Here is a 53161-nt window from a genome sequence, read left to right on the forward strand (position 1 = left end):
GTGGTTTAACGAGTCTAAAGGTTTTGGTTTCATCGAGCAAGAAAACGGCCCAGACGTTTTTGCACACTTCTCAGCAATCAAAAGCGAAGGTTTCAAAACTTTAGCTGAAGGCCAACGTGTAGAGTTCACTCTTTCACAAGGTCAAAAAGGTCCTCAAGCGGATAACATCACTCCGTTATAATTTTTACTGTTAAAGTAAAAATAAAAAAAGCGCTTAAGGCGCTTTTTTTGTGCCTAAAATTTGACTGTCCTACCTAAACACCTATTCTTTTATAAAAATTTATTATATTTATTGTGGTGTTGTTATTTTAAAAGCCTTACTTTCACTCCTTTTTATATTTTGCATACAACCTGTTTTGGCAAATAGCTTTAAGCTAACTATATATACTGATCATTTTGCACTCTATAACTTTTTAAACGATGAAGGTGTTTTGACTGGTGTAAATTTTGATATCGTAAATACATTATGCATTGACGCAAACATAGAATGCACATTTAAAGTGCAGCCCTTTGCGCGTGCTATGAAGTCTGTGTCGTTAGACCCCCACTCAGCAATCTTTTCTGTAGCTAAACATGAAAACCGGGTAAGTGTATTCAATTGGTTAGGGCCATTAGTTTCAGGTAAAACCTACTTTTATAAATTGGCTGGTAACAATCAAGTACAGAGCGCTAGTTTGAGCGAGCTTAAAAGTTATACTTTAGGTATTGTTAGAGGCGATATATATGGCACCCTAGTCGAAAAGGCGGGTTTTGAACGCGGCAAAAACCTCTTAGTAGTGGCACAAGAGCAAGAGTATATTGAGCTATTTATAAAAAAGAGGTTAGATTTAATTATAGGATCGGAGCAAGTCGTTAATAACCAACTTAAGGCATATGGTTTATCGCTAAGTAATGTTGAACAACTGTATGAGCTACCTGTTCCGCCTTCTCTAAAAGATAACTATTTGGCGTTTAATAAGCAAGTGCCTTTAGAGGTTACCAAGCGCTTTGAAATTGCGTATAACAAGCTTGTGCAACAGCGAGGACTGGCATATTTTATGGCCCCCTATGAAAACTAGTCAAGGCTAAATATCATAGGGTAGGGGCGTTGTTTTTACTACCTCAAAATAGGCTTCATTAAGGGCCTTTATATATTTTAGATCAGTATTTATGTTGGCGGCTAAGTATGCATTAATGGTTAATTCATCCACTTTATAAAGAAAGCTTAAATGGTTTTTTTCATAGCCTAAGTACTCTACCATTTTAACCATAAAGTTTTTATCATCTACAATTAAGTCGACTTTATTTGCTAACAACAGCGCATATGATTTTTTTATGTCAGAGGTTAGTACCACCTCAAAGCCTATTTTCGATAACGTATCTGTTGCAAAATCGTTACGCTGCATCGCAATTTTATATTTTTTAGCATCCTCAGTTGTTGAAATACTTATATCTGAGCGACTACTTAAGCTAATAAACCCTAGTTCAAAATGACCTACTGGAGCGCCTATCCAGTGAAACTTAGCCTCTCGTTCTGGGGTTCTGGCGAGGCTATATATAAATGTATTATCCAATGTTGTTGCTAATTTATAAGCACGCGCCCAAGGGTACATATGAATGTCGGGAGATAAGCCAGCAGCTTTAAAAATGTCGCGTATGAACGCAGTGCCAGAGCCTGACACCTCTCCATTAACGAGGGTTTGATGCGGTGGTGAAAGCTCCGTAACGACTAAAATTTGCTTGGATGAAGCAAAGCTAAAAAAAGAAAAAAACAGCAATAAAGATACAATTACACGCATTAATTAAGTTCATCTCATAGTGTTCAATAACGAATACAACGCTTAGCTGGCCATCACATAGCAAAAAGTAAATAGGTTTTATTTTTTGATAGTTTTGTGACTAATAGCTCATAAGCAAAACACACGCCACTTATGTGCAAAAGATGCAGCAACGTTACAGCAAAAAATTACTACTAAGTGTGGTCTAAGATTGCAAATTTACCAATAATTAAAAGGATATATGAGAAAAAGTTTATTTATTACGGGTGTTTGAGTAAACAGCTCGTTGAGGGAGGGACAAAGGCTAGTGCTTATTTAACAAAGGTGTAAGTTTTTAATAGACCTAAAACGATAAAAGGGCCTTGCGGCCCTTGGTGAAGTATCGTTCAAGTCAGATAGTGCTTTAACCCCTTAAAGTACTATCTTCTTGTTTTGCAACACCGGTGTTCATCTCATTAAGTTTCTAAGCTAGCGAGAGGAAAAACCCAGCAATTGCTGCGCTCATAAGGTTAGCCATAGATCCTGCTAACACTGCTCTGAGCCCTAAGCGTGCGATATCCTTTCGCCGACTAGGCGCCATACCGCCTAATCCACCTAGTAAAATAGCTATCGACGATAGATTAGCAAACCCACACAAGGCAAATGTTACAATTGCTTGAGTGTGCGCACTTAACGTATCGCGATAATTTATAAAGTCTAAGTAAGCAACAAACTCATTTACTACTAACTTTTGACCAATAAAACTACCTGCTATGATTGCCTCATCCCATGGTACGCCAAGTAACCATGCAACAGGGGCAAATACATAACCTAAAATTTCTTGTAGCGTTAAAGTAGGATAGTCAAACCACCCTCCAATTCCGCCTAATAAGCCGTTTAATAACGCTATTAATGCTACGAAAGCTAATAGCATTGCGCCCACATTTAGCGCTAAATGCATGCCGTTAGCTGCGCCTGATGCTGCTGCATCAATAACATTAACTGGCTTGTCTTCATCGCTATCTAACTCTGCAAGCGTATCTTTAGGTGTTTCGGTTTCTGGCACAATCATTTTAGCCATTAAAAACCCACCTGGTGCAGCCATAAAGCTAGCGGCAATTAAATACTTAAGCTCTACACCAATTATTACGTAACCTGCCATTACAGAGCCTGCTACCGTGGCTAAGCCACCTACCATTACTGCAAACAACTCAGACTTAGTCATGGTTGCTATAAACGGCTTAACTATTAAAGGTGCTTCAGTTTGGCCTACAAATATATTAGCCGTTGCTGAGAGCGATTCTGTGCGTGAGGTTTTCAATAATTTTTGTAAACCGCCACCCAAAATTTTAATTATCCAATCCATAATGCCAATGTGATAAAGCACAGCAACAAGTGCTGAGAAAAACACAATGACCGGTAAAACTTGAATAGCAAAAATAAAACCTAGCGTGTCTTGCGAAGCAAGTGGGCCAAATAAAAATCCAATCCCATCGTTTGCAAAACTAATAACCGAAGAAACGGCACTAGACATACTTGCTAACACATTTTTACCTGCTTCAAAAAACAGTACAAACCCACCAATAACTACTTGCATAGCAAAGGCTATCGCTACGGTGCGTAAGTTTATTGCTTTGCGATTAGTCGACGCCGCAAAAGCAATACTTAGTAGTACAAACATGCCTACTAAGCTCATAAATGTTGTCATACAGATGTTTCCCGTTATTATTCTTGTAGTAAATACTTAATTTTACTTTTAATAATATCAATCGCAACGCGGTTCATACCGCCTCGAGTCACAACCAAATCAGCGTTATGCTTTGAAGGCTCAATAAATTGATAAAACATCGGTCTAACAGTTGCTTGATATTGCTCAACAACAGATTGTAATGTTCTACCTCTTTTTTCCATGTCTCGTTGCATACGACGCATTAAGCAAATATCAAGGGGGGTATCTATAAACACCTTAATATCAAATTCTTTATTAAGTGCTTTATCACTTAATAATAAAATACCTTCTACTATTAAAATTTTAGCTGCAGCAACGCGGCGAGTTTCATCGCTTCGTGTGTGTTGTGCATAATCATAAGTAGGTACTTCGACAGAGTTACCACTACGAAGCTGAGTTAAATGTTCTAACATTAACTCATGTTCAAATGCATCCGGATGGTCGTAGTTAGTTTGCGTACGGTGTTCCATAGGCAAATGCGACTGATCCTTGTAATAAGCATCTTCTTCAATAATGGCGATAGCGCCTGGTTCAAGCTCATTAACCAACTCATTGTATATAGTTTGGCTAAAAAGAGATTTGCCCGACGCCGATGCGCCAGCAATAGCTATAATAGTTCGTGTCACTAAAGTTCTCACCCACACAGAAAAGGAAAAGTTGTTTGGTTGATCACAATAGCAAAAAAGACACGAATAATCTCTTTTGCTTTGCTTAAGAACGCAAATTTATAATGTTTAGCTTTTATGAAACAGGACTTATGTCCTGTACGGAAAATTCGTTCAGCGGATAAAGTAACCACCTAGAAGCAAAGTGAGGTCAACATGGCAAGAGCAATCATCTTAATGGCAGACAGCCTAGGTATAGGCGCAGCACCCGATGCAGACAAATTTGGTGATGTTGGAGCAAATACACTTGCCCACTTGTTAAAAGCATACCACGACGAAACAGGAAAAGCGTTATCGTTACCTAATTTATCTAAATTAGGTTTAATTGATGCCTGTGAGGCAGCAGGTGGCGAAACGTGTTTAGTTTCTGACCGTCAAGCATCACAAGGTGCATGGGGTTATGCAAAAGAGCTTTCAAGCGGTAAAGATACGCCTTCAGGGCATTGGGAAATGGCCGGCGTACCCGTGTTATTTGATTGGGGTTATTTTCCTAAAACACAGCCGAGTTTCCCACAAGAATTTGTAGATGAATTTATAGCCCGCACGGGTATTCCTGGTATTTTAGGCAACTGCCATGCATCAGGCACCACCATTTTAGAGCAACTTGGTGAAGAGCACGTAAAATCAGGTAAGCCAATTTGTTATACCTCTGCAGATAGCGTATTTCAAATAGCTGCTCACGAAGAGTCATTTGGTCTAGAGCGACTTTACGAAATTTGTGAAATTGCCCGCGAATTACTCGACAAGCTAAATATAGGTCGTGTTATAGCTAGGCCATTTTTAGGCTCAAGCAATGCAGACTTTGCTCGCACAGGTAACCGTCGTGATTATTCTGTGTTGCCGCCGTCGCCAACATTGTTAGATGTGTTATCTAATCACGGTGGTGAAGTAATAAGCATTGGTAAAATTGCTGATATATATGCACACCAAGGCATTACACAAAAGCATAAAGCCCCAGGGCTAATGAATTTGCTTGAAAAAAGCAGCGAAGTATTAGCAAACGCGCCAGACAACAGCTTAATTTTTACCAATTTAGTTGATTTTGACGAAAAGTTTGGCCACCGTCGTAACCCAGTTGGTTATGCAAAAGCATTAAAAGAATTTGACGATTACTTACCAACTATACTTAACCAATTAAATGCAGATGATGTATTAATGATCACTGCAGATCACGGCTGTGACCCAACCTTTCCAGGTTCTGAGCACACCCGCGAATATGTACCAGTTATAGCTTATCAACCGGGCATGCAAAATACCCCGCTTGGCGAGCGCAATAGCTTTGCAGATATAGGTCAAACCCTTGCACAGTGGTTTAACTTACCTGCACTTGAATACGGCGACGGCTTTTTAAATAAGCTTAACGCGCCTAAATAAAAAGGAAAAACAATTAATGAGTACTCCGCATATTAGTGCAAACGTTGGTGACTTTGCTGAAACAGTATTAATGCCGGGCGATCCGCTTCGTGCACAGTACATTGCTGAAAACTTTTTAGATGATGCAGTACAAGTAACTGGTGTACGTAACATGTACGGCTTTACAGGCACATACAAAGGTAAACCGGTAAGTATAATGGGTTCGGGCATGGGCATACCATCTATGTCTATTTATGCGCGTGAGTTAATTGTAAGCTTTGGCGTTAAAAATATTATCCGTATTGGTACCTGTGGTGGTATTGGTACAGATATTAAAATTCGCGACGTAATTTTTGCACAAGGTGCAAGCACCGATTCAAATGTAAACCGTGCACGCGTTCGTGGTTACGATTTTTCAGCAATTGCTAACTTTGACCTACTTTTAAACGGTGTTAACGCCGCTAAAGAGCTAGGCATAAAAGCAAAAGTAGGTAACGTATTTACTACCGATACCTTCTACCAAGCTGACGACACATTTTACAAAGACCTAGACAAACTAGGTGTACTTGCTGTTGATATGGAAACAGCCGGTTTATACGGCGTAGCAGCAGAGTACGGTGCAAATGCAATGGCATTATTCACGGTAAGTGACCACGTGATCACTGGTGAAGCAACACCAGCCGATGAGCGTCAAAGCACGTTTAACGAAATGGTTAAAATTGCATTAGAGTCTATTTAATAAGCGTAATTTTATTAAATTAGCAAACAGTTCCTTGGTAACGTATTCACTAAGTTTTGGAGACACGCCCAAAGTGAAGTGAGACTAAACCCCCAAAGCCGCATTTTATGCGGCTTTTTTTATGCCTATAAAAGCGTTGCTTTTAAAACGCCAGCAAGCTGCGCATTAACAAACAAGTAGCAGTGAGTTTACCTCGTGTTTGTTATTAATTTATCGTGGCATAAAGCCGCTGCTACTCATTAATTCTCTCAAAGCACACAGAGGCTCTTAGCGTTACACAAAGAACATGGGGATTGGCTCATCACTTTTAAATCACTTATTCTCTACCTCTAAAAGCGCAGCGTTTCTTAACCTCTTTGTGAATAATTGGCTTAACTTGTTTTCACCACCGAGAACACAGAGGCGCTTAGCGCTACACAGAGAAAACACGGTGATTGGTGAGCCATTTTTCCTGCTCTTCTCCTTCACTTCTCGGTGGTGACATAATCACTTTTAAATGAAAGCATAGGCCAACCAGGTAGCAGGAACTTACCTCGCGTTTGCATTGAATTTCTTTGCGGCATAAAGCCGCTGCTACTCATCTTTTTAATAAAACCAATGTTACCCAAATTAAAAACGTTATGTTTAAAAAGTAGTTGCTCGCAGTGTCACTCTACTTAAGTTAATGCTAGTGTATAAATTACAACCATTTATCATTTTTAAAGCGTTAAGCTATGGAGTTGACTATGTCTAACTGGGTAGATGCAACTGTAAAAAAAGTAATATGGTGGAGCGATACACTGTTTAGTTTAGTCGTAAACGCACGTGTAGAGCCATTTAAAGCAGGGCAGTTTACTAAGCTCTCGATTATGGATGGAGATAAGCGTATTGCACGGGCATATTCTTATGTAAACGCGCCTAATAACCCTGATTTAGAATTTTACCTTATTAATGTAGAGGGCGGCTTATTATCGCCTAAGTTGGCGCAATTAAAACCAGGCGACACTGTATTAATAGAGCAACGTGCTACTGGCTTTTTTACCCTTGACGAAATACCGCCAAGCCAACAGTTATGGATGTTAAGCACAGGCACCGCAATAGGGCCATTTTTATCTATTTTACAGCAACCAGAGGTATGGCAAAAATACACACAAATTAACTTAGTGCACGGCGTACGTTTTAATGCCGATTTAAGCTACCAAAACTTAATACACACGCTTACAAACGCGCACCCTACACAGCTTAATTATACTCCGGTTGTAAGCCGTGAGGAGCCCCAGCAAGGCCTAAAAGGGCGTATAACTACAGCAATTCAAAACGGTGAGCTGTTTAGTAAAACCCCACACATGCCAACGCCTGATAATGCCCAATTTATGATTTGCGGTAACCCACAAATGGTGAAAGACACAACCGAATTACTTTTAGCCAAAAACTTTAAACGAAATCGTCGCAGAGACCCAGGGCACATAACGGTTGAGCAGTATTGGTAAAGTGTATAACAATCATTTAATTGCTACCCGAAAACGCTCAAATTTGTTATGTTGCAGCATTAACAGCGTTATATGTTCATATTAGGAAAGTTATGAAATCGTTATCTATTATTTTTGCCACGCTTATTGCCACAGTAGCCCTGATCAGTTACGCAGCAGATCAAACCGAAGAGAGTCAACAAGAGCAAAAAAGCACCGAGCAAGCGTCAAGCTCTACTCAAGACAGCAGTTCGCAACCAAAAGATGAAAAGTTAAACACACTTGAGTACCAAGCCCCAAAGCTTAAAACGCCAAAAGTAGATACAACTAAACCTGATGATTCAAAAGTTCTAGGTAGCGAAACCCCTAAACCGGTAGAAAAACCAAAAACTAAAGTAGAAAAAGCCGCGGCCGTAGCCGAGGCAGAAAAAGCGGTAACCCAAGCCAAAGAAGCATTAACTGCAAAACAACAAGCTAAAGCTAAGCAGTCTCGTGAGTCGCTTGCTGTTGTAGAGCAATTAGTTGAAGCTTATAACGCACGTAACATTGAGCAATTTATTCGTATGTACGATGAAGATGTAGAGTTTTATATTTTCCCTAATGAGCTATTATTTAAAGGAAAAGAAAAGCTAATAGCCCGTTACGGCTTAATGTTTAAAAAATTAAAGTGCATTAATAGCTCGCCAATAAAGCGTATTGTGCACGGCGACATAGTAATAGATCACGAGCTATCAGAAACCTGTTCAACAGACGAAAACGTGGTAGATAAACGCTCTGAGTTAGTTTCGAGCTATCAAATAAAAGACGGAAAAATAATCCGCGTATTATTTTTTAGATAATTATAAAAGGCATACTATGCAGTTAGCAGACGACAAAAAAATTCGCTTAATGTACCGCGTTGAGCCTGGGTGTTTAGGGCCGCAAGGCGCAGATCACATAGAAGACTTTTGTCGTTATGCTAATAAGCACATTAAATCACCTTATTACGGGCAATTTTTGTTTTTACCGCGTTTTGATAAACAAAAAGACGAGCGCCAGTACAGCGTAAAAAACCGTAACTTGTCGCGAGTGCAAGCCAAAGCCTATTTAAACCATTTTGAGATTGATATAGATACCTTCGAAGAGCAACTCGACGAACTCCTCACCAAAGCCATCGATTTATACTTTAAACGCTAACGTTAACATTTTATTTGTTGTGCTTGCTCACGTTAGTAGCGAAGCTTCTCATTACTCAAATGATGTACTGCACAAAGAGAAAAAAGAGGAGTAAATGAGGAGTGAAGGTTGTAGGCGCGGTGCTTGCTCGCGCTAGATGCTAGTTACTTCTCTAAAGCGCAGCGCCTCTTAACCTCTTTGTGAATAATTGGCTTAACTTGTTTTTCACCACCGAGGACACAGAGGCGCTTCGCGCTACACAGAGAAAACACAGGTATTGGCGAATCACTTCTCCTGTTCTTCTCCTTCACTCCTCGGTGGTGACATAATCACTTTTTAAACGTGTTTACAGGAAATGAGCTTTGCGCGTAGCAGGAACTTACCTCGTGTTTGTTATTAATTTATCGCTGCATAAAGCCGCTGCTACTCATTAATTTCACCACAGAGGACACAGAGACACAGAGGAAACAATGGGGATTACTCCTGTTTTTCTCCTTCACTTCTCGGTGGTGACATAATCGCTTTTAAACGAAAGCTGTGCGCGTTTACCACTAAATTCAAATACTGTTTTGTAGAGCGAATTCTTACTGATGTGATCATTTATTAAATCACTTATGCTCTAGCTCTAAAAGCGGAGCGTCTCTTAACCTCTTTGTGAATAATTGGCTTAACTTGTTTTCACCACAGAGGGCACAGAGGCGCTTCGTGCTACACAGAGAAAACACGGTGATTGGTGAGCAATTTCTCCCGCTCTTCTCCTTCTCTTCTCGGTGGTGACATAATCACTTTTTAACGTGTCTACAGAAAATGAGCATTGCGCGTAGCAGGAACTTACCTCGCGTTTGGAATCCAATTTTTTTCGCGGCATAAAGCCGCTGCTACTGCTATTGTGGGCTTCGCACTTTGCGCCAATAACCCGCCTATCAATCTCTAGCTACCTGCCACTATCGCATTAAAGCTGTCGTTATCGTGCAGGCTGGCAAATGCGCTTTCGTGCAATAACTCATTACGTAAATTTGGCGAGTAATCAAGGGCCATTTTAATATCGGCTAATGCATCGGCATGTTTGTGTGTAAGTGCATACGCACATGCCCGCTGCCAGTAGGCATAGCCGTAGTCGCTATCTATATCAATGGCTTGGTTACATAACTCAATGGCTTTGGCGGTTTCGTTTAGCTCTAATAATGCATCCGCTTTGTAGGCAATAGCTTCTACATCTTCTGGCTTGCGTTTTAAAATTTCGTCAAATATTTCTATTTTGTTTGCAAAATCGCTTTCTAGGTTTGCGCGCATCCATAAAGAATGCACCTCATTAGTGACCGATATACGCTCCTGGTTGCTAAGTATTTCTTCTGAGCGTACACGTAGTTTTTCTTCAAGAATTTTTAAGCGATCTTCGTACTCGTCAGTGATCACACTTACACGCGTATTTACTATGTCTTCTACTTTGTTTTTAACATCACGCAGCGAGTTCCAACCTACTAAAACCAAAATAGAAGCCGTAGCAGTAATAATAAAAAACACATTATTAATTGTGTCGGTGGTGTAAATAAGCGCTCTGTCGGCGGTGTCTAATTGGGCGTGGGTAACTTGTTTAGTTACATCTTCGCGTAATTGTTGTTGGTCTTGGCGAACAGCTTTTAACTCATCAAGAATATAGCGTTCTAAAAGCGGTTTATACATAGGCTCATTTAATTGTGCTAACGCTTGTTGCTGTTGCTGCTCTGTTGGGGCAGCTGCCTCTTGTGCATTAACAGTATTTATAAGCGAAAAAAAACAAATAAATAGAATAGATATATAAAAACGCATGGGTACGCCTAAGTTAATTATTAGTGACTAACCGCACTTTAACATGCAAGGCTTATTGGCACTAGGGCGTGTTGGCTTTGAACTTAAAACAACATAGCAAATTCACATAACCTTAAAGCGCACTAATGTTAGGCAAAAAAAAGCCAGCCCAAAGTGGACTGGCAAAACTGCTTAAAACAACAATAAATTGTCGCAGGGAAATAACAGGAGTGAGTGGCCATAATAATCAAGTTAATCTGAACATTTACTTAATTATTCAAAATAGATTTCAATAAGTTATAAAGTAAAGGTGCATTGGGCTTAGTAATGCACCTTTATAAACAACTTTAATTTCATGGTGAAGGGGGGTATTCCAATGTGCGCTTAATTAAAAGCCACTTTCAAACCCTTCACATAACATTACGGGTTAACTATCTAATCCGATCACTTAAATTTCAGCGCTTAAACATTATCCAATAAACCAATGGTTTCAATCGATTTAATACACTGGCCTATACAATATTTGGGGTCTATATTATTTGAGCAGTAAATAAAAATTATGTACAAAATTAATATACCTTAGGGGTTACTTTAAATGTAGGCGCTGGGGCTTGAGCAAAATAGTTAAATTCTTCATTTAAAGTAAGGAGCTGATAATGAGCAGCACTAAAACGGGCCAATGCCCGGTAATGCACGGTAGTAACTCAGTTATTTCTAAAGTAAACACAGATTGGTGGCCAAATACTCTAAATTTAGACATTCTTCACCAGCACGACACCAAATCAAACCCCTACGGCACAGATTTTAACTACGCCGAAGCATTCAAATCTCTTGATTTAGACGCAGTAAAAGCAGACCTAAAAGCCTTTATGACCGATAGCCAAGATTGGTGGCCTGCCGATTGGGGTCATTACGGCGGCTTAATGATCCGCATGGCATGGCACTCTGCAGGTACGTATCGATTATCAGACGGCCGAGGTGGCGCAAGCACCGGTAACCAGCGTTTTTCACCGCTTAATTCGTGGCCAGATAACGCAAGCCTAGATAAAGCGCGCCGACTACTATGGCCAATCAAGAAAAAATACGGCAATAAACTATCATGGGCCGACCTATTTATTTTGGCCGGTAATATGGCATACGAATCAATGGGCTTAAAAATTTATGGCTTTGCAGGGGGGCGTGAAGACATATGGCACCCAGAAAAAGACATTTACTGGGGCGCAGAAAAAGAATGGCTAGCATCAAGTGATGAGCGATACGACAACGTAGAAAAGCCCGACACAATGGAAAATCCATTAGCTGCAGTACAAATGGGCTTAATTTACGTAAACCCTGAAGGTGTAAATGGTATACCCGATCCTCTTAAAACGGCTCAGCACGTACGTGAAACCTTTGCACGTATGGCAATGAACGATGAAGAAACCGCAGCGCTTACCGTAGGTGGCCACACAGTGGGTAAAACTCACGGTAACGGTAAAGCTGAACACTTAGGCCCAGAGCCCGAAGCAGCCGACGTACACGAGCAAGGCTTAGGTTGGAACAGCACTAAAGAAGGCGGCTTTGGGCGCAATACCGTAACATCGGGGCTAGAGGGCGCGTGGACAACCCACCCAACAAAATGGGACAACGGCTACTGCCACTTGCTGTTAAATTACGAGTGGGAACTAACCAAAAGCCCTGCAGGTGCGCACCAATGGGAGCCTGTAAATATTAAAGAAGAAGACAAACCGGTAGATGTAGAAGACCCATCAATTCGTTTAAACCCAATGATGACCGACGCCGATATGGCTATGAAAGTAGACCCAATCTACCGTAAAATTATTGAACGTTTTAACGACGACTTTGAGTATTTTTCTGACGTGTTTGCCCGCGCGTGGTTTAAACTTACACACCGCGACTTAGGCCCTAAAGCGTGTTACTTAGGTAAAGATGTACCAAGCGAAGACCTAATTTGGCAAGACCCAATTCCAGCGGTTGACTACACCTTATCAGAGGATGAGATTAGCGAGCTAAAAGCACAAATTCTTGATTGTGGCGTAAGCGCAACCGATTTAATTACTACAGCATGGGATAGCGCACGTACGTACCGTGGCTCAGACCGCCGTGGTGGTGCAAATGGCGCGCGTATTCGCTTAGCTCCGCAAAAAGATTGGCAAGGTAATGAGCCAGAGCGCTTAGCAAACGTACTTAACGCCCTTGAAAAATTTAAAGCAGGGTTAGCTAAACCTATCAGCATTGCAGATTTAATCGTGTTAGGTGGCACAGCTGCAGTAGAGCAAGCTGCAAAACAAGCTGGTGTTGATGTAACAGTACCGTTTGCGCCAGGGCGCGGCGATGCAACCGACGAAATGACCGATGCCGAGTCGTTCGAACCGTTAGAGCCAGTGCACGATGGCTTTAGAAACTACCTTAAAGGTGATTTTAGCGTATCGCCAGAAGAGCTACTGTTAGAGCGTAGCCAGTTAATGGGCCTAACCGCACCAGAAATGACCGTACTGTTTGGCGGAATGCGCGTGCTAGGCACCAACTACGCAGGCAGCAAGCACGGTGTATTTACTGATAATGTAGGCACGCTTTCTACCGACTTTTTTGTAAACCTAACCGACATGGCCAATAACTGGAAACCGTCTGAGCCAGGTGTTTACAACATTGTTGAACGTAAAGCAGGCACCATAAAATGGACTGCAACACGTATAGATTTAGTGTTTGGTTCAAATTCTATATTACGTGCATTAAGCGAATTTTATGCACAAGACGACAACAACGAACGTTTTGTACACGACTTTGTAAATGCATGGGTAAAAGTAATGAACGCCGACAGATTTGATCTTAAATAAATCATTTTAATAGGCACAAAAGGGGAGCAGCATCGCTTCCCTTTTTTATTGTCTAAATTTTAGTTTTGAGCTTGTAGGCTCCGGGCTTGTTCAGGGTTGATGTGCTGCTACTCATTAATATAACCATAGAGGGCACAGAGACGCACCGCGCTACACAGAGAAAACAATGGGGGGAGTCATTTCTCCAGCTTTTCTCCTTCACTTCTCGGTGATGACATAATAACTTTTAAATAAAAGCACAGGCTAACCACGTAGCAGGAACTTACCTCGCGTTTGGTATTAAATTTTTCGCGGCATAAAGCCGCTGCTACTCATTAATATAACCACAGAGAACACAGAGGCGCTTCGCGCTACACAGAGGAAACAATGGGGAAGTCACTTCTCCTGTTCTTCTCCTTCACTTCTCGGTGGTGACATAATCGCTTTTAAACGAAAACTGCGCGTCTAGCACTAAATTCAAATACTGTTTTGTAGAGCGAATTCTTACTGATGTGATCATTTATTAAATCACTTATGCTCTAGCTCTAAAAGCGCAGCGTCTCTTAACCTCTTTGTGAATAATTGGCTTAACTTGTTTTTAACCACAGAGGGCACAGAGAACACAGAGGCGCTGCGCGCTACACAGAGAAACACAGGTATTGACGAATAGCTTCTCCTGCTCTTCTCCTTCACTTCTCGGTGGTAACATAATCACTTTTAAACAAAAGCAGTGCGCGTCTAACACTAAATTCAAATACTGTTTTGTAGACCGAATTTTTACTTATGTGATCATTTATTAAATTACTTATGATCTAGCTCTAAAAGCGGAGCGTCTTTTAACCTCTTTGTGAATAATTGGCTTAACTTGTTTTTAACCACAGAGAACACAGAGGCGCTGCGCGCTACACAGAGGAAACAATGGGGAAGTCACTTCTCCTGTTCTTCTCCTTCACTTCTCGGTGGTGACATAATCGCTTTTAAATGAAAGCATAGGCTAACCAGGTAGCAGGAACTTACCTCGCGTTTGTATTGAATTTTTTCGCGGCATAAAGCTGCTGCTACTGATTAATTTCACCACAGAGGGCACTGCGCGCTACACAGAGGAAAGAATAGGGGAGTCACTGCTCCTATTCTTTCCTTCACTTCTCGGTGGTGACATAATCATTTTTAAACAAAAACAATGCGCGCCCGCCTATTTAAACACCCACAAAAAAAGGCGCTAAACAGCACCTTTTTTAAATGGTTTAGGCTCTATTTTTAGTTTTGAAACCTAAAAACTTAAACCTAAAACAGACGCGATATAAAATCGCGGCTACAACTTAAGCAATTTTTTTCTCTTCTATGCTTGCTAGGTATTCATCAAACGTACCTTGAAAATCAATAACTTGTTTATCTTTAATATCAATAATACGGGTGGCTAAAGACGATACAAACTCGCGGTCGTGGCTTACAAAAATAAGCGTGCCTTTAAAGTCTTTTAATGCATTATTAAGCGCTTCAATGGCTTCCATATCCATGTGGTTGGTTGGCTCGTCCATTACCAGTACGTTTACGTCTTGCATCATTAACTTACCAAATAACAAACGGTTTTTTTCACCACCTGAGCAGTTACGCGCTTTTTTGTTTGCATCGTCGGCGGTAAACAATAAACGCCCTAACATGCCGCGCACCATTAAATCGTTGTGCTTGGCTGTGCGCCACTGCGACATCCAATCGAATAACGTTAAATCGTTATCAAAATCTTTTGTGCTGTCTTGCGGGCAGTAACCAAAGGTCGCATTTTCTGACCATTTAATTTCGCCTTCATTGCATTTAAGCTCGTTTACTAAACAACGTAAAAAAGTGGTTTTACCCACACCGTTTTCGCCAATAATGGCAAGTTTAGCGCCGGCTTCTAATAAAAAGTCGCCGCCGCTAAATAAGGTTTCGCCATCAAAACCGTGCCCAAGCTTGGTGACTTCAAGCGCTTGACGATACATTTTTTTACCTTCGTCAAAACTAAGTGACGGGCTCATACGGCTTGACGCTTTAACGTCGTCTAGCTTTATTTTTTCCATTTTTTTAGCGCGCGAGCTGGCTTGCTTAGCCTTAGAGGCGTTTGCGCCAAAGCGGTTAACAAAGTCTTGTAGCTCATCAATTTCAGCACTCTTTTTAGCGTTTTCGGCTAATAACTGCTCACGCTGTAAGCTAGACGCTTCTAAAAACTTTTCGTAATTACCTGGGTAAATTCGCAGCTCGCCGTAATCAATATCGGCCATGTGAGTACATACCGAATTTAAAAAGTGGCGGTCATGCGAAATAATAATCATTGTGCATTTACGTTTATTAAGCTCATTAGCAAGCCACGTAATAGTATGAATATCCAAGTTATTGGTTGGCTCATCGAGTAACAATATGTCTGGGTTTGCAAATAACGCCTGCGCTAAAAGCACACGTAATTTCCAACCTGGGGCAACGTTTGCCATTAACCCATAATGAAACTCTTTATCTATACCCGCTTCTATTAGTATTTCTTCAGCGCGGCTTTCGGCTGTGTAACCGTCCATTTCGGCAAAAACGCTTTCAAGGTCGGCCACTTTCATGCCATCTTCTTCGCTCATTTCGGGTAATGAGTAAATACGGTCGCGCTCTTGCTTTACTTTCCAAAGCTCTACGTCGCCCATAATTACGGCATCTACAACGCTGTATTGCTCAAAAGCAAATTGGTCTTGGCTTAAGTTACCTACTTTAAGCCCCGGCGTAATCGACACATTACCCGCACTTGGCACAAGCGCACCGCTTAAAATTTTCATGAAGGTCGACTTACCACAGCCGTTAGCGCCAATTAAACCATAACGGTTACCGTTACCAAATTTAGCTGAAATGTTTTCAAACAACGGCTCTGCGCCAAACTGCATCGTAATATTTGCGGTGGAGATCAAAAAGTTAGTCCTAGAAAAGTACTGACAGGGTTATGGCACAGCAGGTGCGAAAATAGACCAGGCAATAGAAGTAAATAAGGCGGCAAATTATACAGCCCAAGTATATTAAAGGCTAGCTTATTGAAACGTTAATTTACTTGATTGCTTTTGAGCACGGCTTTATTGTAATAAAAAATATGAAAAAAGAGTGGGCTATGTCACCAGCTAAAATTCGTAGTGAAGTTATAAAACTGAGTAAGTTAAGTGTAAAGCAGCCAGATTATTACTTTATTCAAGGTTACTTTTTAGGGTTAGGTTTACTGCCCGACATGATAATGCCCAACCAATGGCAGGCAGACCTATTAGGTGAAATTAATTTCAAATCAGATACAGAGTTAAAGTACCTCGAAAGCCTGATGGCCAATTACAATAACAGCATGCAAAAAGTGATGAGCGAAGACTTTAAAATGCCCACTAAATGCAGCCTATCGAAAACAGATTACCGCGATTCACTCAAAGCTAATATGCCATTACCAAATTACTGTAAAGGGGCATTACAGGCACTTAAGTTTATTAATAAACGTACCTAGATAAAAGCCAAAAAGAGGTGCTCACAAGTTTAAATGAAGTACTTAATGCGTTTAGCTCTGAGCAAGCCGCAGTGAAAAAGTTTGCTAGCAATCAAGGTCTAGCGGAGTCATTTAAAAAGAATTACGTCTACTTTGTGGCCGATGCGCTTTACAATATTCGTTTTATTGAAGATCCCCACTGGAGCGATGAAGACGAGGCTGCGTTTAACGAACAATTTACAGAAGAGTTTTCACATCAGCAGCACAACGATGATTTTGCAGCAGGTAAAATGATTGATGATGAAACGATTGATCAGTTAATGGAAGCAATCCTTAGTGACTTTACCCCAAGAGCGTTTGAGCCGATAGAAGCGTTACTTGAACTGTTTGAGGGGGTTATAACAGAGCAATATATAGCACAAAACCAAGGCCATTTTTGGCTGAACCACGAAACACGGCCTTACATGGCATTACGCGCGCACCGTGCACAAATCAACGCGTTACAAGGCAACATACAACTTGCCATTGATGAATTAGAAACGCTGTTGCAACTAAACCCCATGGATAATCAAGCAAATCGTCATTGGCTAATGAACTGCTACATAATTAAAGGGCAGTGGCAAAAGTTAGATGCATTTTTAGCCGACTTTGACAGCGAAGAGCTCCATGCCACAGCAAGCCGTGCCTTGAGTGAGTTTCATAAAAATGGTGATTCAAGCCAAGCCAAACAATATAAAAAGAAACTTAAACAGCTTAATAAACATTTTATAAAAATACTCACCGGGCAAGAAAAACTAAAAGATGAGGGCTTTGATTTTTATAGCCCAGGTAGTAAAGAAGAAGTAGCTTTATACCTAAATTCACATGGCAAACAAGCCTGGATAGCAGCCGAAGGTAGTTTGTTTTGGTTACGCAAAAAGCTTTAAAAAGTGAAGGTTGTAGGCTTAGAGCTTGCTCGCGCAAGACGCGAGTTACTTCTCTAAAAGCGCAGCGTCTGTTAACCTCTTTGTGAATAATTGGCTTAACTTGTTTTCACCACAGAGGACACAGAGGCGCTGCGCGCTACACAGAGAGAACACAGGTATTGGCGAATAGCTTCTCCTGCTCTTCTCCTTCACTTCTCGGTGGTAACATAATCACTTTTAAACAAAAGCAGTGCGCGTCTAACACTAAATTAAAATACTGTTTTGTAGAGTGAATTCTTACTTATGTGATCATTTATTAAATCACGTATTCTTTACCTCTAAAGCGCAGCGTCTGTTAACCTCTTTGTGAATAATTGGCTTAACTTGCTTTTAACCACAGAGGGCACAGAGGCGCTGCGCGCTACATGGAGAAAACACAGGAATTAGTTGGTCACTTCTCACTGGTGACATAATCGCTTTTAAATGAAAGCATAGGTTAACCAGGTAGCAGGAACTTACCTCGCGTTTGGTATTAAATTTTTCGCGGCATAAAGCCGCTGCTACTTATTAATCCCCTGTGTCAGGGTATTTGTAGTCTTAGTGCTTGCTCGCGCAAAATGCGAGTTACTTCTCTAAAAGCGCAGCGTCTGTTAACCTCTTTGTGAATAATTGGCTTAACTTGTTTTTAACCACAGAGGGCACAGAGGCGCTTCGCGCTTCATAGAGAAACACAGGTATAAATAAGTCACTTCTCCTGCTTTTCTCCTTCACTTCTCGGTGGTGACATAATCGCTTTTAAATAAAAGCATAAGCTAACCACGTAGCAGCGAGTTTACCTCGCGTTTGGTATTAAATTTTTCGCGGCATAAAGCCGCTGCTACTTATTAATCCCCAGTGTCAGGGTATTTGTAGTCTTAGAGCTTGCTCGCGCAAGACGCGAGTTACTTCTCTAAAAGCGCAGCGTCTGTTAACCTTTTTGTGAATAATTGGCTTAACTTGTTTTTAACCACAGAGGGCACAGAGGCGCTTCGCGCTTCACAGAGAAACACAGGTATAAATAAGTCGCTTCTCCTGCTTTTCTCCTTCAGTTCGCGGTGGTTAATTTGGCTTGTAGGCTTACAGCTTGCTCGCGCAAGATGCGAGTTACTTCCCTAAAGCGCAGCTTATGTTAACTTTTTGGTGAATACATCACATAAAGTCAACTTACACAAATAAGCGTGCATTATCGGTTTTGGTGTTCAGTATAAAATAGATAAGTTATGATTATCTTAGTTTTTACTAATGGTTTTTTATTTTGAGCAATAATATTTTTCAACAAATAGTTAATTACTTGCAGAAAAATAGCGACATAGAAGTGGTTTGGCTGTACGGCTCGCACGCCAAAGGTACAGCACAACCCCATAGTGATATTGATCTTGCTATCGCTTTTAAAAATTTTGACCTTAGCTCTTTTGATAAACGACTAAGGCCAAAAGAGCTCGAATTAGAAATCAGTAATGTACTTAGTTTAAACGAACAGCTTATTTCAATCGTTGATATAAACTTAATCCCCAGTTACCTTGCATTCAATATTGTGGAATACGGGGATACAATTTTAGGTAAAAATAGCCTTAGAGCGATGAAAGAGCAGCAGCGTATTTATAGCCAGTTTGAATTTGAGATGATAGCGAGTAATCATGACTGATACAGGAATAGCGCTTTATATAAAAGAAGTAACACGACATATTGATGAATATATGCAAGAGCTCGACGATTTAAGTCAAATAGATCAACTTAATAATAGAGACTATCGTGCCGCAGAGCGTTTGCTACAGTTAATGACAGAAGTATGTATTGGCTTATCTAAACATTGGCTTAAAAAGTTTAAAAATACGACAAGCAGTAACGCCTACCAAACATTTAGCGAACTAACTCAACTCGGTGTTTTAACTGATAATGAGCTGCTTTCATGGCGTAAAATAATCGGTTTACGAAATGCGCTTGTGCATGATTATTTGAATATCGATCAGGAAATTGTGAAGACGATTATAAAAAAACAGCATTATGTAACTATGCATTTGTTTAGCCAAAAAGCGCTGGCCGAATTAGCAAGCTAATTTAGATAAAAGGGGCAAGAGTAAAAGTCTACGGGCGGCGGGTATTGGGCTTCCCAGCACTTCTGACCTTGAACTTTAGGCCTTCTATTTACAGCATGCGCATCAAACCTCTTTGTGAATAATTGGCTTAACTTTTTTTAATCACAGAGGGCACAGAGGCGCTTCGCGCTACACAGAGAAACATAGGTATAAATAAGTCACTTCTCCTGCTCTTCTCGGTGGTAACATAATCACTTTTAAACAAAAGCAGTGCGCGTCTAACACTAAATTCAAATACTGTTTTGTAGACCGAATTTTTACTTATGTGATCATTTATTAAATCACGTATTCTTTACCTCTAAAAGCGCAGCGTCTCTTAACCTCTTTGTGAATAATTGGCTTAACTTGTTTTTAACCACAGAGGACACAGAAACGCTTCGCGCTTCACAGAGAAACATAGGTATAAATAAGTCACTTCTCCTGCTCTTCTCGGTGGTAACATAATCACTTTTAAACAAAAGCAGTGCGCGTCTAACACTAAATTCAAATACTGTTTTGTAGGCCGAATTCTTACTTATGTGATCATTTATTAAATCCCGTATTCTTTACCTCTAAAAGCGCAGCGTCTCTTAACCTCTTTGTGAATAATTGGCTTAACTTGTTTTCACCACAGAGAACACTTCGAGCTTCACAGAGAAACACAGGTATAAATAAGTCACTGACATAATCAATTTTTAAACGCGTCAACAGGGAATGAGCATGGCGCGTAGCAGGAACTTACCTCGCGTTTGGAATCCAACTTTTTCGCGGCATAAAGCCGCTGCTACTCATTAATTTCACCACAGAGGGCACAGAGGCGCTTCGCGCTCAGGTATTGGCGAATAGCTTCTTCTGCTCTTCTCGGTAGCAACATAATCACTTTTAAACAAAAGCAGTGCGCGTTTAACACTAAATTCAAATACTGTTTTGTAGGCCGAATTCTTACTTATGTGATCATTTATTAAATCACGTATTCTTTACCTCTAAAAGCGCAGCGTCTCTTAACCTCTTTGTGAATAATTGGCTTAACTTGTTTTTCACCACCGAGGACACAGAGGCGCTTCGCGCTACACAGATAAACACAGTTATAAACAAGTAACTTCTCGGTGGTGACATAATCACTTTTTAAACGTGTCAACGGGGAATGAGTATGGCGCGTAGCTGGAGCGTACTTCGCGTTTGGTATTAAATTTCTCGCGGCATAAAGCCGCTGCTACTTATTAATCCCCTGTGTCAGGGTATTTGTAGGCTTAGAGCTTGCTCGCGCGAAAACACAAAATGAATAAAACCCCAGGTTAATAGGGTTTGTAAATGCGCTTAATAGCCGCCTTGTTATTTTTAATAAGGCGATTAATTACAGCAACCTCGTTAAGCGTTATTGTTTTTTTGCTCATTATAAAATGCACATTATTTACGTGAACAGGCGCTACTTGCTCAACCGGCAATATAGCAGCGTAATTTTTAGTAAAGTAAGCGGCCACTAACGAATCATCCACTACAAAATCTACCCGCTTTTTATTAAGTAAAGCAAAGCGTTTATCGGCCTCGGAGGTAAGCACTATTTGCTCGCTATACTTTTCACTTAATACTTTAAATGTCTGCCCTAAATAGCTACCGCCATTAATACCCGTTGTTAAGCCTTTTTTAAAAAGCTGCTCTAAGGAGCTTATATTTGCCGAGTCAGTGTGTTGATACAACATCATAGCTTCTTCGCGGTAAGGCAAACTAAAGTGAGCGTACACCTCACGTTCGCGGGTTTTGCTCGCCGCAAACATTAAATCTATACGGCCATGTTTTAACTCTTCTAAGGCACGTTGCGAGTTAGGCAATAAGGTAAAATTTATACAAAAGGGAGAGTCTTTAAAAATGGTTTTAATTACATCTATTTCAGAACCCGTTAAAGCATTATTTTTTAGTACAACATACGGCGGCCAATAGCGCTCGTTAGTGCCCACGTTAATTGTTTTATCACACGCCACCGCACTGGCACAAAATAGCCCCAAACAGGCTACCCATATTACTAAATATATACGCAATTTACTCATTCAAATAACGCCTTAAGCGCCGCGTTCTTTTTTAAAATATGCGCGTTAATAATGTTAACCTCATCAAGCGTTACCGTTTTTTTGCTCAGCATTAAGTGTATTTGGTCTTTATTTATAGCGGGTATAGTAGGGGCCGCAATTAAATTTTTACCCCGCTTACTTAAATAATTGCCTACTAGCTCATCTTCTATTGCGTAATCTATACGTTGTTTATTAAGCATCTCAAAGCGCTTACTGGTTGCACTAGTGTACTCAATTTGTTTTTTATGGCTGTGTTTATACTGCTCAAACTCTTTGCCGTAATAGCTACCAAAATTAGCGCCAATGGTTAAACCTTGGTTAAAAATTTCGGCTAAATTTTTAGCTTTATGTAAATTGTTTATATTTTCGTATAAACGCATAACCTCAGTGCGGTACGGCTTTGTAAAATGAACGTGTTTAGCGCGCTCATTGGTATAGCTGGCCGCCCAGCCTATGTCTATTCGGCCATAGCGCAGCTCGGTAAAAGCCCGTTTAGAATTAGGCAACAGTTTTACTTCAAAGCAAAAAGGCGAGTCTTTAAAAATAATATTTAACGCTTCTACCTCTTTACCCTGAAACTGCCCATTAATACCCATAACATAAGGCGGCCAAAAAGCATCATGCGAGGCAACCGTTAGTGTTTTTTCGCAGGCAAACACACCCCAAGAAGCACTAAACAATACACACATTAATAAGGTTACTAATTTATTCATTAAAACTCTAAGGTACGTTTTTAATCATTATTTAAACAGTATAACCCAGCAAAACAATATAATAATGAATGAGACGTTAAAGTTGTAAAAAAATGTATCTAAAAGCAAAGGGTTTACGGTTGATAGAAATGATTAATGCAAAATTCAATACAAACAGCGTATTAAGCATTTCATAGTTTATATTTTAGGGTTGCTAATCAAACACTGATAACACTATTTGTGTTATCTTTAATTCTCTAATTTAAGGACTGGTTAAATGATATATCTTGATTCAGCTGCTTCGCATCCGCTTCTTCCAGAAGTAAAAGTTGCTTTAATAGACGCCTTCGACAATTGTTATGCTAATTCCGCTTCTGGGCACCTTTTAGGTGAAGTTGCTTTGAAAAAGGTTGATGAAGTAAGAGAAGAATTTGCAGACATAATTGGAGCCTACCCTAGTGAAATAATCTTTACTAGCGGCGCTACAGAATCTAACAATATTGCCTTTAAGAGCCTTTTACTCAACAGTTCTCATCCTAAAGAAAAAAACCATATAGTAATAAGTGCGATTGAACATAAATGTATTTTTGCAATATGCGATTATATGAAACTACAAGGTTTTGAAATATCTATAGTCATGCCTAACGGTGAAGGGATAATTGACCCAAAAAGTATAAAAGAAGCAATACGTCCTTCTACTGCTCTTGTTTCTGTAATGCACGTAAATAATGAGCTAGGGACTATAAACCCAATTACAGAAATTGGACAAATTTGTTTTGAAAACAATATTCTTTTTCATAGTGATGCAGCACAAAGTTTTGGAAAAACAGAGATAGATGTAGACGACATGAATTTAGATATTATGTCGTTTTCAGGCCACAAAATAGGGGGGCCAAAAGGTATAGGTGCGGTTTATATTCGTGACTTAAGAAAGAGAAATGTACAGCCAGTAATACACGGAGCAGGGCAGGAGCAAGGAGTAAGAGGCGGAACCGTTGCAGCGCCTTTAGTCTTAGGATTTGGTGAGGCTATAAATTATTTTCCACAATCCTATAAAAATTTGGCTAAGAGGCAAATACGAAATTACTTATTAGAACAGCTTGTTCAAGCAGGTATTTCTTTTACTGTAAATGGAAATGAAGAAGCGTTACCTCATATAGTTTCTCTTACATTACCTAAAACAAATATTGGTGTTTTAGTAAGAGATAATGAAGACTCCTTTTGTTTAGCTCAAGGTTCAGCGTGTTCTTCTAGAGAAATAGAAGCCTCGCATGTTTTAACCGCATTAGGGTTAAGTCGTGAAGAGGCTGAGCATACTTTTCGTATAAGTTTTACAAATCAAATTACAACTAAAGAAATAGACCAATTTGTTAACGCTATAAAAAAAGCGGCTATTTAGCCGCTTTCATATTATTTATAACATGTTACACAGGCACCACCGCCTTCTGCTTCATCATAAATATCATCTAGCTCATTAAACTCGCAGTAGCCTTCAAAGTCGCCTAGTAAAGCATTACGGCGCTTCTTTTTATTGAAGCGAGCTACTTTCTTCTCGTGATTTTCAATAATACGTTTTTGAACTTCAGGATCTTCTAATGTTTCTAGAGGCTGGCCTTGTCCCATCCAGTAAAAACGTTCCCCTACTGTGGTATTATTATCATCACCTTTTTCAAATGCTTTTGCTTCTTCAAACAAGTCAGGGTGCTTTTCCATAAGCTTTACCCATTCTATTTTTCTTTGGTAAAAACAAAATGTACAGCCAGAACGCGAGCGCCATTTATAATATTCAGGCAACTCCAAACCATTACGTTGCAATATATTTTCAATGTCACTCCTAACTATGCCGTGCTCTCTAAATGGAAAGACCGATTCTATAGGTTTTTCAATTGTCATATAACCAGAGCGATCAGGTTCATCAGCTCTAATGCCAACATAGTTTTTTATTTTATAGCCATCTTGTATAAAGCTATCTAGCCACTGCTCAAACGGCTTTAACTTCATTTGAACAGTACACCAACGGTCGCGCTGTGAGGGTAAATAATTACCATGCTCTTTTAGTAGGTGAGCAAAATCTTTTTCACCACGCCCTTCAATATTATTCAAAGAACGCGCATTTAAACGGTGTATATATCCCAGTTTCTCTTCAAGTTGATCAATAAACTCATTCGTTTCTGGCAGTTCATAGCCTGTATCAGTAAAAAAGTACTCTACATCTAGATCTGGGTAAGTTTCTTTAACAAATAGGGCCAAAGCACTACTGTCTTTACCGCCAGAGAGGCCTAGAACATGTTTAACTTTCTCTGTCATCTGCTACCTCAACTTCATTCTGATCCATCAAATTTGTTAGTAAATTGGTAAGTGCTGCAAGTTGCTTTTCTTTTGGCATTTTTGCAATAGCGTGTTCAATATTATTCACAGCTGTTTGAACGTCACCGTCAGCAGCTAAATCATGCTTAGTAAAGCTACTATATTCCTGATGGTTACCATCGTTATCTGTAGTTATAAAAGCAATGGGTTTAGACGAGCCTTGAGTATTAAAATTACTGAAAGATTCTATGCGCCTAAATTGTACACATAAATTTTGCAGTTCGTCTAATCCATTTCTTAAGTGCTTATCGGTCCAATTACGCTCAGGAACACCAGTTAAAATATTAATTACGAACTCGAATTTAGCTTTACCATCAATATACTGTGATAAGCGTTTAGCAAGATCTTTTACCTTAGGGCGCTTAGCTTCTTTTTCAACTAAATCACAGCGCTCTTTTAAGGTATTATTAAAATCTTCACCAAGCATGTTCACTATAATTTGTTTGAAGCCATTAAGTAGCATGTCATGCTGAGCACTTAGGTCTTCAATTGCAGTCTTTAGATATGAGCCTAGTTTTTCTTCAACTTCTGGGTCATCTTTTTTAAATCCAAAAACTGCAGGCAAGTCATCTAAAATAAGCTTATAAGGGTCGTTGGCAGCGATAACTTTATTTCTAAAATCCCTTGCTTGTTTAGTAAGTCCGTTTTCGGTTGAGCCAGTAAAGCTTTCACCACTTGTTTTCTTAACCCAAGTCGGCAGTTTATGAATTATTCCTACGATATGTTTAGCAATATTTAAAATAGCTGCCTCATTTTTAGCTTCACCTAAAGTGGCTTGTGCAAGGTTATCTAAAAGGTGACTTTGAATTTCTGATATTTCAAAATATCTAACTCCCGCTTCGCTCGGGTACTTATAGATTTTATTGACAAGCTCTTCATCAAGTTCAGGAATAAAAACGAACTGCTTCGTTGAGTCCCAATCGTAAAATGCTACCTGTCCCTCTAAAGACTTCAAAAGTGCCAAACCATATATGCGGCATAATCCAGCTGTTAAGCCATAAGGAGGTAACATCCACATTTCATAAAGCTCAGCCATGGTTACATGCTGTTTAGCTGAATTGTTCTTTATAAACTCAAATCCACTTTCAAATAATTCATGCATTTGAGGGTTTGCAGCTATTGCCTCTTTAGTCCAATTGCTTGGAAACAAATAACCTTCAGGTGTTTCACAATGCCACCCTTTACTTTTTAAACAAGAAAGGTAAAGGCCCTTTTCTGGTGGGAATGCTTTGTCATCAAAGCCTAAATCTTTTTCATCGCCATTTTCAAACATAGCATTCATTAATTTACGAATTGCGCTATTTGCACTGCCCGAAGGTTTAGAACGATTAACTAGCTCGTTTATAACAGGTGGTGACTTATGGAATATTTTATCAGCGATATTAGAGGCTATTGTGGCTAGAGGTTGTGTTGCTAATTTTTTACCGCAGTACGACCAGCTAGCATTTGTATAAGCATTCTGTATTTCGCTGTCTACATTCGCTTGGGCGAACTTTATTCGGCTTTCTAGTTCGTTTTTAGCAATTAAATCGTGTGTGATCTTTTTCTCTTCTTTTAAGATCTTACGAAGTGCTATTAACTCAATGGCTGCCGTTTTTAAATTAGTAAAGTCTTTGAGCGTACCTATTATTACAAACGGCATTTCTTTCGCGTTTTCTTTTAGAGTTTTAGCGACCTCAGGGTTTGTTGGTAAAACAAAGTATGTGAATGCCTCGCCTGTTTTTGGTTTAGTTACAAACGTTTCAAATACAGCGGTATCAAACTTATTTAATAATTTAGTAGTAGCCCAGCGCATAGTGCCGGTTTTATGGTAATGAGCTGTTGCTAAAATATTTTGTGGTGCAGCGCATGCTTCAGTCCAATCAACACCTTCACTAATAACCTCAATTTGCTCACTAATAAGGTTATTAATATCAATATCACTACCTTGAAACACAAACAAAGCATCGTGTTTCTGGCGATAAATAATTACAGTGCTTGCTTCTAGTTCTTTAATTGCATCATCAACGTCATTTGATTTATATCCACGACAAACAAAGTAGTCTTTAATAAAACTTCGTTTAGCATGTAACTGATGATGAAAGCCAAAAATAGTTAATAAAGCAATAACCTTAGTAATAGCAATATGGAGTTCGTCACCTTTTTGCTCAGCTCTATATATAGCATCAGAGCCTTCAAGCCATGCTTTACTGTCCTGCGAGGTAACAATTAAATGATGTAAATTATGGTAAAGGTAGTCCCAATACATTTCTGGTCGATAAAGATTTAGCTCTTCATTTAGCTCACAGTAATTTGAATCTAAAAACTCTCTAAAGCCAAACTTTTCGTGGGATGCTAAAAAGCCAAATAAGCTGCGTTCGTTTTGAGAAAAGCGACGACGAGATACAGGGCCAAGCAATAAACTCACTATAGGATCTAGTGGCAGTGTTGTGCTAAGTGCATGCCTGTTTTTATTTTGGTTTGTAAAAGCGCCGCTTACAGTACTAACTAAATCGGCGTATTTAGACTGTATTGCATCGGCTACCTTAGGTGCACGGTATATCGAATCACCTACTAGCGTTAAAGACTCATCAATCGATGGGTTAAAGCTTAAATCGCGGTAGCGGCCTTGTACTTTGCTCCATTCTTTTTGAGTTTTAACATCTTTATTCTTAGCGTAGTCAGAAAACGCTTGATGTAAAAAGCCCATGAGCAAAACAGGTCTTTTTGCTTGTTGTACAATATCAGCCAAAGATTGAAATAAGTGTAAATCTTTGTTCTCACGAGATTGATAATCTAAGGCTTTACCCATTTCATCAAGTAAAATTAAAGTACCATCTTCATTTTCACTTGGTTTTTGTAAAAGCTTTTTTATTTCTGCTAAGCATTTATCATCGTCAAAGCTCGCGACTTCTTCTGAGTCAAAATCTTGGTCAAATGCATTTAGCAAGCTAACCAAAATACTGTTTGCGGGGGCTTCTAAACCACAAACATGCTTAACAGTTTGCCAGCCATTTTTTAACGCAAAGCGCTCTTCAAAATTGGTAACAACGCTTTGAGAGCTGTTTAATTTTTTTAGTGCATAATTACGCTGCTTTAAATCTGTAGAAAGCAAGCATGATAAAAACAAAGCAACGGTAGATTTACCCGAACCATAAGGGCCTGTAATTGTAAATGCACGTTGTGTACTATTTTCAAATTCGCGACTAATAGTATCAAGTACATTTATAGCTGTACCATGCAATACAAACTCATCAATAAATGGAGAAAAATCAGTACTCTCGGTATCAATTCGTGTCGAACTTTTGTAGCGTTGATTTATTGTAATTAAAGATTCAGACATGTTATTTACCGTAGTACATTTTTAAGTAATCGATTGCATTATTTTTTATATCAGCAGATATATTTACTTGACGTAAGCCTAAAGAGTCAACCCAAGTTACATTCTTATTTGTAAAGCCTTGTGCTTCATCTAACTTCTGTCCTAACCCAGACTCAGAGAGCCTAAATATTCTGCCAGGTGAGCAAGGTTTAGTAAGTAAAGAATCAAAATCAATAGTGCTTACATTAGAGTCTTTTGTTTCCTCATTAAAAAACTCAAGCAATGCATAAATAAATATTTCAACAGGTAGTTCAGGGCGTTCAACAAGGTTGCTTACATAAAAGCCGCCACCATTATCTTGTACTAAATTTAATTCAGCTAAAGGTGACGTAAAATGGTCTTCATCAACTTTTACAGCTTTTTTTGTTGTGCTATTTTTTTGTTTTTTGCTGTAAGTGTTTAAAAAGCAATCTACGTCTTTTTTTAATGTGCTTAGATTACCTAATTCTGTTTTAACGAGGCGTTTTGCATCATCATAACAGTCATCTACTAGCTTATTTTTTTCAAAATATTGAACGTTAGAGTAGTTAAAAAAGTAACGGTAAGCAGTTAGGCTCATGTTGTTAAAGTTCAGCCAAAAATGAATAAGCCATACAGAACCAGGAAGCTCTAAAAAAGGGTCGTGTCCATCTACGGTTTTATCGCCAAATAAAAACTTTCCGTTATTTGCTACAGAATGAGCTATTTCACCTTTATTTATTTTTTCTATCACATTAGCCGACTCAGCCCAATACTGAATCGCCTTAACCATATTCTTGCCTACACCTAGTTCAACAATAGAGTGACGTATACTTTCTTCGTTAGAAGAAAAGTTTCCTTTATTATTCAAGTGATTAATAGCTTTAAATAGCCATCCATAGCGTAAAGGGAAGGTGTCGTGCCCTGTGAATTTAGCTTTCATGCTTTGTATTTGCCTCTGGAGAATTTATCCAATACCGTTAATAGTATCTTGAAATATAATGAAGAGAAAGGTGTTTTTGTATATACATACAGTTATTGCACACCTAAAAGAAAAAACTATTGTATTCAACTATATGGTTATGTAATCTTACTTTAACAATACTTAATGAGTAATGAAATTTCATTATTTTATAGTTCAACAGTTAATGTAAATTAATGGATTTTTTTAATTACTAAGGGACTAACCTGAATGCAAAAATCTTTAGATATTTTTAAAGCGGAACCAAAATCGGTTTATGATGTTCTATGCGACACCAGTAAAATGGGCTTTTATATGCCTGCATACCAAAGACCATATTCTTGGGAAGAGGCTCACATTAATGACCTGTTCACTGACTGCGATAATGTTTTTAGAAACTTGCTTGAATCGTCAGATGCAATAATATTCTTGGGTTCTATACTTACAGTTGAAGATAATGAAGCTAAAACGGTTTTCCCTTTTAATAAAAAGCAACAGCCTTCAGATATAAGGTTAGTAATTGATGGTCAACAACGTCTTTCGACTTTGACATTAATTTTAGTAGCGCTTAATGAAAGGCTAAGACTTCATTTAACTAACCTGAAAAAGCTGATCGAGAAAGAAGAGTCCGAAGATATCAAAGATTCTTTAGAGGTATTAAAAGAGTCTATCGCGGAGTTAATTACTGATACTTCAAACACTGTAGTTCAAACAGCTGCGGATCACCCTCTTTATAAAAGCTTCCCTAAGATAATTCGCTCTCAGGTGGATTGTTGGGGGAAGGATGAAAGAAAAGCTACCTATAATAGCCCTATAGCAGAGTTATTAATTTCCTATCAAAAGCACGTTCTAGAGTGCAAGACATTAGACAAGTTTACAGAGTTTGACCGTAGTGTTTTAAATGATAGTAGTAAGCGAGTTAGCGAAAACCTTAAAATTATCAGAAAGTTTTTAGGCTATATTGAACAAGGCTTTAATCTAAAAGGTACAGATCAAGAAAGGTTAACAATTGACGACTTATTGAATGTAGAAACATTAGACCTGTGCTTAGATCTCCCTATTGATGAAGAGTTGAAACTCGCTGCTCAAAAACATGTCAAGGTTTCACCAATTATTTTTGTTGTAGCTTTTGCTAAATTTCTCTTACACCGCGTTTGTTTAACGTATGTTGAAGTTAATAATGAATCTTATGCATTCGATATGTTTGAAGCCTTAAATACAACAGGTGAACCACTTACAGCAATAGAGACATTTGTTCCTAAAGTCATAGAACACATTGGTAAAAAGCGTGACGTTAATTCAGATGATGCAGATGAATCAATCAATGTTTTGAAGTCAATAACTGATCGCTTCGAGAAGTTAATAGCCACCAAGGAAAAGAACGATAAAACGAAGGCTTTAATACTAGCTTTTGTTCGAGCTTATGAGGGCAAAGTAAAGGTCACTCATTTACGTGATCAAAGAAAGGCTATGTTAGATAGTTATGAAAAAACTGTGGATATTAGCCGAGATGACTACTTAAACTATTTAGCTACTACTACAGATTTCTTATTTGATCATTGGCAGGCTCTTGAGCCAAACACTCAAGGTTTAGCCAATGCTGAAGATTTAGATATTTCTAATCTATGTCTACGCTATTTAGTTGATATAAAACACGATATTGTACAGCCTCTTTTAGTGCAGTTTATACAACAAGATAAAAAATATGACCAACTTGCATCAAAGTCTTCGGGCTTTAGTGAGGTTTTAAAAGCTATTACTGCATTTAGTGTTCTCTGGCGCGCCATGAGTGGAGGGGCTGATGGTATCGACGGTGTGTATAAAAGGTTACATGAAAAAGGGTTTGAAGTAGGAGGAGTGTTTAATAAAGCTTATAGGCTCAGAGGTAGTACATTGAGTTCTGATGAGTTTAATGTTGCAAACCTCAAGGCTTTTTTCAGACAAGAATTAGATTGTAAAATTTCTTCTAAAGAGTCGCCTAAAGAAGCGAGTTTCGACCAATGGTTAGATATTTCTTCCAAGCAGCCCCTTCTGACTAAGCAGAAAAGTATTAAGCTTTTGTTACTAGCTGCTTTCCATGGAGTAAAGCTTGAAGGCGAAGATTTTGTTCGAACTAATGATAGTAAGTCTCATTTTTTAAATACAACAATGTGGAAAATCTTATCAAAAAAAGACAGGGTAAAAAAAATATACTCTGGTAATGTACAGTGGAATGATAAGTCTATTGCAGACCCTGAAGTTTTTAATAAAATAGGAAATGTCTTGGTTGATCCAAGAAATAGTATTTCTGTAGATGAAGCGTGGGCTGATATAAAACAGTCGCTATTATTAACCCTTAACAATGACTCAATTGAGCACGTGGACAAGTTGATTAATGAATTTAGCGGGCTTTCTGAAGAGACGAAACTGCATACCTCAACTCTGTTGTTAGAGAGTAAATTTGAAGAAATTACTTATTGTGAAGAATGGGATAAAAGGGCAATAGAAGAACGTACACATTTGTTACTAGCTAATGCTTGGGAAAACCTATATAGCTGGTTAGAGTAGTTTTAATGCTTTTTTCTAGTTTACCCTTAAAACCGAAATATAACTCTGAAGAAGACGATATTCTTCAGAGCTTCTATACTCCTTTGCTTAGCTGCGCTGAAAGATATGATAGGGCTGTAGGGTATTTCAGCGCGGCAGTTTTAGCTAGTGCTGCCAATGGGTTAGAAAAATTTATTGACTCAGGAGGGAAGATAAGGTTAGTTATAGGCGATCCTCTCACTGATCTTGAGTATGAAGCGATACTAAAAGGTATGGAAAGTCCTATTGAAGCCCGCTCAACTCAACTTAGCGAAATACTTCTAAATTCCACTAATAAAAATCTTGATATCTTAAGTTATTTGATTGCAAATAAACAATTAGAGGTTAGATTTGCTTTTACTTACCAAGGAATGTTTCATAAAAAAGTAGGCATTTTCTACAAGGCTAGTGAGATAGTTGTTTTCAGTGGTTCAGCAAATGAAACTCTTGCGGGCTTAACTAAATATAACTCGGAGGAGATATCAGTTTATTTTAGCTGGCGCGACTCCTTTTTGGACTATGGCGAGGTTGAAATCGAAAACTTCGTACAATTATGGGAAAACAAACAAAAGAGAACAAAAGTTGTTCCTCTTACTTCTGAGTTTTACAAGAAAATTCAAAAGGGTATAAATCTTAAAGATTTAAGAAAAAAGATATTTAAAGCGGAAAAAACAAAATTAAAAACTGCACATAATCCCTTTTTTTCATACAGCTTCAAAAAGTCAGATCAGTCAGTTAAGAAGATTCAACTGACTCAAAGAGTACCGAGAAAGCCTTTAACTATAAAAGGTAGAGCATTTGATTTATTCAACCATCAGAAAAAAGCTATTTGTAGCTGGAAGAAATCAGACTATAGAGGATTGTTAAAGCTTGCTACAGGTGCAGGGAAGACAATCACATCTATAACCGCTATTGTCGAATTATATGAACAAAGAATTAAAAATAAATTAAGTACATTCACTATTATTAGCGTGCCTTATATCGAATTAGCAAACCAGTGGGTGGATGAGTTAAGTCAATTTAATATCTCAGCTATAAAGTGTTATGAAAAGTCCGCTAATTGGAAAAATAGCCTAGATGCTAAATCATTACTCTACCTTAATAATAAAATAAATTTTGTATGTGTTGTAGTTGTTAATAGGACTTTGGTACTAGATGATTTTCAGAAAGCAATGAGTAAAATCCCAAATAATGATATCTTGTTCATAGGCGATGAATGCCATCACCTTGGTAGTGAAGGGTTATTTTCATTTTTACCAAATTCAAAATATAGAATTGGCTTGTCCGCTACGCCATTTCGCAGTGATGATGATGAGTTGGAGGGGTCTCCATTTAGTGACAAAAATAAACTAAATCTAGTTAACTACTTTCAAGGCATTATAAGTGATTACTCTCTAAGGGATGCAATCAAAGATAATATCCTGGCGCCCTACCGATATGAAGTTATTGCGGTTTATCTTAATGAAGAAGAAGAAGCACTTTATGAAGAATTATCTTTAAAAATTACTCGCCTGATTTTGGAATCAAAAAAAGAAGCTTTACCCTCAGATAAAAAAAACTTATTAACTAGCCTTTGTGGACGGCGTTCGCGACTTTTAGCGACGTGTAAAGGCAAGTTACCAGCGCTTATTAAATACTTAAAAAATAAATCTGAATTGGATTTACAGCATTCATTAGTATATGTCGGTGAAGGTAAAGCTCCAGAGGCTAACAACCCATATATAGAAGATGTTACTAAAGAGCTATTTGCAATTGGTGTCAAAGTTGCAAAATTTACTTCTGGTGAAAGTAGTGTGCAAAGAAAATCTATAATGAAAAATTTTAAAAATAAGGAAATAGATGCATTAGTTGCTATGAAAGTATTAGATGAAGGTATAGATGTACCCGTATGCAAAACGGCTTATATACTTGCGAGTTCCAGGAACCCGAGGCAGTACGTGCAAAGAAGGGGGCGAGTATTGAGGAAGTCTGATTCGAAGAGTGAAGCTAAAATTATAGATTTTGTTGTATTGCCCTCAAAAACTTCTAAAACTCAAGCAGCAGAAAATTTGAGAAAAGCAGAATTAAAAAGGATACAAGATTTTAAAGCAACCTCATTAAATCCAAGTGAAGTTGAAATAGAGTCAGTTAATTTAGGATTGTATTAGTGAATATTAATGAATTAAAGAGGTTGCTAGAAGAAGCTAACCTCGAAGCAGAGAAAGCATATGAAGGCTACTCAAAAAAATCTACAGCACATAGAGCCGCTTTGAGAATAATGCAATTTGAAAAAGAGTTACATTATGGAGATGTTACATCCTCTCAACATATAAAGAAGATAAAAGAAATAATTACTATGCATGCAGAAGATATAATAAATGAAACTACTAAAGCTTGAAATCAAGAATTTTCGACAATTTTATGGCAAGCAAGTTATTGAGTTTGCGACAGATGATGTGCATTCAGTTACCTTAATTCATGGTGAAAACAACGGTGGTAAAACTGCGCTCTTAAATGCTCTTAAGTGGTGCTTATATGAAGAGACAACTGATAACCTTCAGGATTCAAATTTCTTAATAAATAAGCACGCTTTAGCCGAAAAAAAGAATAAATATAGTGTTATTGTTCAGTTAATTCATAATAACAAAATTTTTGAAATCCAACGTACGGCTACACATTCTCCTAAAAAAAATATTCTTAAAGTATTTGAAATTAGTGATGATGGTTGTTATGCAGAGACTGCGGAGAAGTCACCTAATACTTTGATAAATTCTTTGCTACCGAAAGAGATGTCAGACTACTTTTTTTATCAAGGTGAAGGCACAGGCACATTAAACAGCCAGAATGATTTTAGTCAGATAAAAGGAGCTATTAGCAAAGTTTTGGGTTTAACTGTTGCTGAAAAAACACTAAGCCATCTTTTTCGGATAAAAAGTGATTATGTGAAAGAATTGGTAAGTTATGATACAAGCAGCGAGCTTCAGCAGTTAGCAACTTCTAAAGAGCAGATTTCTTTAAAATTAAATAAAAGTAAAGAATCTTTAGCGCTAAAAGAAAGCGAGTTAGCTGAAGCTGATAAAAAATATCAATCAAATATGCAATTGCTCAGCAAATTCGACAAAAGTGTTCTTGAAGAGAGAATTAAAGCTAGGCAAGCATTAAAATCGTCACTAAGAATAATTGAACGTGATAAGCTCGCAAAAGAACTTAACTACGAAAAAAATCTTTCTAAATGGTTACTCCAGAGCTTTGACAATAAATTAGCTAAATTTGATTTAGAAAGTATCGATATCAAAGAGCTGAAGAACTCCCATAAGTATAGTGTTGATAAAAATTTAATTAATGAAATCCTCAATAAGAATGAGTGTATTTGTGGTAGTGACCTTCCAGTACATTCTTCTGCTTATAAGTTAATAGAGGAGCTACAAAAATCTGCTGTAGATATCAACCTTAAGAGAAGATGGCAAAAAGTCACATTTTTAAAATCTAATTTATCCAAAGGCAATCATTCAAAACAAATTATGCTTTCGTTCTTGACTGATATAGAAAACTGCAATGATGAAATAATACACTTACAAAAAGAAATTGAAGAGTTGAGCCATTCTATTGTTGAGTCAGATATAGACGACATAAAAAGAGTTGAAGCCCAAATTTCTGAATCGAAAGCTAAATATGATAGTCTTTTAAAGCAGGTGAATAGCTTGGAAGTTGATATTAAGAGACTTACGGTTGATCTCTCTACTATCGAGCAGAAGCTAATTAGGTTGGGTTCCTCACAACCTATAGCCAATAAGTTAAAAACAATAATTCAGGCTACTGAAAAAATAATCAATTTATACGAAGAAGCAATAAATTCAGCTTCTAAAGATGTTGATTTAGATATTCTAAGAAAAATGAAGGTGCTATTTAGCCGAGTTGCATTTAATGGCTATTCCGTAAGGAAAGAGAGTGGTGACAGAGGTAGCTTTACATGGGCTATAGTAGATAGTGAAGGTAGAAAAGTTGCTGCAGGGAATGGCTACCAAGCAATGCTCGCGATCTCTTTCATAATTTCCTTGATACAGTTTTCGAAAGACAGAGCACAAGCTAAGCAACATCTATTGACGCCAGGCGCGGTAGCTCCTTTTATTGCGGATTCAATTTTAGCTTTTATTGGTCCTGATAATGGTAGAGAGCTTGTAAAGTTCATTTCAGAATCTGTTGAACAGTCTATTTTTATGTTTTCGCAGGCGCAATGGACAGAAACGCATATTGATAAAGGACTTCGAGAAAAAATTGGTAAAGAATATAATTTAGTTCAACATACAGTTTTAACAGAGGAAGAGTTTAAAGGTGTATACCCCACTAAACTAGTCGTTAAAGGTAAAGAGTTTGATGTTGTAAGGTTTGGCAGTGAGTTTGATAAAGTTACTATTGAAGAGGTTGTTCTAAATGGATAATAAAATTGAATGGTACAAACTAAGAGTTCACCGTGAAAATAAATTTGACGCTTTAGTTAGTAAATTATGTGCAACAAAAGACGCAAATAATAATGCTGTATTTAAAACTGTAAAGGAGTTTATGGTTTTTGCTGCACTTATTGGTTATCAGTTAGGAATGTATAAACCATTAAATAACAGAGCTCAATCCACTTCTATTTCAATGGAAACGTATGCTAGTACAGATCACGACGCTTATATATACATATTGGCGCTGACTAAATATCCTGAACTTGAAATTCTTAAAGATGAACGCCTTAGGGATGCTATCGGTGTTTTTGAAAGCTATTGCAATGCCGGTTTACATCATATAGACGAATGGTTAATAAAGAATACAGACAACCCAGTTTTGAAAGATGTGTTATTCAAAGAGACGCTAGAATATTTAACATCCGAGGAGTTTGCTAGTGATAATTCCTCTCTTTGAAAAATCGATAACCTTTTAACAGTGTAAATTTACTTTTCAAATGGCTGCTAAGTTGTTGTTGGTTTAACTTAGTGTGGCAGTTAAATTCTATTACTTTAAAAAGGCGTTTATTAAACGCCTTTTGCTTTTTATAGTCCTCAAAAGTGTCATCAATATAATCAATTTTATTAAGAAGTAGTGGGCGCTTTTCTTCAACGACGTAATCAAAAAAGTCTACATCTTGATCTGCCATTTTTATTTTTACACGCTCTTTTAACTGTGGAAGAGGTGAATCATAAAATGCTTCATAGCCAAGCAATGTTACTTTACCTGAATGTATATGAATTTTAATAAGCTGAATATCATCAAGCTCACCGTACATTTGTAGAGCTGCGCCTATATATACGCGTAGTACAAGTGGCAATAAAGTAGTAAAGTCTTTATGCAGCGTTAGTGCATGAGGCTGCCCATTTTCATAGTCGATTTTACTTGCAGGTAATAGTTTTTCGGCTTCAATACACAGTGATTCAATCAATGCGCTGTCTGCTATTTGAAAAAGCAGATCAGTAGCTTGGTGTTGTGCAATTTTGTACGTATCGAAGAATGCTTTTATATCGCGCTTTAAGTCTTCAGGTTGTTGTGTGTAAGGCTTTCGCTTTTCAAACATAGCAAGTGCAAAGTAAAGGAGTAAATCTTCTTTACGCATGGTTTCAGCGGCTTTTAGTTCATCTTCTTCAAACCATTTTAAGACAAGTTTTAGGGCTTTTTTATTGGAGCCAATAACCTCTTTTATTTTGTCACTTTGCGCAAACTCATTGTTTGATGGGCAGCGGCCAAGGGTTAAACATGTAAGCCAAAACGATTCAAAAAGTTGCTGGTGTTGCGTAAATAAAATTCTCGCTTGTTCTTCATTAACAGGCTCCGGCGCTGTTAGGTGTTGCCATTTATAAGTACGTTTATGGCGGTTTTGTAAAAAGTGCTGTTCAAGCTGTTTATCTTTAAATATGTAATAAATGCCAGGGGCAACAGCAATCGCGTTATCGTCAACGCTCATTTCTATAAATGCCTTAAGCTCAGCCTGCGTATAGTATTTTTGAAAAGTATTACGGCTAGTTATTACACCATCTTTGTAAGGTTGAAACTGGCTAACGAGTGATTCGTTACCTAACATTGCAGATACAACCAATAACTTTTGTGAAAGCTCCCATGCGCCAAGCAGAGCTTCTATTCGCTCATCACGGTCTTCTATTACATTAATTACAAAACCAATATTAACAATGTCAGAAATAACTTTATCTGCATCAGGGCGGTAATTTAAATCCCAACCTAAGGCATCTATTCCATGAGCCTCTAACTCTCGTAAATCGTCTCCTCTGCCGCAACCATAATCAAATATCGAATAATCGCCATTTAAAAAGCCGTTTTTAGCGAGTGTTTTTAAAGGGGCAGAAAGTTCATGCCGGACAATTGCCGTTAAATGTCGATCAATTGTTTTGTCATCCGTAGGACTTTGCACTACTGAGCTACGAAATAAACGCCCATCAACTAGCTCATACCCTTTTTTAGCGATTAAACGCTCCCACGAGCCTTTAAAGCCTATCATACGTGTGTTTTCGTATAGACCGGCTTGTTCGCCCTCAGCAGTTAAGTCACAAAATAATTGATAGTGCTTATTAGTTGGCGAAATCATGGTTTCTTTTCGGTGCAAAATAGGTGGGTTTTCGCTGTTATCGTACTTAGTGATTTTATGACTAAGCTTTGCTAGATCTACAGTTACGCTTTGTTTTAATGCGGGGTAAGAGTCATGATAAAAAGTAGGGTAGCTTAATAACGAAAGCCTGAAGTCGTTTTTAAATAACTTTATTAGATCGTAATCGGCTTCATCAACCTTGAGTGCTTGGGCAACAACTTTTATAAACTTAACTAATTCAGCAGGTGCATCAGAAAACGCGTCTTTATGAAAATAAATAGCGTCAGGTAGCTTTTTGGCTATTTTTACTTTTTTTACAAGTTGCTTAAATTGCTCTGCGTTCATAGGTTAATAATTTGCTAGGTGTAGTGCCTGCACTTTACAGGGGCTTAATGTATCCAAACTATATAGCTCATCTTGTTGATTTACAATGCAAGGACACTCAGCAATATAAAAGTCGATCCCTTTTTCTGTTTTTATACTTCTCAAGTAAACAGGGACTATAGGCATAGATGAGGGCAGCTTTTGTAGTAGGCTTAAACTGGGGTAAAGCAATTTGTGTTTTGCTAGTGAATCAAACTTATCGCCATGTTTTGCTTCTATTACAAATAAATGTTCTTTACCGTCTCGCTTAGCAACAAATACAGCGTCGATTTCAACTTGGCCATTTATATGCTCAAGGGCAATATCTTCGTTAGCGAGTGGCTTAAAGTTAAACGTGAATGTACTTTGCCCCGTTGCTGGAACAACTATTGTTTTATCATCTTTTAAGTTAAGTGCTTCAGCCATTAGCCCTGACGCTATAGCTAAATTAACTACGGAGGTTTCGGTAACTTTAGGAAGTAGTTGAAATGCAAATAAGCTTCTTATTGATACGTTTGGTAAAAATAGCTCTGGTTGTAATTGACCAAACAGCGCTTGATCGTTAAAAAAGAAATCGTTTACATCATTTGATTTTACAAGAGAGAAATAAGTTTGATTATCGCCTAAGCGAGAACCAAGCCTAAGTACCATCGTATTATAATCTCGTAAAATTTTTGGCAGCTTTTTTATTGAATCTATCGATATTGATGTTGCAGTATTGGCTTTTAAATTATTGGTACTTAAATATTTTTGAAAGCTTTGAGGAGTAGACACTTTTTGCTCATTGGCTTGCATTTCTTGCAGTAAATTATGAAATATCACTTATTCATCCTTGATTTCAAAATAATAAAAGTACGCCCGTCCGCGCTTTTCAAACTTAAGCTCGCCACGTTCACGTCGATGCATTAACTCGCAGTCTGTTATTTTAAGATGTTTTAGGGCTTCTTTACTTGAAAGCCATTTTCCTTTTTTATTTACCATTTAAGTTACTCAAATTACGTATCAATTTAATATACCTAACTCTAAGTACATCGACAAATTTAGCTTAAACGCTACAGCTAAGACATCTCCCCGTGATCACATCCGAAATTGAATTAATGATGAGTAATTAACAGCATGGATGCTGTTAAAAGCGTAGCTTGGCCATGGATGGCCTATCTACGCTGGTTACGTTCATATCATTTTTTAAATTGAGGGAATAATGTGATCCTCGGGGCGCCGAGAGATTCCAAAGAGAAGTCGGCGGTTACTTCTCTTTGGTTGCCATCGCCAACGCGATATTTATGAACTGTTTGTATTATTTCAAAAGCTCTGCTTTTAGCGCGAGCAAGCTTCGCGCTTACGCCGAGTTTTAACAGAACACTTTGATATAACCTGTAGACGCGCAACTTGTTGGCGTTTTAAAAGCAGGGCTTTTACGGTGTTAATTTATTAAGTAATGAGAAGCTGCGCTTCTAACGTGAGCAAGCTCGGCATTTACAGGTGTTTAGGTGAAATTTGTTGAATAGATTGTACGGAGTTTGAATTAAGCGACATGTACCTGTTTTTAAGGTATAACGTAAACATTGTGATTATAGGAACTCCCCATGGATGATTTATTAAACCAAGGTTTAAGCCTTTTAGTTATTGTAGGTAGTGTTTATTCCTTATTAGGTGTTTTGTTTCTCAAAATATGGCTTCATCAAAAAAATGCCAAACTACCTGTTGAACGAAAAAAACTCAAACGTGTTGCTGCGCAAACACTTAGTGAACAAGTAAATGACAAGATTGTTGATGTAATAGGGCTCATCTTTTTATCTGCGTTGATCGTTACGATGCCTTTTGCCATTAAAGGGATAGCTGAAGTATTTGCCAGCGGTGAGTTAAATTACTTTTTGGTTATTTTAATTGCATTGGGTTTAGTTTATGTAGCAAGAAAGCTGTGGGTTAAATCAAACCTTTTGATAAAGCTTAAACTTGGGCGAGATGCGGAGCTTGCCGTTGCATCGGAGCTTATAGAGTTACAGTCACATGGGTACCAAGTGTTTCACGATATACAAGCTGATGGGTTTAATATTGATCACCTAGTGGTAGGGCCAAATGGTATTTTTGCTATTGAAACAAAGGGCAGGTACAAGCGAATAAAAGATGATACAAATTACAAAGTTAAATTTGAGAAAAATCGTTTAGCGTTTCCCTCTTGGTTTGAAAGTAAGCCGTTAGAGCAAGCCCAAAATCAGGCTAATTGGGTGAATAAATGGTTGCAAGAGGCAACGGGCTTCAATACCCAAGTTTTGCCAATTCTATGCTTTCCAGGTTGGTTTGTAGAGCTAAAGCAAAGGCCAGAATTCCCTATCGTTTCTCATAAACAATTAGTTAAAACGATTCTTTCAATGCGACATATTAGCTTAAGCCAAGAACAGCAACGTGCTATTTGCTATCAAGTGATTCAGCGATCACTGCATGAAAGTAAAGCAATTTAAAAGCTACACTTTTTTGGGCGAGCAATTCTATTAAGATTATGAAGTAAATGTATTCATCAGGTGGTGGTTGCTGTACATAAAAAAAACAGATATTATCAAAATAGGAACGTATTTAATTAAAAGGATTTAAATGAAAATAATCTACTTCTCTTTTTTAGTTCTATGCTCGCTTCATGTAAATGCAGCTATTTTAGATTGCGACTTACAGGGCAAAGATCGCTCTATTTATCAATTAGTAAAGCCAATAGCCCCCTTTGATGGTTGTAAAAAAGCGATTGATATTGAAGGCAATATCGTAGGTTATAAAATAAAGAAAGATGGCTCTTATATTGATATTTCATTTGAAGATGAAAACTTCACTCATGAAAAACACTTCTTTGTTGCAGGCAATAAATTGACAGTGAGAGAACTCCTCTTATCTATATATGCACCTTATGGTGAACCTGTAAACGAATATATTAAAGCCCAAAAACAGAACCTTTTAAAATCGACTTCTAGCGGCATAAAATATGACAAAGGTGGGGTTTATTTCTTTGATTTTGATGTGAATAACTCGGCTTATAAAAACTATATTACTTATATTGAAGAAGGTAAACCTAACGAGTTTATTGGTATAGGAACCGACGCAAGCAAAGAATTGCTGATAAAAATAATGTTTAACAAAGGAATGGATGATGTCTAAAAAATATGAAGATATTGATAACAAGGACGTAAAAAAGATATTAGAGGTGTTTTTTAGTAAAGGCACAGCTAGTCAAATAGAGATTAATGACAAAGTGATTGAGTTAGTTTGGGAGATGTTAGCTTCATCTAAAGAGTGTACAAAGGCTATGAACTTTGTACCAAGGCCACAAGGGTTGGCTGCTTCTCCTATGTATGTTGCTAAAGAGCTCGCCAAAATAGCGTATAGATTATCTTCTGATAAAGATGATTCTGCTTACCATGTTTGTAAGGTGTTTTCAGCAAGAGGCTATGCTACAAAAATTAAGTTAGCAGGCATGGGGCTGTAAATTTGCAATAAAAAGCTAAAGCTGGATACAAACTTTAGCCTTTCTCGCGCGAGCAAGCTTTGCGCCTAAAGGTTTCACTGCTCATTTACTCCTCATTCTTTTCTCTTTGTGCTATACATCGTTTGAGTAATAAGAAGCTGCGCTTCTAACGTTAGTAAGCTTAACGTCTACAAGCGCGATATTAAATCGTGCCTACAGACCACATCCACACCAGCGTAAAAATTTAATCTGGTAGACACACAACTTGTTGGCGTTTTAAAAGCTCCGCTTTTACGGTGTTAATTTATTAAGTAATGAGAAGCTACGCTTCTAACGTGAGCAAGCTTAACGTCTACAAGCGCGATATAAAATCACGCCCACATACCACATCCACGCTAGCGTAAAATTTCACCTTGTAGACGCGCAACTTGTTGGCGTTTTAAAAGCTCCGCTTTTACGGTGTTAATCCATTAAGTAATGAGAAGCTGCGCTTCTAACGTGAGCAAGTTCGAGGTCTACAAACCAAATTGAACATCGACCATTTAACTTGAGCCAACTCTGCGGCTAATTTTTCCTAAACGGTAAGTACTAATGAGGCAAAACAAGGGCAATATTTAATGCACTGCTAACCTTAAATAGGTACACTTATTTGAGGTGTTATTTAAAGGAGTGAATAATGATTAAATGGATTTTAGTTTTGCTTAGTTTTATTTCAACGTACGCTTATGCAGGCGAGGCTTACACGCAAAGTAAGTGCGCAAGCATAAAAAAGGAGCGTGAATCTATTCGCTCTCAATTTAGGCAAGGTTATAGCGTTAAAAAAGGTGAGCGATTAACGGCTCGCGACAAAGTGTTGTTTAGCCAATTGGCAAAACACTGCAATAAATCTAAAAAGAGTAATCACTCATACCGTCCACATGCTACACGTTCAGTAAATACCAACTGGTTACTTAATCAAAAGGTATCAAACATGACTTTGCACAGTGCCAGCTATAAAAACAAAGCTAAGCTTGAGGCGTGGTCTAAATTTTATAAATTACCTAAGCGGTGTCGTAAAAAAGAAATGGAAACAAGCGATTTTGTTTGGTGTAGCGAGTACAGAGTGGCGCAAAAGCAAGTGTTTGAAACCCAATGGCAGAGCCGCCCGTAGTTATGTTTAATAGTAAGTTTCGTATAGTATTTATGTTTGTTGTGATGCTTATTGCATCAGTGCTTATTGCTAATCATTTTACAGGGCGAGTGTTTAACTATCACGACCCGATAGGTGAAGTTAAGCGTATTTACAACGATTTAAACGTAACTCAGCCAAGTAAGCCATTAGCTAAATCACAACCCGTAAACCCTATAAAAACGCCAGCGAGCAGCTCTTTTGTACCTGCACAGAACCACTCGCCTCAAGCAGATAAAACACAATGTACAGATGTATCTTTAGGCGAAGTAAAATATAAACGTAACGGCGATATATACACTTGGACCGATAAGGCGGGAGTTGCGCATTTTAGTGATACTAAGCCTAACTTTGCTGTCGCAACGTACGAGAGTAATTTTTCTGAGCCGCTGGATTATTTTGACCTTACTTTAAACACACCTAATTTGCCGCCTTCATTTAGTCAAAAGCTACAAGTAAAACTCAATACCGTATTTAAGGTGTATGGACAAATTATTGGCACGCATGCCTTAAAAAAAGTAAAGCTAAATTTAACGGTATTACCTAACCGTAGGGCTTATAACACCGCTATTATGAACAATGGCGGCAACCCAGAAAATACAGCAGGAATGTATTTTCATGCAACTAACTCTGCGTTTATTAATTTTAGTGGCGAACAAAACACCATGAGAACGGCAGTGCACGAAGCAGTGCATGCCATTAATAAAGCAGTTTTAGGGTACACGCCTAGGTGGTTAAATGAAGGGTTTGCTGAGTATTTTGAGTTTACCCATAACAATATGCAAACTGCTATTGTAGAGCCAAATCAAACCTGGGTACGTAATAATAAGCTTACTAAAAAGGTGTTTAGACTTAATCGGTTAACGGGATTAAATAATACGTGGCAAAAAGGCGACAGTAGTATTCTTTACGCTAGTAGCTGGGCTGCAATTTATTTTTTAATGGATACTCAATCAGGCAGAATATTACTTAAAAATATTATGCTGGCAGAGCAGAAAAATCCCTGTAACAAGCTTTCGAAAGCTCAATTAAACGCGATGTTATTTAAACAGTTTCCTGCGTTTAATCATGATTATTCAAAATGGTTAAAAGCGCCATTTAAGCCACATAAATTTTAGTTTTTTGTTAGACGCGCAACTTGTTGGCGTTTTAAAAGCTGGGCTTTTACGGTGTTAATTTATTAAGTAATGAGAAGCTAGGCTTCTAACGTGAGCAAGTTCTGCGGTGTGAATAGGTAAAAGGCTCTAGGTTAACGGCGCTAGTGGCTAGTTTGAATTTATAGCCCGTTGCTCGCGGCTTGTTACCCGAATCTTTTGCCTTCTCATTTATCCTCACTCACTGCTCTTTGTGCAAATATGGTTTTATTAACTTTTTCTCGGTGCAGGACGCGTCTCTGGGGCCTCCGTGGTGAAAATGATTTTAAAACAATCACAGGCAAGATAAAGGTGCTAGATTTTAGGGAAGTGACTAGGTGCTAGACTGTTTACACAAGCTCGTCACTATTTCAACTCGCAAACTTTACCCTTTCAAACTCGCTAGCCTTAACCTCGCAAACTCCACAATGAGGCAATTAAGCGTCTTAATTGCCTCATTGTATGAGGCAATTATATGGCGTAAACTGTAACTAATTAATATTAGGGCAAACGCTTATGTGGATATGGCAGCAAAAAGATTGGCCGAATTTTACGTGGGATGAAAAACAGCTTGCGCCGTTGTTGAGGGAGCTTTGTTTTAACCAAGGGGTATTGGTTGGTCGTATGGGAGTACCAAGTACGCAGCAAAAACAGCAAGCGCTTGATACTTTGTTGGCTAATATAATTCATTCAAGTGCCATTGAGGGAGAGAAGCTTAATGCATTTTCTGTGCGTTCGTCACTTGCAAAAAAACTCCACATTGATGAGCAGCCTTATCCAACCACAGTGCAAAGCGATAACCTTGCAGAGATCATGTTAGATGCAATCAATAACACCGATACACCGCTTGATTTAGAACGTATGTTGAATTGGCATCGTTTATTATTTGCAGGTGAACACGGGTTATTCACTCAAATAGCGGGCGGTCAATTACGTGGCAACGAGCCAATGCAAGTGGTATCAGGACGATTAGATAAACCCGTATTACATTTTACAGCCCCACCGAGAGAAGTTATTGAAAATGAACTCACAGCTTTTTTCAATTGGTTTAATACTAGTTTCGACCCGCAGGTAGATCCTTTTATTCGTGCTGCTATCGCTCATTTGTGGTTTGTAACCTTACACCCACTTGAAGATGGTAACGGGCGTATTACTCGTCTTATTACAGATTTAGCGCTTGCTCAAGAGCATAAAGAGTCTATACGGTTTTATGCGATGTCGGTGGCAATTTTAGAAGATAGAAAAGGCTATTACGAGCTCTTAGAGGCAACACAGCGTGGTGATTTGTGCATTACACAGTGGATTACCTGGTTTTTAAATACGCTCAATAAGGCAATTAAATCTACCTTGAAGAATATTGAGCTAACTGTCGCTAAAACTAACTATTGGTTTAAAAAAGATCAAACCAGATTAAATGAACAGCAAGTAAAAGTGCTTAATAAATTACTTGATGGCCAATTTGAGCAGGGCATCAGTGCGAGTCAGTATCAAAAAGTGGCTAAGGTAAGTCGTGCGACGGCGACGCGCCACTTATCAGATTTACAAACACTGAATTATATAAAGAAAACCTCAGCGGGTGGTCGCAGTACTCGTTATAAAATAGCCAAATGATTTTAAAAAGCTTAAAGCTTTTATCTATAATTCAAAGCCATACTATTTCAAACACGATGACACTAAGGTGAGGCAATTAAACATGCTATTTGCCTCATTTTTTGAGGCGAATAATGCGTGAAAGTAACGTAATTTAGAAGCTGCGCTTCTAACGTGAGCAAGCTCTACATCTACAAGCGCGATATAAAATCGCGCCTACGCACCACATTCACGTCAGCGTACAATTTAACTTTGTAGACGCGCATTGATTCTGTTCAAAAGTGATTATGTTACCAGTGATAAGTGACCAACTAATCCCCGTATTTTCTCTGTGTAGCGCGAAACGCCTCTGTGCCCTCGGTGGTGAAAAACAAATTAAGCCAATTATTCACAAATAGGTTTAAGAGACGCTCCGCTTTTAGAGCTAGAACATAAGTGATTTAATAAATGATCACATAAGTAAGAATTCTGCCTACAAAACAGTATTTTAATTTGGTGGTAGACGCGGATAGTTTTCATTTAAAAAAGTGATTATGTCACCACCGAGAAGTGAAGGAGAAGAACAGGAGAAGTGACTTATTTATTCCTGTGTTTTCTCCGTGTAGGCGAAGCGCCTCTGTGCCTCAGTGGTGAAATTAATTAGTAGCAGCGGCTTTATGCCGCGAAAACATTTAATACAAACGGGAGGTAAGTTCCTGCTACGCGCAATGCTTATTCTCAGTAGACACGTTTAAAAGTGATTATGTCACCAGTGAGAAGTGACCAACTAATCCCCGTATTTTCTCTGTGTAGCGCGAAGCGCCTCTGTGCCCTCGGTGGTGAAAAACAAGTTAAGCCAATTATTCACAAAGAGGTTAAAAGGCGCTGCGCTTTTAGAGCTAGAGCGTTAGTGATTAAATAAATGACCACATAAGTAAGAATTCGCTCTACAAAACAGTATTTTAAGTTAGTGGTAGGCGCGCATAGTTTTCGTTTAAAAATTGATTATGTCACCACCGAGAAGTGAAGGAGAAGAACAGGAGAAATGCTCCCATTGTTTTCTCCGTGTGGCGCGCAGCGCCTCTGTGCGCTCGGTGGTGAAATTAATGAGTTGCAGCGGCTTTATGCCGAAAAAAATTCAAGACAAAACGCGAGGCACGCTACTGCTACTTTAATGCAAGCAAGCTTCGCGCCTTTATGTTAGTGCCTTTTTTGTGTTTTTTTACTTTGAGTAATTTATTTAAGTTTTTGTAACAATCGCTGTAAACTTTTTAGTGGTGAGGTTGTCATAAAAGGTGTTGCCTTTTACAGATTGTTACAAATAAATAACCTATAAGCCAGTTGCTAATAAGCGCGTAGCTGTTGCTAACATTATAGTGTGGCGATATGGGTTTAACGGGATGATGTTAAATTTTAACATTTATTAAATTGTGCTTTTAATAAGGGCGACCTAGTATTAAAGATTGACAGTACACACCCAAACAAAACATAATATTAACATTAGCTACACTTAAAAAGCATTTTACTTAATTGTATTGCGTAAATTGGTTAAAGGAGGGAAGTATTATGAACAAATTACTCATTGCATGCGCTATTACTGCTGCAACTTTGTACGTGTTTAAAAACGATTTGACCGCCTTGGCTCAAAATACCTCTTCAATAACTAACACCACAGCCACGCAGCCTGCTCAACCAATTGTGGTAGATATACAAGCAATGCAAAGTAGCCAGGGTATAACCAACAACAATGACACGGCCCTTACCGAGCAAATAGTTATTACCCCGCAAGAGGTGGGTGAATACTCTGAGCTTGAAGGCGCTGTTAATACTCTAAACCAGGTTGATATAACTCAGTCAGAACAAGTATTTTTAAACAAAGTGCAAAACAGCTTTGCTGAAAAGTCGTTATTTTTATACAGCTTTGAATGTAAGCAAAACGATTGTAATGCGGGCATTGTTGCAACCGACGGGCAACCTAAGCACGAAGATATTGCTGGCGTGTTAGCCGATTTATCAGCGTCGGAAGAATTTGCTAATCATTCTGTGCAATTAGCGGGTGTGGCGGTTAATAACGATGGTATTTTGCAATACGATTTAAACATTAAAAATATGCTCCCTAATAACTAAACAACGCATGTTTAGTCGCAATAGGCGCATTTTCCACTCTTAAGTTCATACTTACAATAGCGCGTTTAATTAAGCTTAAACTCTATATTTTTAAACAAAAAAAAAGCGGCTTTTTAGCCGCTTTTATGTGTTTGTAGCTTTTTATTAAAGCATGTTTACTCTTTTGATTTTAAGCGCACTCACTGCGTTAAAAGTTATCAATATAAAGCAGTAACATGCTCGCTAATCTTTTGTTTTCATGTTTTTTGCCCGCTCTTCTGCCTCTATTAAGGCTTGAGATTTAGGCGCTTTCTTTTTTGGCTCTATTACGGGCTTTTTATCTGAATTTGGGTCCCAGCTTTCATCTAGCGATAAATTGGCAAATGGGTTGCTAGAGTCTGTTTGCTTGGGCGCACTTTTCGGCTCTGGTTCATCCGTAAGTGGTGATTCGTGAGCCTCTGGCGCCGGCGTATCTAAAGAGGGTTCGCCACTCGGTTTTACTGATGCGTTTACCGGTTCAGGCTTTTTACTTGCCTTTAATGGCGCGTCGGGGTTGTAGGTACGTACTTCGGGCTCTTTAAAGTCGTGCTCGCTATTAAGCGTCGTTTGTTCAAGCTCGCTGTTTTTATCGCCAGTATGCAGGTGCGCGCTGGTATTTGGCTCGGTAATCGGGTTACTTGGCGCGGCCGGTTCGTTTATAAGCGTTGACTCGTGTGGTTTAATTTCTTCAATAGGCTCGGCTTTTGATTTTTCAACCGCACTGCTTTGCGGCTTACGGGGTCGCTTAACCGAAGGCGCATCTGGGTCAAATTCTCTAACTTCGGGCTCTGCAAAACCGTTTGCATTTTGTATACGTGCTAATGTGTTTTTAGCGGCGGCTTCAAACTCGGCGGTGTTTGGCTTTGGCGCTACTTTTTTAGGCTCAGGGGCAGGTGCATCTTCTTCTGGTTTAACTTGCTGTGGCTCGGCCTCTATTGCAGGTATTGGTGCGTTTGTTGCCTCGCTTATAGGCGTATTAGAGCTTACTGGTTCAGGCTCAATTTGGGCTGCAGCCGTGTGTGAAACTGGCTTAGTAAGCTCATCACCTTGGTCTGCGGCTTTGGGCGCTGTTACGTGCTTTGTACTTATATTGCTATTTTTAGCAAGCGTGCCCTTTGGGGTTGGCGCAACTGGCGGCTCGGGCTTGTTTTGTTTTGCGCGGCGTAAACGTATAACCACCATAGCGCCAATTAATACCACAATAAGCAGTAGTAAGCTTGGTAACAGTAATGAACTTGGCGGCTCTGCAACCGGCGCAGGTATAATTACTGGTGCCGGTTTTGGCGTAGTATTGACCGTTGGTTGCTCTTTTTTAGGCTCTGTTTTTAGGGCCGTTTTAGGTGCCGATGGCTGCGTTTCTGCTTGGGTAATTGGGGGTGTTAATTCGCTGCTATTAGGTGCAAGTTCGGGTGTAGGCGCACTTGCTGCATCTTTATTAATTTTTGGGCTTTGCTCGCTTATTGGGGGAGTAGGTTGAGTGGTTGTTGTGGCTTTGCTTGCACTTTGTTTTATGGCTTCTTCTGCTGCATTTATTTGCTCAAGCAGCGCTTGCTCTTGCTCAGGAGTAAGTGCTAGCGGTTCTGGCTCTTGTTCAACCACTGGGGGCGTTACCGGTTTCGTTTGTACTTGCTTAGGTTTATTACAGTTTCTGTTAAAATCGCGTGCGGCCTTACGATATTGCTGGCTAGCTTTATTATTACTGTACTGCTGCATTTCTTGCTTAATTAAAATACACATGGCTTCGTTATAGGCAGCGCTTTGGCTGCTGTAAAATAAAGCAAAGCAAAAAATAAGTTGAGAGAGTCTAATAATCATAAAACACGGCGCTTAAGTATCAATAGTCTGATTTTAAGCGCAAAATTAAAATATATCTAGGCACTAAAGGCGTGTTGACCTTTGCGGATTGAAATTTGTTCAATCTAAGGGCAATTAAGTCGTGGCGTTAGGTTTGTAACCTAGTGAGATAAGTAAAAGTCCCTCGTTAATCAATCACCATTAGGCTGCGGAACTCATCGTAGGCAAATTGGTCGGTCATGCCACTTATGTAATCTTGAATTAGCCTACAGCGGTAGTAAAACTCGTAAGCGGCAAAGTGGTCGGGCTCTTCTTGCATGGCATCTATGGCGTGCTGATAACTATTTAAGTGCTTTTTAGAGAGCTTTTTAACCAAACGCGATTCGATTAATAAGCGTGAGTCGCCATTGAGTGCGCGTTTAAAGTCGTCACTGTTAAGTTGCAGCAGTGGCTTATAACAGTCGAGCAGGCCATTAATTATGCGGTAGCCTTGCAGTTCTAGTTTTTCTACCTCTTTGTTAGAAAACACATGCTTAAGCGCCACTTGTTTTAAGGTTTTAGTAACCGCATGCAAGTGGCTGCTATCTTCTAGCAGGGCTTGGTTAAAGTCGCCGTGGTAAATAGGTTCAATGTGCTCTATAAAACGCTTGGCGGCGTGATTTACAAGCGGGTGGAGCAGGGCTACTCGCAGATATATAAAAAACTCACTGTTAAAATTATAAGGCTGTGCATTGGCGCGCTCTAGTGCGTAATCTACCGCTTTATCTACAAAGTTTAGGTGTTCGGTGTCGTCAATGGTTAGGTTTATTAGGGCTTTTTTATATTCACTTTTCAACTGTTGGCAAAGCAGCTCGGTGGTTATTATATCTTTTTCTACGGCGTCTTCTATGTCGGCTAGGCAGTACGAAATATCGTCGGCTGCTTCCATAATGTAACTGGCCGGATGGCGGCAGTATGGCTCTATAACCAGCTCGTTTTGTAGTGCCTCTATAAAGGTTTTTTCACTGTAGTAGTAACCTACTTTTTTCATTAAGTAGTTTTTATTTTGCGGTATGTCTTTTGGGTTTAAGCCTGCAGGGCGGGTGTATTTTAAAATGCCTGCGCTTTGGCAATAGGTTAAGTTTAAGCCCAGCAGTGAATGAATGATACGTATGCCTTGGGCGTTGCCTTCAAAGTTACAAATATCGTGCGCTAAGTGTTTAAAAATAACCCCTATGCCGGTATTTTGCTCTTGGCAGCGCGCAGGTGTAACGCTTGTTAGGTTGTTATTAAACCAGTGATTTATGGCGGCTTCGCCAAAGTGTCCAAAGGGTGGGTTGCCAATGTCGTGCATTAGGCAGGCCATTTCTACCAAGCTTTCGAGCGGGCGTTCTAGCCCTTTTAAACCAAACTCGGTTTGCTGATCAAAACTTAAATTGGCAAAAATACGCTGTACTATAAAACGCCCTACTTGTTGTACTTCAAGTGAGTGGGTTAAGCGCGAGCGCACCGCGGCGTTACGCTCTAGCGGAAACACTTGGGTTTTTTGCTGTAGGCGGCGAATAGCAGCACTGTTAATTATGCGCCCGCGGTCGCTTTCCATTGCCATTTGCAGGTTTGCGGTGGTGCGATACATGCGCGCTGGGGTTATTTTTTTACTAAAGTCGATAGTCATCTGAATCCTTGCTAAGTGGTGACGACTGGCAAAGTAAATGCGCGTTGTCATTCGTTTTAAATACTTACTTGTTAATATATACATCTAGGCGAGTTAGGTACAGGTGTGTGTATCATTTAAGGCTTAGCGATTGTATTATAAAGCTATATTTTTTCAGTATTTAACGCATTTTAATGTAGGTGAGTATTTGTAATGAAGTATGTATTTTTAAAGGCGATAATGTTGGCACTTTTAGTGTTAACCAGCCACGTGGCTTATGCGGCAAAAGAGCAAACCGTTGTACTTATATCAATAGATGGCATGCGTTGGGATTACATAGAAAAACACGGCGCACCTAATTTAAAAGCCATGGCTGCTAAAGGTGTACGCGCGCAAAAGCTAATGCCTGTTTATCCCACAAAAACATTTCCTAATCATATTTCTATTATTACTGGGTTGTTGCCGGTGAACCATGGCATTGTAGATAATAAATTTTGTGATAAAGCGCGTAAAAACCAATGTTACAGCATGGGTAAAGCGCAAAACGACAGCACCTGGGTCAACGGTATTCCACTTTGGAATTTAGCTAAAATGCAGGGCTTAAAGTCGGCTACTTATTTTTGGCCAGAGTCGGATGCGCGCTTTAATGGTATGACGCCAGACTATTACTTTCATTACTCTAAATACAGTGAGTACCAAGGCCGTGTAGATCAAATAATTCAATGGCTAAGCTTACCTAAAGCGCAGCGACCGCGTTTTGTGGCAAGTTATTTTTCGTTGGTTGATAGCATGGGCCACGAGTTTGGGCCCGATGCGCCGCAAACACGCGATGCAGTTAAGCAATTAGATGACCTTATGGGGCAATTGCAGGCGCGTTTAAGTAAATTAGAGCAAGATATTAACCTTGTTATTGTGTCTGATCACGGTATGGCGCATGTGGACCCTGAGCAAAGTATTGATATTACAACCTTGCCTAAAAGCGATAACTTTATAGTTAAAAATACGGGGCCGCGTTTACTTATTTATGCAAAACCTGGGGTAACAAGCGAGCAAATTGCAACTTACAAACAAGCCTTACAGCATGCAGCAAACGGCCGATATACGGTGTTAAATGATCAGCAATTAGCGGCTTATCATTACAATAAAGGCACGCGTGTAGGCGATATTGTTGCGCAAACGAATGCCCCTGCGGTGTTTACTAATGAGGGCAAAGCAATGTACTTAGGTACACATGGCTATGCTTACACCGACGATATGGCAGCCACATTAATTGCGATAGGGCCTGCGTTTAAACAAGGGCTAAGCCTTGAAAAAGTAAATAACCTTGATATTTACCCAGTGCTTGCAAAGGTAATGGGGCTTAAGCTATTAAATAAAATAGATGGCGACGGTAAAACTCTTATGCCAGCTATTATACCAATCCGCAATAATATCTAATCATTTTGCGGGGCTAAACGTGTCGCTA

The 53161-nt window shown here is 38.8% G+C and carries 41 protein-coding genes (1 of these 41 running past the window's edge); 26 read left to right on the forward strand and 15 right to left on the reverse strand.

Going from position 1 to position 53161, the window contains the following annotated elements; translation table 11 throughout:
• Positions 1-181, forward strand: partial view of a cold-shock protein gene (locus tag CWC16_RS01040; protein ID WP_004587186.1) — the 3' portion only. 29 nt of this gene lie to the left of the window's left edge; 181 of the gene's 210 nt are visible here — the last part of the coding sequence; its start codon lies off the left edge, out of view; the stop codon is at positions 179-181.
• A gap of 250 nt (positions 182-431) precedes the next feature.
• A complete protein-coding gene (locus CWC16_RS01045; RefSeq protein WP_249929165.1) occupies positions 432-1058 on the forward strand; it encodes a type 2 periplasmic-binding domain-containing protein in 627 nt (208 codons plus the stop codon).
• 6 nt (positions 1059-1064) lie between these two features.
• Here CWC16_RS01045 and CWC16_RS01050 read toward each other — a convergent pair whose 3' ends face one another.
• From CWC16_RS01050 to udk, 3 genes are all read right to left on the reverse strand, one after another.
• Positions 1065-1778, reverse strand: coding sequence for a substrate-binding periplasmic protein (locus tag CWC16_RS01050; RefSeq protein WP_138540145.1), 714 nt, complete (start codon positions 1776-1778; stop codon positions 1065-1067).
• A gap of 442 nt (positions 1779-2220) precedes the next feature.
• Entirely contained in the window at positions 2221-3444 is a 1224-nt protein-coding gene (locus CWC16_RS01055; RefSeq protein ID WP_055013477.1) for a NupC/NupG family nucleoside CNT transporter, read from the reverse strand.
• A 17-nt stretch (positions 3445-3461) separates the two neighbouring features.
• Positions 3462-4091 carry a uridine kinase gene (gene udk, locus CWC16_RS01060; protein WP_004587190.1) on the reverse strand — a complete coding sequence of 210 codons (630 nt, stop codon included), beginning with the start codon at positions 4089-4091 and terminating at the stop codon, positions 3462-3464.
• A gap of 195 nt (positions 4092-4286) precedes the next feature.
• Here udk and CWC16_RS01065 point away from each other — a divergent pair, with 195 nt between their 5' ends.
• The 5 genes from CWC16_RS01065 to CWC16_RS01085 all read left to right on the forward strand — a co-directional run bounded on the left by CWC16_RS01065 (position 4287) and on the right by CWC16_RS01085 (position 8846).
• Entirely contained in the window at positions 4287-5504 is a 1218-nt protein-coding gene (locus CWC16_RS01065; RefSeq protein ID WP_138540146.1) for a phosphopentomutase, read from the forward strand.
• A 16-nt stretch (positions 5505-5520) separates the two neighbouring features.
• Positions 5521-6222: a purine-nucleoside phosphorylase gene (gene deoD / locus CWC16_RS01070; protein WP_055018945.1), complete on the forward strand. Its 702-nt coding sequence runs from the start codon at positions 5521-5523 to the stop codon at positions 6220-6222.
• Between the two features lie 725 nt (positions 6223-6947).
• The gene (locus CWC16_RS01075; protein WP_138540147.1) at positions 6948-7691 is read left to right on the forward strand and encodes a ferredoxin--NADP reductase; all 744 of its coding nucleotides are present in this window, start codon (positions 6948-6950) and stop codon (positions 7689-7691) included.
• 92 nt (positions 7692-7783) lie between these two features.
• Entirely contained in the window at positions 7784-8509 is a 726-nt protein-coding gene (locus CWC16_RS01080) for a nuclear transport factor 2 family protein (protein WP_138540148.1), read from the forward strand.
• 16 nt (positions 8510-8525) lie between these two features.
• The gene (locus tag CWC16_RS01085) at positions 8526-8846 is read left to right on the forward strand and encodes a hypothetical protein (RefSeq protein WP_004589283.1); all 321 of its coding nucleotides are present in this window, start codon (positions 8526-8528) and stop codon (positions 8844-8846) included.
• Between the two features lie 909 nt (positions 8847-9755).
• On the opposite strand, the gene CWC16_RS01090 is transcribed toward CWC16_RS01085, so the two are convergent.
• The gene (locus tag CWC16_RS01090; protein ID WP_138540149.1) at positions 9756-10634 is read right to left on the reverse strand and encodes a tetratricopeptide repeat protein; all 879 of its coding nucleotides are present in this window, start codon (positions 10632-10634) and stop codon (positions 9756-9758) included.
• Positions 10635-11269: 635 nt separating this feature from the next.
• Here CWC16_RS01090 and katG point away from each other — a divergent pair.
• Positions 11270-13450, forward strand: a complete 2181-nt coding sequence (gene katG / locus CWC16_RS01095; RefSeq protein ID WP_138540150.1) for a catalase/peroxidase HPI — start codon at positions 11270-11272, stop codon at positions 13448-13450.
• A 1298-nt stretch (positions 13451-14748) separates the two neighbouring features.
• On the opposite strand, the gene CWC16_RS01100 is transcribed toward katG, so the two are convergent.
• A complete protein-coding gene (locus CWC16_RS01100) occupies positions 14749-16350 on the reverse strand; it encodes an ABC-F family ATPase (protein WP_082422642.1) in 1602 nt (533 codons plus the stop codon).
• Between the two features lie 194 nt (positions 16351-16544).
• Between CWC16_RS01100 and CWC16_RS20185 the strand changes: the two genes are divergently transcribed.
• From CWC16_RS20185 to hepT, 4 genes are all read left to right on the forward strand, one after another.
• Positions 16545-16919 carry a UPF0149 family protein gene (locus CWC16_RS20185; protein WP_249929166.1) on the forward strand — a complete coding sequence of 125 codons (375 nt, stop codon included), beginning with the start codon at positions 16545-16547 and terminating at the stop codon, positions 16917-16919.
• 17 nt (positions 16920-16936) lie between these two features.
• Positions 16937-17824, forward strand: a complete 888-nt coding sequence (locus tag CWC16_RS01105) for a hypothetical protein (protein ID WP_249929167.1) — start codon at positions 16937-16939, stop codon at positions 17822-17824.
• A 1273-nt stretch (positions 17825-19097) separates the two neighbouring features.
• Positions 19098-19487 (forward strand): type VII toxin-antitoxin system MntA family adenylyltransferase antitoxin, encoded by a 390-nt coding sequence (gene mntA / locus CWC16_RS01110; RefSeq protein ID WP_138540151.1) that lies wholly within the window; start codon positions 19098-19100, stop codon positions 19485-19487.
• The gene (gene hepT / locus CWC16_RS01115) at positions 19480-19899 is read left to right on the forward strand and encodes a type VII toxin-antitoxin system HepT family RNase toxin (RefSeq protein WP_138540152.1); all 420 of its coding nucleotides are present in this window, start codon (positions 19480-19482) and stop codon (positions 19897-19899) included. The genes mntA and hepT overlap by 8 nt, the downstream gene beginning before the upstream one ends.
• 1313 nt (positions 19900-21212) lie before the next feature.
• Here the strand turns inward: hepT and CWC16_RS01120 are convergent.
• Both CWC16_RS01120 and CWC16_RS01125 read right to left on the reverse strand, forming a co-directional pair.
• Entirely contained in the window at positions 21213-21962 is a 750-nt protein-coding gene (locus tag CWC16_RS01120) for a substrate-binding periplasmic protein (protein ID WP_138540153.1), read from the reverse strand.
• Entirely contained in the window at positions 21959-22696 is a 738-nt protein-coding gene (locus CWC16_RS01125) for a substrate-binding periplasmic protein (RefSeq protein WP_138540154.1), read from the reverse strand. The genes CWC16_RS01120 and CWC16_RS01125 overlap by 4 nt, the downstream gene beginning before the upstream one ends.
• A 256-nt stretch (positions 22697-22952) precedes the next feature.
• Between CWC16_RS01125 and CWC16_RS01130 the strand changes: the two genes are divergently transcribed.
• Positions 22953-24074, forward strand: coding sequence for a cysteine desulfurase family protein (locus tag CWC16_RS01130; RefSeq protein ID WP_138540155.1), 1122 nt, complete (start codon positions 22953-22955; stop codon positions 24072-24074).
• A gap of 11 nt (positions 24075-24085) precedes the next feature.
• Here CWC16_RS01130 and CWC16_RS01135 read toward each other — a convergent pair whose 3' ends face one another.
• From CWC16_RS01135 to CWC16_RS01145, 3 genes are read right to left on the reverse strand one after another with little or no spacing between them, the layout of a single operon-like run.
• Entirely contained in the window at positions 24086-24982 is an 897-nt protein-coding gene (locus CWC16_RS01135; RefSeq protein ID WP_126009577.1) for a phosphoadenosine phosphosulfate reductase family protein, read from the reverse strand.
• Positions 24966-28364: a hypothetical protein gene (locus tag CWC16_RS01140; protein WP_138540156.1), complete on the reverse strand. Its 3399-nt coding sequence runs from the start codon at positions 28362-28364 to the stop codon at positions 24966-24968. Before CWC16_RS01140 ends, CWC16_RS01135 begins: the two co-directional genes overlap by 17 nt.
• A 1-nt stretch (position 28365) precedes the next feature.
• The gene (locus CWC16_RS01145; protein WP_138540157.1) at positions 28366-29304 is read right to left on the reverse strand and encodes a DUF4007 family protein; all 939 of its coding nucleotides are present in this window, start codon (positions 29302-29304) and stop codon (positions 28366-28368) included.
• Between the two features lie 249 nt (positions 29305-29553).
• On the opposite strand from CWC16_RS01145, the gene CWC16_RS01150 reads away from it, so the two are divergent.
• The 5 genes from CWC16_RS01150 to CWC16_RS01170 are packed head-to-tail and all read left to right on the forward strand — an operon-like array spanning position 29554 to position 36771.
• Complete coding sequence (locus CWC16_RS01150; RefSeq protein WP_138540158.1) at positions 29554-31869, forward strand: DUF262 domain-containing protein; 2316 nt, start codon at positions 29554-29556, stop codon at positions 31867-31869.
• 5 nt (positions 31870-31874) lie between these two features.
• Positions 31875-34034 carry a DEAD/DEAH box helicase family protein gene (locus CWC16_RS01155; protein ID WP_138540159.1) on the forward strand — a complete coding sequence of 720 codons (2160 nt, stop codon included), beginning with the start codon at positions 31875-31877 and terminating at the stop codon, positions 34032-34034.
• Positions 34034-34264 (forward strand): CxC ATPase DNA modification system associated small protein, encoded by a 231-nt coding sequence (locus CWC16_RS01160; protein ID WP_138540160.1) that lies wholly within the window; start codon positions 34034-34036, stop codon positions 34262-34264. Before CWC16_RS01155 ends, CWC16_RS01160 begins: the two co-directional genes overlap by 1 nt.
• Positions 34245-36305: an AAA family ATPase gene (locus tag CWC16_RS01165; protein ID WP_138540161.1), complete on the forward strand. Its 2061-nt coding sequence runs from the start codon at positions 34245-34247 to the stop codon at positions 36303-36305. Before CWC16_RS01160 ends, CWC16_RS01165 begins: the two co-directional genes overlap by 20 nt.
• Positions 36298-36771 carry a DNA phosphorothioation-associated 4-like protein gene (locus tag CWC16_RS01170; RefSeq protein WP_138540162.1) on the forward strand — a complete coding sequence of 158 codons (474 nt, stop codon included), beginning with the start codon at positions 36298-36300 and terminating at the stop codon, positions 36769-36771. Before CWC16_RS01165 ends, CWC16_RS01170 begins: the two co-directional genes overlap by 8 nt.
• On the opposite strand, the gene CWC16_RS01175 is transcribed toward CWC16_RS01170, so the two are convergent.
• The 3 genes from CWC16_RS01175 to CWC16_RS19830 are packed head-to-tail and all read right to left on the reverse strand — an operon-like array spanning position 36749 to position 39784.
• A complete protein-coding gene (locus CWC16_RS01175; RefSeq protein WP_138540163.1) occupies positions 36749-38785 on the reverse strand; it encodes a DNA phosphorothioation-associated putative methyltransferase in 2037 nt (678 codons plus the stop codon). The two genes, CWC16_RS01170 and CWC16_RS01175, sit on opposite strands and share 23 nt — an antisense overlap.
• Positions 38786-38788: 3 nt before the next feature.
• A complete protein-coding gene (locus CWC16_RS01180) occupies positions 38789-39625 on the reverse strand; it encodes a DUF6997 domain-containing protein (RefSeq protein WP_138540164.1) in 837 nt (278 codons plus the stop codon).
• The gene (locus tag CWC16_RS19830) at positions 39626-39784 is read right to left on the reverse strand and encodes a hypothetical protein (RefSeq protein WP_171037607.1); all 159 of its coding nucleotides are present in this window, start codon (positions 39782-39784) and stop codon (positions 39626-39628) included. It abuts the gene before it with no gap.
• Between the two features lie 605 nt (positions 39785-40389).
• On the opposite strand from CWC16_RS19830, the gene CWC16_RS01185 reads away from it, so the two are divergent.
• The 7 genes from CWC16_RS01185 (at position 40390) to CWC16_RS01215 (ending at position 48251) form a co-directional block, all read left to right on the forward strand.
• A complete protein-coding gene (locus CWC16_RS01185; protein WP_138540165.1) occupies positions 40390-41265 on the forward strand; it encodes a nuclease-related domain-containing protein in 876 nt (291 codons plus the stop codon).
• A gap of 130 nt (positions 41266-41395) precedes the next feature.
• Positions 41396-41947, forward strand: coding sequence for a hypothetical protein (locus tag CWC16_RS01190; RefSeq protein WP_055020498.1), 552 nt, complete (start codon positions 41396-41398; stop codon positions 41945-41947).
• Positions 41940-42275 carry a hypothetical protein gene (locus tag CWC16_RS01195; RefSeq protein ID WP_055020497.1) on the forward strand — a complete coding sequence of 112 codons (336 nt, stop codon included), beginning with the start codon at positions 41940-41942 and terminating at the stop codon, positions 42273-42275. Before CWC16_RS01190 ends, CWC16_RS01195 begins: the two co-directional genes overlap by 8 nt.
• A 655-nt stretch (positions 42276-42930) precedes the next feature.
• Positions 42931-43404 (forward strand): hypothetical protein, encoded by a 474-nt coding sequence (locus CWC16_RS01200; RefSeq protein WP_138540166.1) that lies wholly within the window; start codon positions 42931-42933, stop codon positions 43402-43404.
• Between the two features lie 2 nt (positions 43405-43406).
• Positions 43407-44540 carry a DUF1570 domain-containing protein gene (locus CWC16_RS01205; protein WP_138540173.1) on the forward strand — a complete coding sequence of 378 codons (1134 nt, stop codon included), beginning with the start codon at positions 43407-43409 and terminating at the stop codon, positions 44538-44540.
• Between the two features lie 531 nt (positions 44541-45071).
• Positions 45072-46166, forward strand: coding sequence for a Fic family protein (locus CWC16_RS01210; protein WP_138540167.1), 1095 nt, complete (start codon positions 45072-45074; stop codon positions 46164-46166).
• Positions 46167-47690: 1524 nt separating this feature from the next.
• Entirely contained in the window at positions 47691-48251 is a 561-nt protein-coding gene (locus CWC16_RS01215) for a hypothetical protein (protein WP_138540168.1), read from the forward strand.
• Between the two features lie 222 nt (positions 48252-48473).
• Here the strand turns inward: CWC16_RS01215 and CWC16_RS01220 are convergent, their stop codons facing one another.
• Both CWC16_RS01220 and dgt read right to left on the reverse strand, forming a co-directional pair.
• Complete coding sequence (locus CWC16_RS01220) at positions 48474-50084, reverse strand: cell surface protein (RefSeq protein ID WP_138540169.1); 1611 nt, start codon at positions 50082-50084, stop codon at positions 48474-48476.
• Between the two features lie 166 nt (positions 50085-50250).
• The gene (gene dgt / locus CWC16_RS01225; RefSeq protein ID WP_138540174.1) at positions 50251-51717 is read right to left on the reverse strand and encodes a dGTPase; all 1467 of its coding nucleotides are present in this window, start codon (positions 51715-51717) and stop codon (positions 50251-50253) included.
• A 192-nt stretch (positions 51718-51909) separates the two neighbouring features.
• Between dgt and CWC16_RS01230 the strand changes: the two genes are divergently transcribed.
• Positions 51910-53133: an alkaline phosphatase family protein gene (locus tag CWC16_RS01230; RefSeq protein ID WP_138540170.1), complete on the forward strand. Its 1224-nt coding sequence runs from the start codon at positions 51910-51912 to the stop codon at positions 53131-53133.
• Positions 53134-53161: the final 28 nt, after the last annotated feature.

Origin of the sequence: Pseudoalteromonas sp. S3776 (assembly GCF_005886915.1) — a bacterium.
GTDB lineage: Bacteria > Pseudomonadota > Gammaproteobacteria > Enterobacterales > Alteromonadaceae > Pseudoalteromonas.

What these genes read in the sequence shown, in the direction of transcription:
- CWC16_RS01050 (WP_138540145.1), bottom strand. Translation starts at nt 1,778, where the DNA reads ATGCGTGTAATTGTATCTTTATTGCTGTTTTTTTCTTTTTTTAGCTTT.
- CWC16_RS01055 (WP_055013477.1), bottom strand. Translation starts at nt 3,444, where the DNA reads ATGACAACATTTATGAGCTTAGTAGGCATGTTTGTACTACTAAGTATT.
- CWC16_RS01065 (WP_138540146.1), top strand. Translation starts at nt 4,287, where the DNA reads ATGGCAAGAGCAATCATCTTAATGGCAGACAGCCTAGGTATAGGCGCA.
- deoD (WP_055018945.1), top strand. Translation starts at nt 5,521, where the DNA reads ATGAGTACTCCGCATATTAGTGCAAACGTTGGTGACTTTGCTGAAACA.
- CWC16_RS01075 (WP_138540147.1), top strand. Translation starts at nt 6,948, where the DNA reads ATGTCTAACTGGGTAGATGCAACTGTAAAAAAAGTAATATGGTGGAGC.
- CWC16_RS01080 (WP_138540148.1), top strand. Translation starts at nt 7,784, where the DNA reads ATGAAATCGTTATCTATTATTTTTGCCACGCTTATTGCCACAGTAGCC.
- CWC16_RS01085 (WP_004589283.1), top strand. Translation starts at nt 8,526, where the DNA reads ATGCAGTTAGCAGACGACAAAAAAATTCGCTTAATGTACCGCGTTGAG.
- CWC16_RS01090 (WP_138540149.1), bottom strand. Translation starts at nt 10,634, where the DNA reads ATGCGTTTTTATATATCTATTCTATTTATTTGTTTTTTTTCGCTTATA.
- katG (WP_138540150.1), top strand. Translation starts at nt 11,270, where the DNA reads ATGAGCAGCACTAAAACGGGCCAATGCCCGGTAATGCACGGTAGTAAC.
- CWC16_RS20185 (WP_249929166.1), top strand. Translation starts at nt 16,545, where the DNA reads ATGTCACCAGCTAAAATTCGTAGTGAAGTTATAAAACTGAGTAAGTTA.
- hepT (WP_138540152.1), top strand. Translation starts at nt 19,480, where the DNA reads ATGACTGATACAGGAATAGCGCTTTATATAAAAGAAGTAACACGACAT.
- CWC16_RS01120 (WP_138540153.1), bottom strand. Translation starts at nt 21,962, where the DNA reads ATGAGTAAATTGCGTATATATTTAGTAATATGGGTAGCCTGTTTGGGG.
- CWC16_RS01125 (WP_138540154.1), bottom strand. Translation starts at nt 22,696, where the DNA reads ATGAATAAATTAGTAACCTTATTAATGTGTGTATTGTTTAGTGCTTCT.
- CWC16_RS01130 (WP_138540155.1), top strand. Translation starts at nt 22,953, where the DNA reads ATGATATATCTTGATTCAGCTGCTTCGCATCCGCTTCTTCCAGAAGTA.
- CWC16_RS01135 (WP_126009577.1), bottom strand. Translation starts at nt 24,982, where the DNA reads ATGACAGAGAAAGTTAAACATGTTCTAGGCCTCTCTGGCGGTAAAGAC.
- CWC16_RS01140 (WP_138540156.1), bottom strand. Translation starts at nt 28,364, where the DNA reads ATGTCTGAATCTTTAATTACAATAAATCAACGCTACAAAAGTTCGACA.
- CWC16_RS01145 (WP_138540157.1), bottom strand. Translation starts at nt 29,304, where the DNA reads ATGAAAGCTAAATTCACAGGGCACGACACCTTCCCTTTACGCTATGGA.
- CWC16_RS01150 (WP_138540158.1), top strand. Translation starts at nt 29,554, where the DNA reads ATGCAAAAATCTTTAGATATTTTTAAAGCGGAACCAAAATCGGTTTAT.
- CWC16_RS01155 (WP_138540159.1), top strand. Translation starts at nt 31,875, where the DNA reads ATGCTTTTTTCTAGTTTACCCTTAAAACCGAAATATAACTCTGAAGAA.
- CWC16_RS01165 (WP_138540161.1), top strand. Translation starts at nt 34,245, where the DNA reads ATGAAACTACTAAAGCTTGAAATCAAGAATTTTCGACAATTTTATGGC.
- CWC16_RS01170 (WP_138540162.1), top strand. Translation starts at nt 36,298, where the DNA reads ATGGATAATAAAATTGAATGGTACAAACTAAGAGTTCACCGTGAAAAT.
- CWC16_RS01175 (WP_138540163.1), bottom strand. Translation starts at nt 38,785, where the DNA reads ATGAACGCAGAGCAATTTAAGCAACTTGTAAAAAAAGTAAAAATAGCC.
- CWC16_RS19830 (WP_171037607.1), bottom strand. Translation starts at nt 39,784, where the DNA reads ATGGTAAATAAAAAAGGAAAATGGCTTTCAAGTAAAGAAGCCCTAAAA.
- CWC16_RS01185 (WP_138540165.1), top strand. Translation starts at nt 40,390, where the DNA reads ATGGATGATTTATTAAACCAAGGTTTAAGCCTTTTAGTTATTGTAGGT.
- CWC16_RS01190 (WP_055020498.1), top strand. Translation starts at nt 41,396, where the DNA reads ATGAAAATAATCTACTTCTCTTTTTTAGTTCTATGCTCGCTTCATGTA.
- CWC16_RS01195 (WP_055020497.1), top strand. Translation starts at nt 41,940, where the DNA reads ATGTCTAAAAAATATGAAGATATTGATAACAAGGACGTAAAAAAGATA.
- CWC16_RS01200 (WP_138540166.1), top strand. Translation starts at nt 42,931, where the DNA reads ATGATTAAATGGATTTTAGTTTTGCTTAGTTTTATTTCAACGTACGCT.
- CWC16_RS01205 (WP_138540173.1), top strand. Translation starts at nt 43,407, where the DNA reads ATGTTTAATAGTAAGTTTCGTATAGTATTTATGTTTGTTGTGATGCTT.
- CWC16_RS01210 (WP_138540167.1), top strand. Translation starts at nt 45,072, where the DNA reads ATGTGGATATGGCAGCAAAAAGATTGGCCGAATTTTACGTGGGATGAA.
- CWC16_RS01215 (WP_138540168.1), top strand. Translation starts at nt 47,691, where the DNA reads ATGAACAAATTACTCATTGCATGCGCTATTACTGCTGCAACTTTGTAC.
- CWC16_RS01220 (WP_138540169.1), bottom strand. Translation starts at nt 50,084, where the DNA reads ATGATTATTAGACTCTCTCAACTTATTTTTTGCTTTGCTTTATTTTAC.
- dgt (WP_138540174.1), bottom strand. Translation starts at nt 51,717, where the DNA reads ATGACTATCGACTTTAGTAAAAAAATAACCCCAGCGCGCATGTATCGC.
- CWC16_RS01230 (WP_138540170.1), top strand. Translation starts at nt 51,910, where the DNA reads ATGAAGTATGTATTTTTAAAGGCGATAATGTTGGCACTTTTAGTGTTA.